Source organism: Salipiger sp. D13 (assembly GCF_003703915.1).
Lineage (GTDB): Bacteria > Pseudomonadota > Alphaproteobacteria > Rhodobacterales > Rhodobacteraceae > Salipiger > Salipiger profundus.
Genome location: NZ_ML112600.1, coordinates 1 through 56,339, shown reverse-complemented (window position 1 = coordinate 56,339; position 56,339 = coordinate 1). Strand labels below are relative to the sequence as shown.

General features: G+C 61.2%; 59 protein-coding genes and 2 pseudogenes (1 of these 61 running past the window's edge). 25 read left to right on the top strand and 36 right to left on the bottom strand.

Going from position 1 to position 56,339, the window contains the following annotated elements:
- The 3 genes in view from D6860_RS14670 to D6860_RS14660 are tightly spaced (at most 1 nt apart) and all read left to right on the top strand, a layout consistent with a single transcriptional unit that may run on beyond the window.
- Positions 1-677: the 3' end of a multicopper oxidase family protein gene (locus tag D6860_RS14670; protein ID WP_007803406.1), read on the top strand. It extends 718 nt beyond the left edge of the window; 677 of the gene's 1,395 nt are visible here — the last part of the coding sequence; its start codon lies off the left edge, out of view; it ends in the stop codon at positions 675-677.
- On the top strand, positions 674-1,156 hold the full coding sequence (locus D6860_RS14665; RefSeq protein WP_007803408.1) for a c-type cytochrome: 483 nt from the start codon (positions 674-676) through the stop codon (positions 1,154-1,156). The genes D6860_RS14670 and D6860_RS14665 overlap by 4 nt, the downstream gene beginning before the upstream one ends.
- Before the next feature lies 1 nt (position 1,157).
- Complete coding sequence (locus D6860_RS14660) at positions 1,158-1,889, top strand: DsbA family protein (RefSeq protein ID WP_009807488.1); 732 nt, start codon at positions 1,158-1,160, stop codon at positions 1,887-1,889.
- Positions 1,890-1,931: 42 nt separating this feature from the next.
- Here D6860_RS14660 and D6860_RS14655 read toward each other — a convergent pair whose 3' ends face one another.
- On the bottom strand, positions 1,932-2,132 hold the full coding sequence (locus D6860_RS14655) for a heavy-metal-associated domain-containing protein (RefSeq protein WP_007803412.1): 201 nt from the start codon (positions 2,130-2,132) through the stop codon (positions 1,932-1,934).
- A 152-nt stretch (positions 2,133-2,284) separates the two neighbouring features.
- Here D6860_RS14655 and D6860_RS14650 point away from each other — a divergent pair, with 152 nt between their 5' ends.
- Positions 2,285-4,732, top strand: a complete 2,448-nt coding sequence (locus D6860_RS14650; protein ID WP_128549243.1) for a heavy metal translocating P-type ATPase — start codon at positions 2,285-2,287, stop codon at positions 4,730-4,732.
- A gap of 48 nt (positions 4,733-4,780) precedes the next feature.
- On the top strand, positions 4,781-6,118 hold the full coding sequence (locus D6860_RS14645; RefSeq protein ID WP_007803442.1) for an APC family permease: 1,338 nt from the start codon (positions 4,781-4,783) through the stop codon (positions 6,116-6,118).
- A gap of 7 nt (positions 6,119-6,125) precedes the next feature.
- On the opposite strand, the gene D6860_RS14640 is transcribed toward D6860_RS14645, so the two are convergent.
- Positions 6,126-6,770, bottom strand: a complete 645-nt coding sequence (locus tag D6860_RS14640) for a hypothetical protein (protein ID WP_007803445.1) — start codon at positions 6,768-6,770, stop codon at positions 6,126-6,128.
- Positions 6,771-6,879: 109 nt separating this feature from the next.
- Between D6860_RS14640 and D6860_RS14635 the strand changes: the two are divergent.
- The 3 genes and pseudogenes from D6860_RS14635 to D6860_RS14625 form a co-directional block, all read left to right on the top strand.
- A pseudogene (locus tag D6860_RS14635) lies at positions 6,880-6,999 on the top strand (IS5/IS1182 family transposase); the annotation flags it as partial.
- Positions 6,987-7,709 (top strand): cytochrome c biogenesis CcdA family protein, encoded by a 723-nt coding sequence (locus D6860_RS14630; RefSeq protein WP_007803446.1) that lies wholly within the window; start codon positions 6,987-6,989, stop codon positions 7,707-7,709. The pseudogene D6860_RS14635 and the gene D6860_RS14630, both read left to right, overlap by 13 nt.
- A 193-nt stretch (positions 7,710-7,902) precedes the next feature.
- Positions 7,903-8,568, top strand: coding sequence for a L,D-transpeptidase (locus D6860_RS14625; RefSeq protein ID WP_007803448.1), 666 nt, complete (start codon positions 7,903-7,905; stop codon positions 8,566-8,568).
- Positions 8,569-8,615: 47 nt separating this feature from the next.
- On the opposite strand, the gene D6860_RS14620 is transcribed toward D6860_RS14625, so the two are convergent.
- A complete protein-coding gene (locus D6860_RS14620; protein ID WP_369817429.1) occupies positions 8,616-8,903 on the bottom strand; it encodes a hypothetical protein in 288 nt (95 codons plus the stop codon).
- A gap of 345 nt (positions 8,904-9,248) precedes the next feature.
- Between D6860_RS14620 and D6860_RS14610 the strand changes: the two genes are divergently transcribed.
- Positions 9,249-11,435, top strand: a complete 2,187-nt coding sequence (locus D6860_RS14610) for a heavy metal translocating P-type ATPase (RefSeq protein ID WP_007803450.1) — start codon at positions 9,249-9,251, stop codon at positions 11,433-11,435.
- On the opposite strand, the gene D6860_RS14605 is transcribed toward D6860_RS14610, so the two are convergent.
- Entirely contained in the window at positions 11,429-11,704 is a 276-nt protein-coding gene (locus tag D6860_RS14605) for a hypothetical protein (RefSeq protein ID WP_012187175.1), read from the bottom strand. The genes D6860_RS14610 and D6860_RS14605 overlap by 7 nt on opposite strands.
- Before the next feature lie 97 nt (positions 11,705-11,801).
- On the opposite strand from D6860_RS14605, the gene mntR reads away from it, so the two are divergent.
- Complete coding sequence (gene mntR / locus D6860_RS14600) at positions 11,802-12,260, top strand: manganese-binding transcriptional regulator MntR (protein WP_008327326.1); 459 nt, start codon at positions 11,802-11,804, stop codon at positions 12,258-12,260.
- Between the two features lie 94 nt (positions 12,261-12,354).
- On the opposite strand, the gene D6860_RS14595 is transcribed toward mntR, so the two are convergent.
- From D6860_RS14595 to D6860_RS14545, 11 genes are read right to left on the bottom strand one after another with little or no spacing between them, the layout of a single operon-like run.
- Positions 12,355-12,522, bottom strand: coding sequence for a hypothetical protein (locus D6860_RS14595; RefSeq protein WP_007803456.1), 168 nt, complete (start codon positions 12,520-12,522; stop codon positions 12,355-12,357).
- Complete coding sequence (gene lnt, locus D6860_RS14590) at positions 12,522-14,093, bottom strand: apolipoprotein N-acyltransferase (RefSeq protein ID WP_076625734.1); 1,572 nt, start codon at positions 14,091-14,093, stop codon at positions 12,522-12,524. The genes D6860_RS14595 and lnt overlap by 1 nt, the downstream gene beginning before the upstream one ends.
- A complete protein-coding gene (lspA, locus tag D6860_RS14585; RefSeq protein WP_007803461.1) occupies positions 14,090-14,563 on the bottom strand; it encodes a signal peptidase II in 474 nt (157 codons plus the stop codon). Before lspA ends, lnt begins: the two co-directional genes overlap by 4 nt.
- A 4-nt stretch (positions 14,564-14,567) precedes the next feature.
- A complete protein-coding gene (locus D6860_RS14580; protein WP_007803463.1) occupies positions 14,568-15,350 on the bottom strand; it encodes a ZIP family metal transporter in 783 nt (260 codons plus the stop codon).
- Between the two features lie 22 nt (positions 15,351-15,372).
- Positions 15,373-15,831 (bottom strand): DUF411 domain-containing protein, encoded by a 459-nt coding sequence (locus tag D6860_RS14575; protein WP_007803465.1) that lies wholly within the window; start codon positions 15,829-15,831, stop codon positions 15,373-15,375.
- 3 nt (positions 15,832-15,834) lie between these two features.
- Positions 15,835-17,208, bottom strand: a complete 1,374-nt coding sequence (locus D6860_RS14570; protein WP_007803467.1) for a M23 family metallopeptidase — start codon at positions 17,206-17,208, stop codon at positions 15,835-15,837.
- A complete protein-coding gene (locus D6860_RS14565) occupies positions 17,205-17,831 on the bottom strand; it encodes an SCO family protein (protein ID WP_007803468.1) in 627 nt (208 codons plus the stop codon). Before D6860_RS14565 ends, D6860_RS14570 begins: the two co-directional genes overlap by 4 nt.
- Positions 17,831-18,301: a copper chaperone PCu(A)C gene (locus D6860_RS14560; RefSeq protein WP_008327335.1), complete on the bottom strand. Its 471-nt coding sequence runs from the start codon at positions 18,299-18,301 to the stop codon at positions 17,831-17,833. Before D6860_RS14560 ends, D6860_RS14565 begins: the two co-directional genes overlap by 1 nt.
- A gap of 22 nt (positions 18,302-18,323) precedes the next feature.
- Complete coding sequence (locus D6860_RS14555; RefSeq protein ID WP_007803472.1) at positions 18,324-18,983, bottom strand: DsbA family protein; 660 nt, start codon at positions 18,981-18,983, stop codon at positions 18,324-18,326.
- Positions 18,980-19,402 carry a disulfide bond formation protein B gene (locus tag D6860_RS14550; protein ID WP_007803474.1) on the bottom strand — a complete coding sequence of 141 codons (423 nt, stop codon included), beginning with the start codon at positions 19,400-19,402 and terminating at the stop codon, positions 18,980-18,982. The genes D6860_RS14555 and D6860_RS14550 overlap by 4 nt, the downstream gene beginning before the upstream one ends.
- Before the next feature lie 5 nt (positions 19,403-19,407).
- Positions 19,408-19,974, bottom strand: coding sequence for an SCO family protein (locus D6860_RS14545; protein ID WP_007803475.1), 567 nt, complete (start codon positions 19,972-19,974; stop codon positions 19,408-19,410).
- Positions 19,975-20,187: 213 nt separating this feature from the next.
- Between D6860_RS14545 and D6860_RS14540 the strand changes: the two genes are divergently transcribed.
- From D6860_RS14540 to D6860_RS14515, 6 genes are all read left to right on the top strand, one after another.
- Complete coding sequence (locus D6860_RS14540) at positions 20,188-20,616, top strand: MerR family transcriptional regulator (RefSeq protein WP_007803476.1); 429 nt, start codon at positions 20,188-20,190, stop codon at positions 20,614-20,616.
- 82 nt (positions 20,617-20,698) lie between these two features.
- A complete protein-coding gene (locus tag D6860_RS14535; protein WP_008327361.1) occupies positions 20,699-21,319 on the top strand; it encodes a cation efflux transmembrane domain-containing protein in 621 nt (206 codons plus the stop codon).
- Positions 21,320-21,388: 69 nt separating this feature from the next.
- A complete protein-coding gene (locus D6860_RS14530) occupies positions 21,389-21,952 on the top strand; it encodes a transglutaminase-like domain-containing protein (protein ID WP_007803479.1) in 564 nt (187 codons plus the stop codon).
- Entirely contained in the window at positions 21,942-22,907 is a 966-nt protein-coding gene (locus tag D6860_RS14525) for a cation diffusion facilitator family transporter (RefSeq protein WP_007803480.1), read from the top strand. The genes D6860_RS14530 and D6860_RS14525 overlap by 11 nt, the downstream gene beginning before the upstream one ends.
- A complete protein-coding gene (locus D6860_RS14520; RefSeq protein ID WP_007803481.1) occupies positions 22,879-23,190 on the top strand; it encodes a SpoIIAA family protein in 312 nt (103 codons plus the stop codon). Before D6860_RS14525 ends, D6860_RS14520 begins: the two co-directional genes overlap by 29 nt.
- A 353-nt stretch (positions 23,191-23,543) precedes the next feature.
- On the top strand, positions 23,544-24,239 hold the full coding sequence (locus D6860_RS14515) for a hypothetical protein (RefSeq protein ID WP_173674657.1): 696 nt from the start codon (positions 23,544-23,546) through the stop codon (positions 24,237-24,239).
- A 120-nt stretch (positions 24,240-24,359) separates the two neighbouring features.
- Here D6860_RS14515 and D6860_RS25995 read toward each other — a convergent pair whose 3' ends face one another.
- The 3 genes from D6860_RS25995 to D6860_RS14500 all read right to left on the bottom strand — a co-directional run bounded on the left by D6860_RS25995 (position 24,360) and on the right by D6860_RS14500 (position 25,390).
- Positions 24,360-24,587: a hypothetical protein gene (locus tag D6860_RS25995; RefSeq protein WP_027238601.1), complete on the bottom strand. Its 228-nt coding sequence runs from the start codon at positions 24,585-24,587 to the stop codon at positions 24,360-24,362.
- A 169-nt stretch (positions 24,588-24,756) separates the two neighbouring features.
- Entirely contained in the window at positions 24,757-25,014 is a 258-nt protein-coding gene (locus D6860_RS14505) for a helix-turn-helix domain-containing protein (protein WP_017470289.1), read from the bottom strand.
- Positions 25,015-25,138: 124 nt separating this feature from the next.
- Positions 25,139-25,390, bottom strand: a complete 252-nt coding sequence (locus tag D6860_RS14500; RefSeq protein ID WP_008327366.1) for a hypothetical protein — start codon at positions 25,388-25,390, stop codon at positions 25,139-25,141.
- A gap of 210 nt (positions 25,391-25,600) precedes the next feature.
- Between D6860_RS14500 and D6860_RS14495 the strand changes: the two genes are divergently transcribed.
- The 6 genes and pseudogenes from D6860_RS14495 to D6860_RS14470 form a co-directional block, all read left to right on the top strand.
- Positions 25,601-25,969 (top strand): hypothetical protein, encoded by a 369-nt coding sequence (locus D6860_RS14495; protein ID WP_008327368.1) that lies wholly within the window; start codon positions 25,601-25,603, stop codon positions 25,967-25,969.
- A 43-nt stretch (positions 25,970-26,012) separates the two neighbouring features.
- Complete coding sequence (locus D6860_RS14490) at positions 26,013-26,627, top strand: lytic transglycosylase domain-containing protein (RefSeq protein WP_017469729.1); 615 nt, start codon at positions 26,013-26,015, stop codon at positions 26,625-26,627.
- On the top strand, positions 26,624-26,917 hold the full coding sequence (locus tag D6860_RS14485) for a TrbC/VirB2 family protein (RefSeq protein WP_008282963.1): 294 nt from the start codon (positions 26,624-26,626) through the stop codon (positions 26,915-26,917). The genes D6860_RS14490 and D6860_RS14485 overlap by 4 nt, the downstream gene beginning before the upstream one ends.
- The gene (locus tag D6860_RS14480; RefSeq protein WP_008282962.1) at positions 26,910-27,188 is read left to right on the top strand and encodes a VirB3 family type IV secretion system protein; all 279 of its coding nucleotides are present in this window, start codon (positions 26,910-26,912) and stop codon (positions 27,186-27,188) included. Before D6860_RS14485 ends, D6860_RS14480 begins: the two co-directional genes overlap by 8 nt.
- Positions 27,178-29,412, top strand: a pseudogene (locus tag D6860_RS14475) (type IV secretion system DNA-binding domain-containing protein); the annotation flags it as partial. The gene D6860_RS14480 and the pseudogene D6860_RS14475, both read left to right, overlap by 11 nt.
- Before the next feature lies 1 nt (position 29,413).
- On the top strand, positions 29,414-29,706 hold a 293-nt coding region (locus D6860_RS14470; RefSeq protein ID WP_164845645.1), incomplete at its 5' end, for a transposase.
- Positions 29,707-29,853: 147 nt separating this feature from the next.
- Here D6860_RS14470 and D6860_RS14465 read toward each other — a convergent pair.
- Complete coding sequence (locus tag D6860_RS14465; RefSeq protein ID WP_076625733.1) at positions 29,854-32,928, bottom strand: AAA family ATPase; 3,075 nt, start codon at positions 32,926-32,928, stop codon at positions 29,854-29,856.
- On the bottom strand, positions 32,925-34,067 hold the full coding sequence (locus tag D6860_RS14460) for an exonuclease SbcCD subunit D (protein ID WP_043754083.1): 1,143 nt from the start codon (positions 34,065-34,067) through the stop codon (positions 32,925-32,927). The genes D6860_RS14465 and D6860_RS14460 overlap by 4 nt, the downstream gene beginning before the upstream one ends.
- Positions 34,068-34,144: 77 nt before the next feature.
- Between D6860_RS14460 and D6860_RS14455 the strand changes: the two genes are divergently transcribed.
- The gene (locus D6860_RS14455) at positions 34,145-34,939 is read left to right on the top strand and encodes a BrxR family transcriptional regulator (RefSeq protein ID WP_043754087.1); all 795 of its coding nucleotides are present in this window, start codon (positions 34,145-34,147) and stop codon (positions 34,937-34,939) included.
- 3 nt (positions 34,940-34,942) lie between these two features.
- On the opposite strand, the gene D6860_RS14450 is transcribed toward D6860_RS14455, so the two are convergent.
- From D6860_RS14450 to D6860_RS14425, 6 genes are all read right to left on the bottom strand, one after another.
- A complete protein-coding gene (locus D6860_RS14450) occupies positions 34,943-36,937 on the bottom strand; it encodes a type IV secretory system conjugative DNA transfer family protein (protein WP_043754090.1) in 1,995 nt (664 codons plus the stop codon).
- 8 nt (positions 36,938-36,945) lie between these two features.
- Entirely contained in the window at positions 36,946-39,279 is a 2,334-nt protein-coding gene (locus tag D6860_RS14445) for a relaxase/mobilization nuclease domain-containing protein (protein ID WP_076625732.1), read from the bottom strand.
- A complete protein-coding gene (locus D6860_RS14440; RefSeq protein ID WP_043754095.1) occupies positions 39,266-39,859 on the bottom strand; it encodes a helix-turn-helix domain-containing protein in 594 nt (197 codons plus the stop codon). Before D6860_RS14440 ends, D6860_RS14445 begins: the two co-directional genes overlap by 14 nt.
- A gap of 551 nt (positions 39,860-40,410) precedes the next feature.
- A complete protein-coding gene (locus D6860_RS14435) occupies positions 40,411-40,617 on the bottom strand; it encodes a hypothetical protein (RefSeq protein ID WP_007120662.1) in 207 nt (68 codons plus the stop codon).
- Between the two features lie 358 nt (positions 40,618-40,975).
- Positions 40,976-41,701, bottom strand: a complete 726-nt coding sequence (locus tag D6860_RS25990) for an SH3 domain-containing protein (RefSeq protein WP_371683198.1) — start codon at positions 41,699-41,701, stop codon at positions 40,976-40,978.
- Positions 41,702-42,284: 583 nt separating this feature from the next.
- Positions 42,285-43,214 (bottom strand): DUF2493 domain-containing protein, encoded by a 930-nt coding sequence (locus D6860_RS14425; RefSeq protein WP_076625730.1) that lies wholly within the window; start codon positions 43,212-43,214, stop codon positions 42,285-42,287.
- Positions 43,215-43,952: 738 nt separating this feature from the next.
- On the opposite strand from D6860_RS14425, the gene D6860_RS14420 reads away from it, so the two are divergent.
- Together D6860_RS14420 and D6860_RS14415 are read left to right on the top strand one after the other, a co-directional pair.
- The gene (locus D6860_RS14420) at positions 43,953-45,902 is read left to right on the top strand and encodes a TIR domain-containing protein (protein WP_043754103.1); all 1,950 of its coding nucleotides are present in this window, start codon (positions 43,953-43,955) and stop codon (positions 45,900-45,902) included.
- Entirely contained in the window at positions 45,899-47,455 is a 1,557-nt protein-coding gene (locus tag D6860_RS14415) for an argonaute/piwi family protein (protein WP_043754109.1), read from the top strand. The genes D6860_RS14420 and D6860_RS14415 overlap by 4 nt, the downstream gene beginning before the upstream one ends.
- 205 nt (positions 47,456-47,660) lie before the next feature.
- On the opposite strand, the gene D6860_RS14410 is transcribed toward D6860_RS14415, so the two are convergent.
- The 10 genes from D6860_RS14410 to D6860_RS14370 form a co-directional block, all read right to left on the bottom strand.
- Entirely contained in the window at positions 47,661-48,389 is a 729-nt protein-coding gene (locus tag D6860_RS14410) for a DUF736 family protein (RefSeq protein ID WP_076625729.1), read from the bottom strand.
- Between the two features lie 124 nt (positions 48,390-48,513).
- Positions 48,514-48,816: a hypothetical protein gene (locus D6860_RS14405; RefSeq protein WP_028288606.1), complete on the bottom strand. Its 303-nt coding sequence runs from the start codon at positions 48,814-48,816 to the stop codon at positions 48,514-48,516.
- Positions 48,817-48,916: 100 nt separating this feature from the next.
- Complete coding sequence (locus D6860_RS14400) at positions 48,917-49,378, bottom strand: DUF6915 family protein (protein ID WP_028288607.1); 462 nt, start codon at positions 49,376-49,378, stop codon at positions 48,917-48,919.
- 1 nt (position 49,379) lies between these two features.
- A complete protein-coding gene (locus D6860_RS14395; RefSeq protein ID WP_076625728.1) occupies positions 49,380-49,766 on the bottom strand; it encodes a DUF6878 family protein in 387 nt (128 codons plus the stop codon).
- A 121-nt stretch (positions 49,767-49,887) separates the two neighbouring features.
- Positions 49,888-54,150 carry a strawberry notch family protein gene (locus D6860_RS14390; RefSeq protein WP_076625727.1) on the bottom strand — a complete coding sequence of 1,421 codons (4,263 nt, stop codon included), beginning with the start codon at positions 54,148-54,150 and terminating at the stop codon, positions 49,888-49,890.
- A gap of 102 nt (positions 54,151-54,252) precedes the next feature.
- Positions 54,253-54,405: an antitoxin PaaA2 family protein gene (locus tag D6860_RS14385; RefSeq protein WP_043754116.1), complete on the bottom strand. Its 153-nt coding sequence runs from the start codon at positions 54,403-54,405 to the stop codon at positions 54,253-54,255.
- Complete coding sequence (locus D6860_RS25275; RefSeq protein ID WP_009819683.1) at positions 54,395-54,559, bottom strand: hypothetical protein; 165 nt, start codon at positions 54,557-54,559, stop codon at positions 54,395-54,397. Before D6860_RS25275 ends, D6860_RS14385 begins: the two co-directional genes overlap by 11 nt.
- Before the next feature lie 94 nt (positions 54,560-54,653).
- Positions 54,654-55,172, bottom strand: a complete 519-nt coding sequence (locus D6860_RS14380) for a type II toxin-antitoxin system YhaV family toxin (RefSeq protein ID WP_076625726.1) — start codon at positions 55,170-55,172, stop codon at positions 54,654-54,656.
- Positions 55,169-55,495, bottom strand: coding sequence for a type II toxin-antitoxin system PrlF family antitoxin (locus tag D6860_RS14375; protein ID WP_005668772.1), 327 nt, complete (start codon positions 55,493-55,495; stop codon positions 55,169-55,171). The genes D6860_RS14380 and D6860_RS14375 overlap by 4 nt, the downstream gene beginning before the upstream one ends.
- A 124-nt stretch (positions 55,496-55,619) precedes the next feature.
- Positions 55,620-56,273 (bottom strand): DUF6927 domain-containing protein, encoded by a 654-nt coding sequence (locus D6860_RS14370; protein ID WP_028288610.1) that lies wholly within the window; start codon positions 56,271-56,273, stop codon positions 55,620-55,622.
- Positions 56,274-56,339 lie beyond the last annotated feature (66 nt).

Below are 56,339 nucleotides of genomic sequence, written 5' to 3'. Positions count from 1 at the left end.
TGGCCGTGGATGGAATGCCAACCGGCCAACCCCAGTCGGTTGACGGCGAGTTGATCCTCGGCCCGGCACAGCGCGTCGACTTAATTGTGGATGTGACCGAAGACGAAGGCGGCACCGCCCAATTGCTTCGCATCGGCGATGATGATCAACTGACCCCGTTGGTGAGTTTTCTGGTCAACGGCACAGCCAGTTCAGTACCAAGAGGCAAGCCACTGCCGTTGCCGCCGAACCCCGCGGCACACGCCCCGGACCTTGCCGATGCGCGTGATTTGCGACTGGTCATGTCCGGCGGGGCAATGGGGCGAATGCAGTCCGCATTGCTTGGCGGGGAACGTCTTGGATTCCGTCAGCTTGCCCAAGCGGGCAAATTCTGGGCCCTGAATGATGTCGCCGAAATGACCTACACGCCACTGGCCGATCTATCCCTGAACGAGCCGGTGCGCCTGAAGATCGAGAACCAGACCGTTTTCCCACATGCGATGCACCTGCACGGGATGCATTTCCGCGAGCTGCGCCCCGACGGCGCGTTCGGGCCGATGCGGGACACGATCCTGTTGGCCGGCAACGAGTCCCGGGAGATCGCCTTTACGGCAGACAATCCCGGCAAGTGGCTGTTCCATTGCCACATGCTCAGCCACGCCGCATCTGGCATGACAACCTGGATACGGGTCACATGAGATATCTCGTTTGGTCCCTTCCGATCACTGTCGCAGCAGCCGCCTTCACGTATTGGCTCTCGACCAGTGCATCCTCGGATGTCGGCAGCGCGTCCAGGGCGGAGAGCTACGACATCGAAGAAGGCGCGTTGCTCTACGCAGAAAACTGTGCGTCTTGTCATGGCGCGGGTCTGGAAGGCCAGCCGGAATGGCGAACGCCCGGCGCGGATGGGCGCCTGCCAGCACCACCACATGATGAGACGGGTCACACCTGGCATCATCCTGACAGCCTGCTCTTCGATTACACAAAACTGGGGGGTGCGGCGCTTCTGGCGCGTCAGGGCGTCGAATTCGACAGTGGCATGCCCGGTTTCGCAGACGTGCTGACCGACCAGCAAATTCACAACATCCTGGCCTTCATCCGGTCCACCTGGCCAGACCGCATCCGCGAAGTCCAGGCCGCGCGGACAGAAGCCGACGAACAACGGGGAGAGAACTAAAATGCGTTTCAGACAAGCCTTCACGACGGTCGCGATAGCTGCCTTGCTTCCGATACCGGCACTCGCGGACGAACTGTCAGAGTCCCGGGTCAAGGAACTTGTGCTCGAGGCAATCCGCGAGAACCCGGAGATTGTCATGGAGGCCGTGGCGATCCTCGAACAAAGGCAGGCGCAAGCGCAGGAGCTCAGTCAGGCCCAAGTTCTGAATGACCAGCGCGATCTGATCGAGAACGATCCGAATGCGCCGGTTCTCGGCAACCTGGAAGGGGACGTCACTGTTGTGGAATTTTTCGACTACAACTGTCCCTATTGTCGGCGGGTCAAACCCGAGGTGCGGGCTTTGATCGAAGACGATCCCAACATTCGCCTCGTCTATCGTGAATGGCCCATTCTCGGAGACGGATCGGTGTTTGCCGCGAAAGCGGCCTTGGCAGCGCGCAAGCAGGACAAATACGAAGAGTTTCACTGGGCAATGATGGGGCTGGAAGGCCGCGCGGAAGAGGCCTCCGTGCTGCGCGTGGCCGAGGAGATCGGCCTGGATATCGCGCAGTTGCGCAAGGACATGGAGGCCCCCGAGGTCGAAGAGCACATTGCGACCTCCATGCAACTGACCCAAGCTCTGGGCTTTAACGGCACGCCGTCTTTCGTGATCGGGGATGCGCTGGTCCCGGGCTTCGTCGAAAAGGCGCAGCTTGCCGACTTGGTCGAGGAAGCCCGCAAAGTCGAAGACTGAAATTCTGTGCCCGGACCACCCTTGGGTGGTCCAGGCACTGCATCAAGCGGCCGCAGGTTCCACGTTGTAGCCCGCATCCCGAATGATCGCTTGGACCTGATCGGCTGGTAACACGCTGTCGACATGCACCTGTCGGGCAGAAAGGTCACATTCTACGCCTGCATTCGGATCTGCGCTCTTCACCGCGCTTTCGATTGCTGCGGTGCAATGCCCACAGCTCATGTCCGGAACGCTGAACTTCATCGGAACCACTCCTTGATCTGATTTCTATCGGTGACATGGGGCTTCCCCCCGCTGGAAGGTCAAGTGAAGAAATTTATTTGGCGCCCTCCCATTGACCCTCCAGTAACTGGAAGCCTCATATTCCACTTCGAATGGAAAAACAGGTGACACATATGCCCGAACCCAAACAGATCAGCCTGCCGATCGAAGGCATGTCATGCGCGTCCTGCGTTGGCAGGGTCGATCGCGCATTGAATGCAATCGACGGCGTAGAGGATGTGTCGGTGAACCTTGCCTCGGAAACTGCTCGCATGAGCGTGGACGCGCTCAAGCGCATTCCCGACATCATCGAATCCCTTCGCGAGCTGGGCTACCCCGCGCGGAAGGCCAGGGCCGAACTCACGATTGCAGCGATGTCCTGTGCCTCTTGCGTCGGGCGGGTCGATAAGGCGCTTGCCGCGGTGCCCGGGGTGGTCGAGGTGAACGTCAACCTCGCCTCAGAGACGGCGACGGTCATTTACGTCGAAGGTCTTGTCACGACATCCGATCTGATCGAATCAAGCGGCGCGGCAGGGTATCCAGCAACCGTGGCAACGGCCCAGGCCGGTGACGACAGAGTTGCGCGCAAGGAGGAAGAGGCTCAGGCGCTTGCCAAACGGGTCACCTTTGCGGCCATCCTCGCCTTGCCGGTCTTCCTGATCGAAATGGGTGGCCACGTCATTCCGGCCGTTCATATGCTGATCGAGACCACGATTGGCCAGCAGACGAGTTGGCTTCTTCAGTTCGTGCTGACGACAATCGTTCTCTTCGGCCCGGGCCGGACGTTTTACACCAAGGGTTTCCCGGCCTTGTTCCGGGGTGCCCCCGACATGAACAGCCTCGTCGCGGTCGGCACCGGGGCGGCTTACCTTTATTCCGTGGTTGCGACATTCGTACCGTCGGTCCTGCCTGACACGCTGCGCACCGTCTATTTCGAGGCGGCAGCGGTCATCGTCGTTCTGATCCTTCTGGGGCGGTTTCTTGAAGCGCGCGCCAAGGGGAGAACGGGCGCGGCCATCCAGAAGCTATTAGGGCTTCAGGCGCGGACTGCACGCGTGATGCGGGACGGAGAAAGCGTCGAGATCGAGATCGATGCGCTGGTTCAGGGTGACATCGTCATCGTGCGCCCTGGTGAACGCATCGCGGTCGATGGCGAGGTCATCGAGGGGACCAGCCGCGTCGACGAAAGCATGCTGACAGGCGAGCCGATCCCCGCTGAAAAAGGTGCCGGAGATACGGTGACCGGCGGGACGGTCAACGGCGCCGGAAGCCTACAGTTCCTCGCCACGCGGGTCGGCGCCGACACGACCCTGGCGCAGATTATTCGCATGGTCGAAGAGGCCCAGGGCGCCAAACTGCCGATCCAGGGATTGGTCGACCGGATCACCTTGTGGTTCGTGCCTGCCGTGATGGCGATCGCGGCGGCGACCGTGCTGGTCTGGCTGTTTTTCGGGCCTGATCCGGCCCTGACGATGGCGCTGGTCGCCGGTGTGTCGGTGCTCATCATCGCGTGCCCCTGCGCGATGGGGCTTGCGACGCCGACCTCGATCATGGTCGGGACGGGACGTGCTGCGGAAATGGGTGTCCTGTTCCGTAAAGGTGACGCCTTGCAGCAACTTGATTCCGTTGATGTGGTCGCCCTCGACAAAACAGGCACGGTGACCGAGGGGCGACCCGCACTGACTGACCTTGTGCTGGCGGAAGGGTTCGATCGCCCAACAACGCTCTCGAAGATCGCTGCCGTGGAGTCGCTCTCCGAGCATCCTGTCGCGGACGCCATCGTGCGGGCCGCGCGGGCCGAGGGCGCACCTCTTGTGGCGGCCGAAGGCTTTCAATCGGTCACAGGTTACGGCGTGCGCGCCGTGGTCGAAGACGTGGAGGTGTTGGTTGGGGCCGACCGCTACATGGCGCGCGAAGGCATTGACGTCTCGGCATTGGCTCCAGAGGAAACGAAGATCGCAAGCAAGGGTCGCACGGCGCTTTACGCTGCCATAGATGGGCGTGTCGCCGCCGTGATCGGCGTGGCCGATCCGGTCAAACCGGCAAGCCGCGCAGCCATCGCAGCGCTGCACGAAAAGGGTCTTGCGGTTGCGATGATCACCGGCGACAAACGCGAAACCGCCGAAGCCATCGCCCGCGAAACCGGTATCGACCACGTCATCGCCGGCGTCCTGCCGGACGGCAAGGTTGCGGCGCTCGACAGTTTGCGCCAAGGGAACAAGCGCATCGCCTTTGTCGGCGACGGGATCAACGACGCCCCCGCGCTCGCGCAGGCCGATGTCGGCATCGCCATGGGCACCGGCGCCGATGTGGCCATCGAAAGCGCGGGCGTCACGCTGGTCAAGGGCAACCTTGATGGTATCGTGCGTGCGCGGCGGCTCGCCCGGGCCACGATGCGCAACATCCGCCAGAACCTGTTCTTCGCGCTGATCTACAACGCCTCCGGCGTGCCGGTCGCGGCGGGAGTTCTGTTTCCCTTCTTTGGCATCCTCATCAGTCCGATGTTTGCTGCCTTCGCCATGAGCGCGTCGTCAATCTCGGTGGTGCTCAATTCGCTGCGCCTTCGCGGCGTTCGTATCTAGAAGCGCGCAACAGCGTTCGGATGAACCAAAATTAAAAGGGGGCCATTTATGCAGAGCGAAAAAGAAACGTACCGCGAAAATTCCATCAGTCTGGGCGGAGCCGTTGCGATGGGGACAGGCGTGATGATCGGCGCTGGAATCTTTGCGTTGACGGGGCAAATCGCGCAGCTCGCCGGCCCGCTTTTCCCGCTTGCATTCATCGCCGGCGCGGTCGTCACAAGCTTCAGCGCCTACAGCTACATCAGGATGTCGAACAAATGGCCGTCCTCGGGTGGCATCGCCATGATCCTGCAGAAATGCTATGGCCCCGGAGCCATCGCGGGCGGGGCCGCACTGCTGATGGCGCTCAGCATGGTGATCGCGGAAAGCCTCGTCGCGCGAACCTTCGCCACCTATGTCCTGCGCCCTTTCGATATCGAAGGTGGCCCATTGGTCCCCGCTCTGGCTGTGGCCGTGATCGTTTTCGCCTTTTTGGTGAACATGGCCGGAAACCGCTCGGTCGGGCTGTTCTCGTTGATCATGGCCGCGATCAAGATCGGAGGCATAGCTCTGTTTGGCATCGCGGCCCTGTGGTCCAGTGGTTTTGCGTTCGCCGCGGCGTCCGAGACCTCACAATCCTACGGGCTCACGGGGTTCATCGCCTCTACGGCGCTGGCCATCCTTGCGTTCAAGGGATTCACCACGATCACCAACAGCGGAGCCGAGATCACTGAACCAAATCGCAATGTTGGCCGAGCGATCATGTTCTCTATCGGAATCTGCGTCGTCGTCTACCTGTTGGTCGCCTACGGGGTCGGTTCGAGTCTCACGATCGAGGAGATCATCTCAGCGCGTGACTATTCGCTGGCACAAGCGGCGCAGCCCGCCCTTGGACAAACCGGCTTCATACTCACGGTGATCCTGGCCGCTGTCGCAACGGCGTCCGGCGTTCTGGCCAGCGTCTTCGCGGTGTCGCGTATGCTGGCGATGCTGACCGACATGGAAATGATCCCGCACAGCCACTTCGGTATGCCAGGTCCCATCCAACGCCACACCCTGGTCTATACTGTCGTCATCGCCGCGACGTTGGCCGTGCTCTTTGATTTAGGCCGGATCGCATCCCTCGGTGCTTTCTTTTACCTCGTCATGGACATGATCATACATTGGGGCGTGTTCCGCTATCGTCGAGCAGACGTCGGCGCCTTCGGTATCGTGCTTTTGACTGCCCTGGCGCTCGATGCGATAGTACTGGCAGCTTTCACCGTGATGAAGCTTCAAAGCGACCCGATGATCGTTCTCTACGCCGCTGTCGGGATGATCGCTGTGTTCGCCTTCGAGCGCGTTTACTTGTCGCAATGGGTGGCACCGCAAGTCGCCCCCGCCCCCGCCCACGCCCACGGTGATTAGCCTGCCATCACCTGGCCTGAAGAGATGCGATGCCTTGTGCGCCGATCGTGATCAGCCCGACCGACAAGGCAAACGCAGCCAGGGCAAGCAGCATCACGCCCGTGTTCATGGGCAAGCGACGTACAACCGGTCCAAGAAATTCCGACCGCCCGAAAGCCGAGACGTAGAGCGGCAACGCGCTTATCATAGTCGCATAGAGGTAAACGCCGGAGATGTTCTCGAAAAACGCCGAACGCGCAAGAGTCGGGGATACAACCGCCAAAGCGGTTGAACGATTGCCGCCGAATGACCCGAACCAGTCGGCAGATAGAACGTATATCAGCACGTGGAGACCTGGAAAGAGAAGGGCTCTGAGCAAGACATCGACCAGCACGAAAAACGCCGTGTCTCTTGAGCCCGCCTTTGGTTGCTTTGTCATAGCGAAAAGGAAAAAACTGACATAGTTGACGGCAAAAACCACGGGCAAACCGTTGGTCGCAACCTGCCTTAGTAAGCGCATGAGTGCCGGTCCGCCGGCAGCAAGAGCCGGAGCAAAGCCCGGAGCCAGTAAGACGTAGAACAACAGGACCGGCAGTAATGCAGCGAAGCTGAACAGCAGGACATTTCTAACAAACTGAGCCGCGGGCATACTGATAGAGAAAAATCTATCCATTGAAATAGCCTGCCATGTGGGCACCACTAGGTCGATGATACGGGGCGTTGTTGCACAAGTCTGACGCCTCAGGATTCCCTTCGCGAACCCATGCTGTTAGCCGCATTCCATGAGCAACCCATCTCCCGCCCGCTATCGTACGACCAACTGGTCCAGCTACAACGCATCGCTGCGCAAGCGGGGGTCCCTGCTGATCTGGGTCGACGAAGACATCACTTGGCGCGCGCCCTCACCGCCGCCCTCCTAGCCGGCACGATATCATTTCTGTCCCCCTGCGTGCTACCTCTTGTGCCAGGTTATGTCTCCTACGTAACCGGGCGCACAGCCGCTGAGGGCGGGGTGGTCGGCGCTTCGCCGTCGCGCGCGGTCTGGCTGAGCCTGTGTTTTGTCCTCGGCTTCTCCACCATCTTCATGGGACTTGGCGCATCCGCGACTGCAATGGGTCAGGCCCTGCTTCGGTGGCGGTATGAACTCAACCTCGTTGGGGGCGGCATCATCATTTTCTTCGGGCTCTTCATGATAGGAGCCGCGCGTGTTTCGGTCATGGAACGCGACTTCCGATTCAATCTCAACATCCCCGGGGGCCAACCCGCTGCGTCCTATGTCCTCGGTCTTGCCTTCGGTTTCGGCTGGACTCCGTGCATCGGCCCGATCCTCGGCGCGATCCTGACAGCCAGTGCGGCGAGTGCCACGATGGGCGAAGGTATCATGCTGCTTGCCGTCTATTCCGCCGGCCTTGGAATACCGTTTCTGATCGTGGCCGGATTCACCGACCAGATCGCGGGACGGTTGCGGGCCATCGGCCGGGTTGGCCGCCGCCTCCACCAGCTTGCGGGCATAGTGATGATCTTGATGGGGCTGGCGATGATGACAGGGCAGTTGAGCGCGCTGTCATACTGGATGCTCGACGTATTTCCGGTTCTGGGACGGATCGGATAGCTCCATTAGTAGCAGCGTCTATTGATAACAGAAAATTTTCTTGAACCTCTAGTAGCTTTAGGAGTTAAGCCACCGACAAAGAACGGCACCATGGAGCAAGTTGCCAATAACGCCTCACTCCTTCCCGGGCGAACAACACTGCGTTCGGGGTAAGGTTCGGTTTGCCGTCCAATGCGTGAACGGAGCAATCTATATGCTGACAAGACGACATTTCATCCAGACGACCACCGCGCTGTTTTCGGCATCGATATCCAGCCCGCTCCTTGCAGACACGTGGCCTACCGATGCGCAGAAGGCAGCTTGGGACGCACAGGTTACACCTCCCGGCTACGACCCGGCCACGTCCAACCCTTGGGGCCTTCACCCTCGCTTCCTGCCACAGCGGGTCCTCGCGAAGGACGGACTTGTACCCGGTGATATCCATGTCGATGCTGTTGCGCGCTATCTCTACCACATCGAAGAAGGCGGCACGGCGATGCGCTATGGCGTGGCGATCGCGCGCGGTAAACTTTACGAACCGGGCACCTATACGATCAAGCGCAAGGTCAGGTGGCCGCATTGGCAGCCGACACAAAACATGATCGACCGCGACCCAGAGCTTTACGCCGATATCGCTGACGGTATGGAACCCGGACCTGAAAACGCGCTCGGATCGCGAGCCCTCTATCTCTTCGTCGGCGACCGAGACACCTATCTAAGGATTCACGGGACACCGTATCCAAGAAGCATTGGCGGCCGTGCGAGTTCCGGCTGCGTCCGAATGGTCATGGCACACATCAATGATCTCTATCCCAACGTCGAGATTGGCTCGACGGCATTCCTGTACTCGGCGGAAGACAGCGTCACCCCGAGAAGTTGACTGGCGCATCATGTGTTACGCGTGGGCTTGACGCATCTATGGGCTGATCAGGACTGGCGCGAAGTGCAGATGGGGTTGCCACCTGCCGAGCGTAGCGGAACCAAGGTGTTTTCCACCGGACCGCTGTGTTCATACCAATAACAGCCATCCTCGGGACGAAGCCGCGCCGTGGTGAGATCCTGACCAGGCGCAGCAAGGGCAATGACGGCCTCGGGAACACTTCCCACTTCGTTGCGAGCGCCGCCGTCGTCCAGCGTTGGCACCGCGCAGCCAGCAAGCACCAATGTCGCTGCGATAATCGGCGCGTTTCGTTTCTGCATGTCTACCTCACTCATTCTGATCGCTTCGTACCGGCAAGCGTTGCTCCAACCGCGTCGTTTCAAGGGGGCGGCTAGCTTCAAGCCTCCGCAGGGCGCCTTTCTTGCTGGACGAATATCCACTTGTTGCCCTTGAAGCTCTAGTTACTGTAGGGGCTATGTCAATGTGGAATCAATGAATCCTGAGGTCAATCCATGTCTTCCGACGGCAACCGCAACGATCACGGCCATCCGGGTGATCAAGAGCATTCTGACCCAAGAGGCAACTCCTGTTGCGACGCCAGCAAGGACGTCGCGTCCACGGCGCCAGCGCCGTCTGGCGGAAGGAGCTTTCAGGTCTCCGGGCTCGATTGCGCCGAAGAGGTGGCGATCCTGAACCGGGTTGTCGGGCCGAAAGTGGGCGGAACCGAACACCTGGCATTCGACGTGATCAACGGGCGAATGACCATCCTCGATAGCGCCGAGAGGATACCAGACGACGAAGTCACGCAGTTGGTCGCAACGACCGGCATGAGCGCCAAGCCATGGGATGCCGACAACGCAGCAGAGGACCAGGCGGCGCATCTGGCACGTCAGAAGCGCTTTACCTCGTTGAGCGGCGGCTTCTGGGCGGCGGGATTCCTTTTTCACATTGTCGAGACCGGCATGGGCGGCGCGCTCGGGCTCTTTGCGGGCCATGGCGAGGTGCCTATGCCTATGGTGGAAGCAGGGATCTTCGCCGTCGCGATTCTTTTTGGCGTCTGGCTTGTCGCGCCCAAGGCCTGGTCTTCGGCGCGGAGGCTTAGCCCCGACATGAACCTGCTCATGGTGGTGGCCGTCGCGGGCGCCATCGGCCTCGGCGAGTTTTTTGAGGCCGCGACGGTCGCCTTCTTCTTCTCGCTTTCGCTTTATCTTGAGAGCTGGAGCGTGGGGCGGGCGCGTAATGCGGTTTCCGCGCTCCTCGATCTGGCGCCGCCAACGGCGCGGGTTCTTTACGACGACGGATCTGAATCCGACGTTCCGGCCGCGGCCGTGGCAGTCAATGCAAGGTTTATCGTGCGCGGCGGCGACCGGATCCCCCTCGACGGTGAGGTCGTGGACGGGGCAGGGGCCGTCGATCAGGCCCCAATTACTGGGGAAAGCGCGCTAGTGCCCAAGGAACCAGGCGACGAGGTCTATGCCGGCACGATCAACGGCGAGGGCACACTGACGGTGCGGGCGACGAAGGCCGCCTCGGACACGGTGCTCGCGAAAATCATTCGCATGGTGGGCGATGCCCATGCCCGCCGCGCGCCGGTCGAACAGTGGGTGGCCAAGTTCGCGCGCATCTACACACCCATCGTGATGGCTTTGGCGATCGCCATCGCGCTGGTGCCGCCACTGCTGCTCGGCGGCGCCTGGGACTACTGGTTCTACAATGCTCTGGTCCTTCTGGTCATCGCATGTCCTTGCGCGCTGGTCATTTCTACGCCGGTCTCCATCGTGGCAGCGCTGACCGCGTCGGCACGGGCGGGGGTGCTCATCAAGGGCGGCGCCTATGTCGAGGCGCCGGGGCGGACCACGGCACTGGCGATGGACAAGACCGGGACGATCACCATGGGCGAGCCTGAGGTGGCGGCGGTTCACCCACTGGTCGGCGTTTCCGCACGCGATCTCATGGCGCTGGCAGCAAGCCTGGAGGCGCGGTCTTCACACCCGCTGGCACGCGCCATCCTCTCGCGCGCCGAAGCCGATGGTGTTTCCGTGTCTGCCGCAGAGGACACCCGTACCGTGCCCGGGCGCGGTCTGGAAGGACGCGCCGACGGGCGCGCTATCTGGCTCGGCTCGGATCGCTTCGCCGAAGAGAAGGGGTTCGGCAATGCCATTCCGGCGGATCTGCGGGATCGGATCGAAGGGGCAGGGAGCACCCTCGTTGCCGTGGGTGACGAGACCGGCGTGACCGGCGTACTGGAGCTTCGCGACCGCATCCGCCCAGATGCAAAGGGGATCGTTGCGCGTCTGCATGCGCAGGGTGTGAAGACCATCGTGATGTTGACGGGCGACAACGAACGCACCGCGCGCGCGGTGGCAGCCGAAGTCGGCATCGACGAGGTGCGCGCCGAACTTTTGCCAGAAGACAAGGTGACGGCCATTGAGGAACTCGTCGAAAGCCACGACATGGTGGCGATGATCGGCGACGGTGTGAATGACGCACCGGCCATGGCGCGGGCGCATTATGCCATCGCCATGGGCGCTGTCGGATCGGATGCCGCGATCGAGACGGCCGACATCGCGCTGATGACCGACGACATCGGCAAGGTACCCTGGCTTATCGGCCATTCGCGCCGTGCCATGACGATCATCCACCAGAATATCGGCATATCGCTGGCGACCAAGGCGCTGTTCGTCGGGCTGACCGCGTTCGGTATGGCCTCAATGTGGGGCGCCATTGCTGCGGATGTAGGCGTGTCTCTGCTGGTGGTCGCCAACGCACTTCGGCTCCTGAACGGCCATCAGGTTGAGGCCGGGCCTTCAGGCGGAGAACCGGTGGGCGAGCAGATGGCGAAAGGAGCACTGGCGCACGGTCATTGATCCGGCGGTTTCGGTAGCTCGATATCGCTTTTGCGGTCCAGCCACGCCAGCGCCCCGACAGAGAATTCCGAACCCCGGTAGGGTTCCGTCCAGGCGGTCTCGATGTCGTCCCAGGGCAGAGGCTCGAGATTTCCAAGAAAGAGCGTCAGACGGTAGGCCGCTGCCTCGGGAAGCCAAGGCGCCTCCTTGGCCGGCGTCGCGGCGACAGGTCCGGACAGGAGGAGCGCACTTGCGAGTGTGGCGAGCAGCACTCTCATAATATTTCGCATCACCACGGCCTCCAAAGTAAAAAGTTAGACATGGCTAACTTATCTACCCGAAGCAAACAAGTTGTCAATCCCGCTGTTTCGCTGCAAAGTCCCGAGTATGACAAAGCTACAATCACAAGGGCGTGAGCCATTCGAAGCGGTCGACCGGGCTCCCGAGGCGCAGGCCGATGGCTTTGCGACCGTGCGTCAGGCACATGAAAGCGAGATGGCGGAGGATTACGTCGAACTGATCGCGGAACTGATCGAGACGCGCGGGGAGGCCAGACCGGTCGAGATCGCCGAGCGGCTTGGCGTGAAGCCGCCGACCGTGACCAAGAACATCTCGCGGCTCAAGGCTGCTGGTCTGGTCCGGCGGGAGCCATACCGCGCGATATTCCTCACCGATGCCGGGCAGGACCTCGCGGAGATCTGTCGACGCCGCCACAGGGTCGTCGTCGCCTTTCTTCTGAGCCTGGGAATCGACGAAGAGACCGCGGAACGCGATGCGGAAGGGATCGAGCATCACGTCAGCGGGACGACATTGGAGGCGTTCGAGCGACGGCTCAATCAGAAATGAGCTCGCCTAGATGCACATTCGCGCGATTCTCTATCGGGACCTCGAGCTATCAGGTCTTCAAGCCGCTGACACGTTTGCGCAATTTCGAAGCTCGCTAGCCGAGAACCCGCGACAGCACGATGGTTGCAAACAGGGCGACAAGTCCGAAGGCGATCGCAGACGCTACCGCATATTGGAGGATATCCAGGTGATTCCCCCTCCTCCGTCGTGCCAGATAGCCACCCCAGATCGCGCCTCCGATAGCGCTCACGATCACAAGCATCAGGATACCTCCGTTCCAAAATGCCGCGCATCGGGATCTCGTCCGAGCAAACTGGCCAGCCAGCCGAAGACCCAGCACCCAAAAACAAGAACCAACAAGGTCCAGTCGCCGAACCGCGCATAGGGCGTTGGAGTACGCGCGCCCGGCAGGCCGGCATCAATGGTGCCTGTTTCCCCGGTATCAAGACGCGCGACGACATTTCCATTGGCGTCGATGATCGCGGATATCCCAGTGTTGGCCGCCCGGACCACGGGAAGTCCCTCCTCGACCGCGCGCATCCGCGCGGAGGCGAGGTGCTGCTCGGGTCCGATGCTGGTTCCGAACCAGGCATCATTTGTGGCGTTGAATATCCAGTCGGGGCGGAAAAGGTCATCGACCACGTGGCCCGGAAAGATGATCTCGTAACAGATCGCCACCGCGACCAGAGGCGCGCCAGGGATCGCCAGCGTGCGCGGCCCTGGTCCCGGCGTGAAATCGCCCAACCCTTCGGTCAGCCGCTCGATGGGCAGCCAGCCTTTCAGGGGCACATATTCCCCGAACGGAACAAGATGATGTTTTGCATACCCCGTCAGAACCTCGCCGCTGCCGTCATAGGCCTGAACCGTGTTGAAATATCTGGTTCCCCCATCGCCCTCCACTCGGTCAGGCGCACCTGTCAGTAGGATCCTGCCGTCTGGCAAAGCTGCAGATATCCGCGCGCGTGCCGCAGCATCTTCGTCCAGAAAGCCGGGGAAGGCCGTTTCCGGCCAAAGCAGCAAATCGAAACGTCCGGGTTGCGCGGACAAGCCCAGGTATTTTTCCAAGGTTCGCTGGCGGCTGCCCGGTACCCACTTCTCGACTTGTGGCACATTGCCTTGGACGATGCGCAAAGCAACGTCTGTCGGCGGCATGTCCTGCCCTGACCGAAGCGCACCGCCAACCCAGAAACCCGCCACAGCAACGGCGAAGAGCACGAGAACAGGCGCGCGTCTCTTTGGCGCCGCCACAGTCAACACACCTGGCAATATGCCGATGAAGACCGTGAGAAAGCCCAAACCGTAGCTTCCGACCCAGGCGGCGGGTTGGCGCAGGGCGGCATAGTCGACAAGGGCATAAGCGGCAAGGTTCCAGGGATACCCTGTCAGGACATGACCCCGCAGCCATTCCGTGGCCACCCAGCAGGTTGCAAACAGCAGGCCCGCCGCAATGCCGCCGACAGCTCGGCGCTGCATGATGGCGGCAAAAAGCATCGCCGCCATGCCCGGGAAGATGGCAAGTCCGGCGGACAGACCCGCGACCGCCGGAATCGCCAGTGCGCCGAAACGTTCGGCATCGACGTAAAAGCTCTCGGCGATCCAGGAAATTCCAATCCCGAATTGGCCCAGTCCGAAAGCCCAACCGACAAGGAAAGCGCGCGAGGTTGAGATGTTCCGGAGAACGATAAAGAGCACGGAGAAGGCGACAGGGACCGCGATGAGCCAAGAAAACGGCGGAAGAGTCAAAACCGTCAATCCGCCGGCAGCAAGGGCAAGACCCATGCGCTGGAACAGGTTCAGGTCCTCACTAACGAACTGCGGCAATCCCGGCTTCATGAATCGGTCTGAAGTCGAGCGCCAACCCACGGCGCAATGAGCAGCAGCATCACGCCGCCAACCACAAAAACATCGGCCATGTTGAAGGCAGGCCAGTGCGCCGTCCCGATGTAGAAATCGAGGAAATCCGTCACCGCACGATAGCGCAGGCGGTCCAGAATATTGCCGAGTGCACCGCCGATGATCGCACCATAGGCAATGGCCTCGACCCGGCTGCTGGTACGGACCAGCATGAACGCCAGCCAGACGCAGATGCCAAGCGCCAGTAAGACAAGGCTCCACCACGGCGCGCCGCCGAGAAGCCCGAAGGTCACTCCGTCATTGCGCAGGTAGATGAGATTGAAGCCGGGAAAGACCGATACGCCGGAACTAAGAACAGTCGCATTGGACACAACGATTGCCTTCGTTGCCTGATCGACAAGAAAGGCGATCAGCGCAGCAAGCAGACCGACGAAGAGGCAAGTTCTCATCAGCTTATCCCAGCCAGACGTCGAGGAACAACATGATCACAAGACCAACGGCGAGGCCGAGCGTCGCCCTGTTCTGATGGCCGGATCGGTGGGTTTCCGGAATGATCTCGTGGCTGATGACGTAGAGCATCGCACCTGCTGCGAAGGCGAGACCCCAGGGCAGCAGCGGTTGCGAAAGACTGATAATCCCTGCGCCGAGAAGTCCACCGACGGGCTCGACGAGACCGGTCAGAGCGGCGATGCCCCAGGCGCGAAGCCTGGAATAGCCCTCGCCGAGCAACGAAACCGCCACCGCCAGACCTTCGGGGGCATTCTGTAATCCAATACCGATCGCAAGTGGCAACCCGCCCGACAAACCGTCAGCCCCGAACCCGACGCCGACGGCAAGCCCTTCGGGAAAATTGTGGATAGTGATCGCGATGATGAAAAGCCAGACGCGCCGCAGCGATGCGGCGTCGGGACCTTCCCGCCCCGTCTTGAAATGTTCATGCGGTAGCCGTTCGTTCATCAGAGCGATCGCGCCCATGCCAAGCAGGATCGCAACACATACGATGGCCGCCGGGAGAGCACCGTTGTCGAACTGTCCTTCAGCTGCGTCGAGAGCCGGGATGATCAGCGAGAAGAACGAAGCCGCGAGCATGACACCCGCCGCGAAGCCAAGCAGCAGATCGCGCGTGGCCCGGGACGGGATGCGCCCAAAAAGAACGGGGACCGCCCCGACCGCGGTCAGCGATCCGGCGGCCAGGCTTCCAAGAAAGCCAAGCGCTATGGGGGAGAGGGGTTCCAATTGTTAAGGTTCTGCCGCGAGTTCAGTCAGGAGCCGAGTAGCTGGTGTAGACCTCGGTCGATCCGTCTTCGTGGATCAGGAAGACATCGTAAGCCTCCCGGTCGTCCTCCGGTCCCATGCCGGGCGACCCGTAGGGCATTCCCGGCACCGCCAGGCCTACCGCGTCTGGCCGGTCCTCCAGCAGGCGTTGGATGTCAGCCGCCGGCACGTGGCCCTCGATCACATAGCCGTCGACCAAAGCCGTATGGCAGGAGACCATGCGCTGCGGCACGCCATTGTCGAGTTTGAAGCGCACAAGAGATCCTCCGAACATGTCCTCGCCCATCGGCGCGAAGCCATTCTCCTCGAGGTGCTTCATCCAGGACAGGCAACAGCCGCAGCCGTTTGTCTTCCGGACGTCGATCTGAATCGCCTCTGCGACGGCCTGCGCCGCAGGAAGCAAGGCAAATGCGATGGCAAGGGCGGGAGTAAATCGTTTCATGGATCAAAGCCTTTCGGTTGTCGTCTGTGCAAATTCGCTGGCGAGCCTCTCAGCAAGAAGTGAACGCGCCTCACGCAGTCGCTCAAGCGCGGCCGTGTCGTCCGCTTCACGCTCGGCCGCCTCTGCCAATCGGTCGTCAGAGAGAGGGTCGGTTGGGCGACCGTCCACCAGCACTTCGTAATGTAGGTTGGGGCCTGTCGCGGTACCCGTCGCACCGACCCGCCCGATCATATCTCCGGCCATCACGCGTTGCCCTTGTGTGAGCCCGTCCGGTACGGCGCTCAGATGCGCATAGCGCGTCAGGGTGTCGGAGCCATGAGCGATCTCGACGACCCGGCCATACCCACCGCGTCGGCCGATGAAGCTAACGCGGCCCGGCGCCGTCGCCTGTACCGGCGTGCCGCGCGCCGCCGCGAAGTCGACTCCTGTGTGCATCCGTACATTGCCGTAGACCGGATGGGTGCGGCGCCCGAACACAGAACTCAGCCGTGCACCTTCGACCGGTTGCGCAAACACGCGCAGGACTTCTCCGTCGACATAGATCGTCGCTTGGCCGCTGCCGTCGTTCGGCCAGACGATTTCATAGACCGAGCCATCGATATCCAGTGCGGCAAAGGCAAGCTCGGGCTGACCAATCCTCTTGTTCCCGTCTCGGGCCTCGCGCCAAAGGAGGCGCATCGTCTCGCCACCCGCAAGATCACGACGGAAATCCACGGTGCCGCCCAGCATCTGCGCCAGGTCCACCGCAAAACGGGCGGGGATGTCTGCCGTGTTCAGGGCGGCGAAAATCGAGCTCTCGATCACCGCCTCGCCGGCGAAAGTCACCAATTCGGGATCCGGGTCCAACACGCGGGCGGCAAGCTGTTCGCCGAAGACCGCCTCTATCCGGACACCGTCTTCGACGGCGAGCTCTACACGACGCGGGTTGTCGTCCGTTGTGGAAACCACCGTAATGATGTGACCCGGACGCAGACGGCGCAGATCGTATTCCGTGCCAATCGCCAAGGCGATTTCGGCGCGATCCGAAGCATCCAGCCCCGCATCGGAAAGGACCGCATCAAGCGTCTCGCCGGACGCAATCTCCCGCGACCAGGTGACCAGCGGGGGCTCGATAGATGGCAAGGAGGTATCAGCGGGGGAAACGGTCAGGAGCGGCCGGGGTCTGAACTCGAATGCGATATCCGCCTGGGCGAGTGTAGGGCGGACCGAATTGGTTTCGGTAATCCGAGGCGGCGCAAGCGGATTGGGAGTCCAGAGGGTCGCTTCAGCAATCGCAGGGGGCACCGGTTCTTTGGACAGAACGCCAGAGATGGCGATGGCGGTCACCGAAAATGCGCCTGCGACCGCAACGGCCGCCAAGACAGTTCTTATCTTCATGTTGCCCCCTCTACGTCTTCTGTCAGTGCGCGCTGGATCTTCGGCACCGCGAATTCTCTTTGCTCGTGATAGTCGATCATGGTGACGAGCTCACCCTCGGCATCGAACAGGAATACGCTTGCCGTATGGTTCATCGTATAGCCGCCGCCCTCAGTCGGGACGCGCTCAAATGAGGCACGAAACCCTTCTGCAGCGCGGGCAATTTGGTCTTCCGGCCCCGTCCAGCCACGAATGACCGGATGAAAATAGCCGACATATTCGGCCATGGCCTCGACCGTGTCCCGCTCCGGGTCGACCGTGATGAAGACCACGTTCATCTCTGATGCTTCGTCGCCCAGTTCCTCAAGCCAGCCGGAAATATCCGATAGGGTCGTCGGGCAGACGTCCGGGCAGTAGGTGAACCCGAAAAACACCATTGTGGGACGACCGATCAGGTTGCCAGGCCCTACCTCATTTTCCTCGTGGTCGGTCAGCCGGAACTCCATCGCCGATAGGGGCAGGGGCCGCTGCCCTTTTGGTTCAGGCGCACCGGGCCCGTCCACCCGCCACCAGCCCACGAAGAGCGTCAGGCCAAGAACGCCGGCACCGGCTGCGCCGTATAGAAGGAGCTGCCGACGTTGCATCAGCCCTCCGGTCCACGCGCGGCGATTCCGAGGATTGGGACCTCGACCGTCACCTTGCCGCCATCCGAGAAGGTCAGTGTCAGCGGGAAATTCTCGCCTTCGGTCATCGGCTCTTGCAGCTTCATGAGCATGGCGTGCAACCCGCCCGGCTCCAATGCCACGCTTTGGCCGGGCTCAATCGTGATCTCGCCTGCAGGCGCCATGGAACTGACGCCATCGGAGTTGGTTTTCGACTCATGGATCTCGGGCATCATTGCCAGCGGTGTCGCAAGTCCGGTCAGCGTAACGGCGTCTTCACCCGTGTTGCGCACGGTCATATAGGCGGCACCTGGCCTGTTGACGCCGATCGAGGCGCGGGACCACGCATTCTCGACCACGACATCCTCCGAACCGGCCAGTGCGGGGGCCGACAGCCCTGCAACCGTCAAAAGCACGGCCAATGCATTGGTATATCTCAACTTCTTCACCACTCGTTTCTCCTGCCTCCGCAAATCAGCTTTGGCTTGCCGCAACTTCCACTGCCACCAGCCTCTGCAATTCGGCCTCACCGAACGGATCGAGAGGCTTGCCGTTCACGAAGAACGTGGGCGTTTGGCGGACCCCGACTGTCTCGACATCGGCGCGGTCCTGGTTGAGCACCGCCACAACACCGGGGGCCAGCATCTGTGTCCGGGCAGCTTCGACATCCAGACCTCCGCTTGCTGCAATCTCAAGGATCAATCCGGGTGCCGGGGTCCCGTGAGACGCCCATCTGGGCTGCTCTCGCAAGACTGCCTCGAGCACAGGTTCAAACACGTCCTGCATGCGCGCCGCCTCGAGCACACGGATCGCTTCTACCGACGCCTCGCCGTGAAAAGGCGTATAGCGGATTACAACGCGCACCGCGTCTCCGTGCTCCGCCATGATATCCTCGACGACCGGATAGAAAGCGCGGCATGCCTCGCAGGCCGGGTCGAAGAATTCAACGATGGTTACGGGCGCATCCTCGGGCCCGAGGATCGGGGAATAGGGTCGGATCAGCGCGTCGGCCATTTCAGGGTCGATGGGATCGGACGCGGCAATCGGGTCGGGGCGGGTGGCATACCAGGCGGCACCGCCGAAACCGGCGACCCCGAGCGCGAGAACGGACAGGATGAGGCCGCGTCGTTTCATTTTTGTGTTTCCTTCAGTGAGAGAGCCGACAGCAGACCGATCATCGCGAAGGCGACGAGCGCCATCAAAGGAATCGGAATGCCGAAGACCAGTTGATTGTCGTCGGTACAGGATGGGCCGGTCGCCGTGCAGGGCTGGATACGCTCGGGGATAACGCCGACATAGAGGCCCAAGTGCCAAAGCGCGACGGCGGCACCGCCCAAAGCCAGCGCGATCCCGTAGCGACCCACGCGCCGATCCTGCCACCACAGCCCAAGCCCGAGGATGATGGCCAAGGGGAACATGAAGGCACGCTGGAACCAGCAGAGCACGCAAGGTGTCTGCCCCAGAACCTCGCCGATGAAGAGCACGGCAAGCGACGCGGTGAGCGCGATGATCCAGGCCAGGCCAAGGGCCGTCTCTCCGGAAAGTCGGGTCATGACGATCAGATCCTCTGTCTCAGATCGGCGAGGATCTCTTCGGCGGGCGTGCCGTAGGGCCAGGAGTCCGCGAAGCCTGCTTGCGTGTCGAAAAGGAAAAGATGCGACGTGTGACCCATCGTGTATCCGCCCGGCGCAGTCGCCTGCTCGATCCGCTCAAAGAATATCGGAAAGGTTTCGGATGTCGCGGCGATCTGCTCCGGTGTACCGGTCAGCCCGATGATCCCTGCGTCGAACAGGGGCACATACTCGGCAAGTGCAGTCGGCGTATCCCGCTCCGGATCAATCGTTATGAAAATCGGCTGAACCATTGCTGCCTCATCGCCCAGGCCCTCCATCACGGCCGCGACTTCGGACAGTGTTGTCGGACAGACGTCGGGGCAATTGGTGAAGCCAAAGAAGACCAGCATCCAGCGCCCTGCGAAATCTTCGTCCGTTTGGACCATGCCGCGATGATCGGTCAGTTCGAAATCAGCAAGAAACGGTGGTTCACTCTCGGTGCGGGCAAGATCGGCACGGTAGTCGGACCATAGCAACAGCCAGATGAAAACGAACGCCGCCGCGCCCGCCAACACCCACAATACCTTCTGAAGACCTGAAAGCCTCACGCCGCTCCGCCCGAACCTGATTCTATATTTTGTGTGCGTTTACATCCTCTAGCTACTGTAGGTTCAAGCGTGATTGTCATCGATCGGCCAACAATCACCGATCTGTGAAACTCGGGTGAAGCTTGTGATGCGCACCGCATAAAGCTACACCCACTGTAGGTAATGTGGGGAGCGGAAATGCTGACGATTGGGACGCTGGCGAAGAAGACCGGAACAAAGGTGCAGACCATCCGGTATTACGAGCAGATCGGACTTATGCCTGAGCCCGGCAGGACCGAGGGGGGCCAACGACGCTATGGCGACGCCGAACTCGACCGCTTGTCATTCGTCCGGCACGCACGGCAACTGGGGTTCTCGTTGGACGCGATCCGTGAGCTCCTCGATCTCAGCGATCATCCGGGAAAGTCCTGCGCTGAGGCGGATGCAATAGCCCGTCGGCAACTCAAACAGGTCGAGCAACGATTGGCGCGGCTCGAGGCGCTGCGGACGGAATTGAAGCGGATGGTGCATGAGTGCAGCGGCGGACAGACTTCTGATTGCCGTGTGCTCGAGGTACTGCGCGACCATTCCGAATGCCTGACCGACCATGAAGAGATCGGCGCCTGAGCAATTTCGACGACCTTTGATCGGAACGCAAAAAGCCCGGTGTTAGTTACTCATTGGCAATTCACTAATTTGGATACCCGGCATGGCGGAGCAGAGAAACGCAACGGAAAGACGCACACTCTGGATCGTGCTGGGTCTCAACATCGGGCTGGCAGTCGCTTTCTTCGCCTCGGGCGCATTCGGCGAGTCAAGCGCGCTTATCGCCAATGGCCTCGACAATCTGTCGGACAGTTTCGTCTACGCGATCAGCCTCTTCGCGCTGTCCCGCTCCGCCAAGTGGAAGCGCGGAGCGGCGAACGTTTCGGGCGGCCTGCTGATCCTCTTCGCCCTTGGAATCCTGTATGACGCGTGGCGCCGCTACGTCGGCGGATCGGATCCTCTTGGCACGATCATGATTGTCATGGCGCTGGTAGCGGCGGCCATCAACGCACTTTGCGTCTGGCTGCTGGCACGGCTTCGCGATCCAGACGTAAACATCCGAGCGGCGAATACGTTCAGCTGGAACGACTTCGCGGCCAATCTCGGAATCGTCGTCGCAGGCGGGCTCGTAGCCTGGCTCGGAACGAATTGGCCGGACCTTGTCGTGGGCGTGATTGTCGCCGGCATCGCGGCCTGGGGTGGCGTCGGAATCCTGAGAGACGCGCATGGTGAACACCACAAGGCGGTGCACAATGACGATCAGGTAACCAAGGACTCGGCCTGAAATCGGGGCTTGAAGCTACAGTGACTGTAGCAACTACATATTCTCGTGAACGATTCGAGGAGGTATCCCGTGAACCCCGCCGACCCTCATTTGGCCAAAACCCGGCTGCTGGATTTTGACGCGACCTCAATTGCAAAACTGATCGAGGAGCGCGGCTGGGCAGACCTTCCCAGCGACGACCGAATTGGGGCCATCTACGATTTCGTCAGGAACGAGATTACCTTCGGCTACAACCGCGCCGACGACATTCCGGCGTCCGAGGTCCTCGCAGATGGCCACGGGCAGTGCAACACCAAGGGCACGCTCCTCATGGCCCTGCTGCGTGGCGTGGGAGTTCGCTGCCGACTGCACGGGTTCACAATCCACAAGGCGCTTCAGAGAGGCGTCGTTCCGGAACTCGTCTATCCCCTCGCGCCGTCCGAAATCCTCCACTCCTGGGTAGAGGTGGACTTGGGCGACGGATGGGTCAATCACCGCCAGAACTTCGGATTTGTGCGCGACTTGCTCTATCGCCACGTCATCCGTCACTGGATGAATGCCAGGGTTCGCCGCATCCGCCGCGGAATCTTGCCGCCGGTCCCCGGATTCGATCGGCCGAACCACCGCCATGAGGAGACGAACCGTGCCGCATGATCACGGCCACGCCCACATCGATCCTCAATCCGGTGATCGTCGCGTCTCCATCGCCATCTGGGCCAACGGCCTCCTGACGGTCGCGCAGATCGTCGGCGGGATCCTTTCCGGCAGCCTCGCGCTGATCGCGGATGCCCTCCACAATTTCTCGGACATGGCGTCGCTGGTGATCGCCTTCTTCGCGCGTAAGATCGCTCGCCGCCCGGCGGACAAGCGCATGACCTTCGGCTATGGGCGGGTAGAAATCGTCGCAGCGCTCATCAACTACACGACACTTATCCTGATCGGCTTCTACCTGATCTACGAGGGTGGCATGCGCATGATCGACCCACCAGAGGTACAGGGCTGGACGGTGGTGATCCTGGGCGGTGTGGCACTGGTCGTCGACACGTTGACGGCGCTGCTCACCTATTCGATGCAGAAAGGCAGCGTGAACATCCGTGCGCTCTTCCTGCACAACCTATCGGACGCTTTGGCCTCCGTGGCGGTCATCATCGGCGGCTCGCTCATCCTCCTCTACAACATGCGGTGGGTCGACCCGGCGATCACCATCGGCATCGCTCTCTACATCCTCTACCTCGCATTTACCGAGATCGGCGGTCCGATTCGGACGCTGATGCTCGGCAGTCCACCGGACATCGATAATGAAACCGTCGTTCAGGCGATGCGGGGTGTGGATGGTGTCGCGGACGTTCATCACGTGCATCTGTGGCAGATGCAGGAGCACGAGGCGGCTCTGGACTGCCACGTCGTGCTGACAGCGGACGGCTGGGGTCAAATCGAAAAGATCAAGGCCGCGATCAAGGACCGGCTGAAGGACGATTTCAGCATCGGTCATTCGAGTCTGGAATTTGAGCACGAAGACCGCGCACACGAAAACGCTGACCTTTACGGTCACGGCAAACCGGAAAAAGAGGAGGAAAACCATGTTCACCGAGACACTGACAGCTCATGACGACACGATTGGCCTCGCCTGCGAGGGCAAGCTCAGCGAAAGCGACCTGAAACGGATGCACGCCCTGCTTCATGAGCGCCTGCAAGAGACAAGTAAGCCCGGCCTGGTTCTCGATCTCACGAGGTTCGAAGGCTACGATGGGCCGTCCGCTCTGCTCGAAGATCTGAAAATCGACACAGCCCATAGGAATGACTTCCGCCGCGTCGCTGTGGTGGGCGAAGGGGCTTTGTTGGAGTGGGGAACCAGGTTCGCCGACGTGCTGACCACGGCAGAACTCCGTTAGTTCGACCCGGCGGAAATGAAGGCGGCAATCGCCTGGGCAAGTGAAAGGTAGAGTAGCTTTCAATCAGATGCCTTCGCAGAAGACAGCATCTGTTCGAAACCATAAACAAAAGAACTACAGCAGTTGCGAGACCCAAGAGCAATCCGAAAGTTCTGAACATGGTCGCTCCTTTCGCAAAGGAGTAACTTTGGTACGGTGGCACTGCCCTTGCCGGGGCATTATCAAATCGTAATGTTTTAGCGGCTCAGGGCGCCAGTTGGTTAACATAAACTTCATTATGCGACTTTATACTTAGCGTTGCGATAGTATATTATTGTATGTATGCTGAACTCCTATCACGGAGGCTCCACAGCATGCGCCATTTACTCAAGAAGCTCCTCCCCTCGGTCGCAGTCGCTTTGACCGTGACAGGTTCTTCGCTGCCAATACCCGCCCGCGCGCAGACATACCCGATCGATTGCGCGATCCTCTTGTGCCTGTCTGGCGGCTGGCCTGCTTCCGTCCCTTGCGCCCGAGCCCGCGCCGAATTTATCCGGCGGATTACACCTTGGCCGGTCGAACCACCGCTGCAAATCTGGCGCTGTCCCATGGGCGCCTCCTACGAGAACGATCGGTTACAAAACAACGCTGGCGGCATCTTTGAAGCCTTGTACCGAACCGACAGCCGTCGACCGCTTCAATCCTTGCCAGTAGATAATCTCGTTCCCACCGACCTCGCCCTGCGGCTCGTTCAGGACCGCGCGGACATCGATATCAGCGGGCCAGAGTTCAATTTCGTGCGGTCCATCCGCGTCTTCGATGTACGGTATGCACGACAGCACGAGTCCGGGCGCGATGGGGATTGTAACCGAAGCGCGACCGTGGTCCTCGGCACCTACGGGACCCAAGGCGATTTCTCATGGCAGCGATCTTCGATAACTGCCCTGCCCGAGGCCCATGTGGGACTTGAACGTTGGGGCGAGCATTGCCCTGGCATTTATCACCGATCCGTCTTCGTCGATTGGCGTGACTATGACGGCAACTACGGGTTCGAGCAGGTGAACTACTGACCTGCCGCTACGTAGATTTGTCATGGAAGACGGCTTCTTTGGCTTGCACGACCGCACCGCATACGCTTCGCGGTCCACATGCTGTTTGGCGTTTAGGCAAACACCGCGGGTTCGCTCTGTTCACCCGTCGTCGCTTCTTCCGATCCTCGTCAGCGCATCGAAGTCGATTTCTTGCTTCTGTTCGTCACTTATATCCGGCCGGGTTTCCGATACCGGCTGGGGCCCTTGGACGTCCCACATCACCGCATGTGAGCCTGTCCTCCAGCGATAAACCCAACCAACAACACTGCACCCATCGGTCCCGATCAGATTGGCGATCGCGACGCCCTCACCCTTATCTTCGTTCACTGTTTACTGGCTTCCTGCACTGCGGCGCTGCGAATTGCGGCGTGGGGTTGCAGAGCGTTCACTACGACCGCGCGCCGGGCTTCTTTGATGTTGGCTAACTGGTCCTCGATGAGGAAATGATCATCAGACCGGGAAAGTGGGTTCCCGTGTTCTCAACAATTCATTGGCTTCAAATCCTGTGGTCGGGCTCCGTGGCGGCTTCAACGATCGCCAGAACCTCGAACGGGTCAAAGCCGATGGCGCGCGCCAAGACGACCAGCTCGACAACGTCGACCCGGCGCTGGCCGCTCTCAAGGCGGGCAATAAGGGACTGGTGGCATCTGAGCCTGTCTGCCAGGTCTTTCTGACCAAGGCCCGCTTTGACACGGGCGTCGACCAACGCCTGACAGAGTGCCACTTGTCCCTTGCTTCTGATTGTCTTTGCCACGCGTCACATACCTTTTGTGACGTCGCTAGCGGATGAAATCTGTTATCTAAAAAGTAGATATATGAGGGTGTTATCGGCGTCTGGTTTCCATGGGCTGCAAGTCTGATGCTCCCGAGGTTGCCCATCAATCCCCTACCAATTGCAGGAACCGGCCATATTCCTCGCTGACTTCGCGCGCTTCCTCGAAGGCGCGGGCCCGTTCACCGTCGAGGCAACGGAAGTAGCTCTGGATATCCTGAATGTAATCTTCGAAGTCGCCGCGGATGATATCCGCATAGTCCCGCGCGGCCTGCGAATCGCTTGGCAGGAAAGGACGGGATGGCGCAAAGCAGGATTCCGCCAAAACCGGCCCAGGAACGCAGATCAGAAGGGCCATAGCTTGCAATGGGAGCAGGCATGTCAACCTTGGGTTTCTCAAACCTGTTATCTCCTTGATCGCGGACACTGGCCGTGACTAGTGTTTGCGTAACCAAACTACAGCCAAAGCACGATATTACATCTTGCGGTTGATAATATACTATCGTAACTCTGGGCTTCAAGTAGGAATGCCTGGGGTCGCGCCATTGGAGAAAGCGTGAGCCGGGCCATGAACTGGGACATCGAAGCACCAAATGTGGTTACGGAAGCCAGGTTCCGCGAACTCGTGGAAAGCGGCTATAGCGCAGAAATCCTGTGCCAAGAGTCGGCACACAAGAAAGGCCCCAGCTATTACGGGGTCTGGATCATGCGTGTTGTCTCTGATGACGGGGTGGAAAAGCTCCTCGTCACCGCCCGCACGCGGACGACCTACAACGATATCAAGATCCGCGAGTTCAAGACGATCTCCGGCGTGGTGTCTTTCTTCATTGGCCTTGGTTTTGCGCATGTCGACCTGCCGCTTGAGGCGGGGACAAGCCGTACGCACAAATTTGCGCCGCCAGACAAAGCCCCATCAGACAAGGGCGCTGGCAGCTAACCTCGTCTGTCTCTGGCTGGTCGCAGCACCTGCCTCAGCGCAAATGGTCCTGGTCATGGAGAGCGACGGCTCCCTGACCCCGTCCCGCTCTCAGAGCAGCTTTGCTCGAAACTACAATGAAGGGATTGGTCAGAGTTCGGCCTCCGATGGGATCGCGATCTTCGGCGAGGTAGAGGCCGAGCAAGAGGGCGTCCAAGTCGCGGCCCTTGCCCGCCCGACTCCCCTGCCCCGCGCCGATGTCCTCTCCGGGATTCAGACCACGGCCTTGCGCTATGCCGGCCATCCCGGCCTGCGTCGCGCGGGGCTTTCCGTGACGGATTGGCTAGCTCTCTATCGAGCCAATATCGAGGTTGAGAGCGCCTACCGGCAGGATGCGATTTCAAGTGCAGGTGCCATTGGCCTTGGTCAATTGATGCCAGCGACGGCGCGTGATCTGGGCGTCGACCCGCGTGACCCTCAACAGAACCTCGACGGCTCTGCCCGCTACCTCGCGATGATGCTGGAGCGCTTCGGCGATCCGCATCTGGCGCTGGCGGCCTACAACGCCGGTCCCGACGCCGTGCGCCAACACGGTGGCATTCCCCCTTACCGAGAAACCCAGAACCACGTGGCCCGTGTCATGGCCGTCGTGGCCCGATTGGAAGGATCAAATTCGTGAAACAGATTTCAAACCTCTTTGTCGCCTCGCTGGCGCTATTCCTGTTCATTGCCGAGCCCGCCCTTGCACAGAGCATCGATCTCTCCCCGATCCAGAGCTTGTTGCAGGGCATTGTCGATGCGCTGACCGGCCCTCTTGGTGTGGTCATCGCCACACTCGCGGTCCTCGGCGTTTTCTTGAGCTGGTTCTTCAACATCATCGACCTGCGCCAAGCGCTTTGGGTCCTCGTGGGCATCGCTGGTGTTGCCGCCGCTCCCACCATTGTTGCCGCGGTCTTCGCCGGTGGCTGAACGCTCGCCCCTCTTTCTGGGCCTCGTGCGCCCGCCGAAGCTTCTGGGCCTGCCCATCATGTACGCGATGGTCTGGCTCTTCGGCTCTGTGCTCTTGTTCGTCTGGGTCCAGCACATCGCGGTGCTGGGTTTCGCCGCCCTGCTCTATCCGGTGCTGTGGAAGGCCGCAGATTGGGACCCGCGTTTCATCGACGTGATGATGACGGCCCTGCAGGAGACACCGCCCACGCGCAACAGGTCCATCCATGGCGGGGACAGCTATGCCCCGTGATGACGCCCGTGGAGCTGCGCTCGATGCCCGCACAATGACGCCAGACTGGTATGCGCGCGAGACCCGCCTCGCGCATATGCTGCCCTATGTAAGCCTCGTCGACGACCAGACCGTGCGGACCCGGGTGAACGAACTCTTCCGCTGCATTCGGCTCGAGGGGATCAACAGCTACACGACCGACGATGCCTATCTCGACAAGGTGACGGCGCTTTTTGCCCGCATCGTCGCGCAGCTCGGGCCGGAATTCAGCTATTACGTCCACAAGGTCTCCAAGGCCATCAAACCTGATCTCGACCCGATCCGTGAGGACAGCTTCGCAGGCGAGGTGGACCGGCGCTGGCGCGCAAAACTCGAGACCAGCGGGCTGCGCGACAAGACGCTGACGCTCACCGTCATTCACCGTCCGCCCCCGAAAAGCCTCCTGCCGTTCCTGAGCCGCAGCGCGCCGGACCGACTGAAGGAGGAGACCCGCAAACGCCTGCAGCGCCTCGGTGAGGCCGTGAACGTCTTCCTCTCGGGGCTTACCGAGCTCAAGCCGCGCCTGCTGTCGGCTGCATCGGGGGAGTTGGTGGGGTTTCTGGGGGCGCTCAACACCGGAACAGAGCTGCCGCTCTACCCGGCCAACACCTACGGCTTTTTGTCCTTCAACGTCGCCAATACCCGCGTGACGTTCCACGGCGAGCATTTCGAGCTCTCGGAAGGCGTGGTGGGCCATCGCTACGGCAAGAGTTTCACCATCGGGGAATATGCTGAGGCCACATCCTGCACCATGTTCGACATGCTGAACCTGCCGGTCGACATGATCGTCACGCACTCCTTCACGCCGATCAATTCGAACCTCATGGCGGGCCGCATCAAGCGGCAAAAGCGCCAGATGCAGGCGAGCCAGGACGCCGCCCTATCGCTTATGGAAGCGCTCGACATCGCCGCCGATGATCTGGAGGCCAAACGCCAGAGCTTCGGTGAGCACCACATGGTCGTGACGATCTTCTGCGAAACGCTCGAAGAGCTGCAGACGCTCAGCGCCGAGATCGTGAATGCCGCCGCGACCGAGGGCGTGAAAATGATCGGCGAGCGGGTCGCCGCAAAGGCCCATTACCTCAGCCAGCACCCCGGCAACCAGCCCAAGCGTGTCCGCGCGAGCGCCGTCACCAATCGCAACTTCGCGGATTTTGCGGCCTTCCACCGGACGCAGCTCGGCAAACCCGCAGCACTTACCCCTTGGGGCCGGGTCGTCACTTATTTGCCCACGCCGGAGCAGAGCGCCTACCGGTTTTCCTACCACGAGCAGGGCAGCCCGGACAAAGAACCGACCAGCGGGCATACCCTGATCATGGGTCGGCCCGGGTCGGGCAAATCGGTGCTGTCCGCCTTTCTGATGACGCAAGCCCGTCGCGCAGGCGCGCGGATCTTCGTCTTCGATTACCGTCTTGGTATGGAGATGGCGGTCCGCGCCAATGGCGGGCGCTACGCGTCCCTGAACGCCGGTCAGCCCACGGGCCTCAACCCGCTCTGGACCGAGACCGATGCGCGCGGCACCGCCTGGCTCTCGGACTGGCTTGTCACCCTGCTCTACCGCGCCGACAAGCCGCTCACTCCTGCCCAGACCAATCGCATCCAGGAAGTCGTGCGCCAGAACGCGCAGGCCACAAACCCGGCCCTGCGGAACTGGCGGGATTTCGCATCGCTTTTTGTGTCCACCGACGATGGCGGCGATCTGCACCAGCGCCTGCTCGAATGGACCGAGGACGGCCGCTATGGCTGGATCTTCGGGCAGAGCCTCGAGGACACGTTCTCGCTCAAGGGCGATGTGGTGGGCTTCGATCTGACCGGCATTCTCGACAGCGAGGCCGACAAGGAACGGATGGCGGTCCTGTCCTATCTCTTCCGCCGGGTCGAGCGCGAAATCGAGGACCGCCGCCCCACCATCATCGTGATCGACGAGGCCTGGAAGGCCCTCGATAACGCGTATTTCGCCGAGCGGCTGTCGAACTGGCTGGTGACAGCGCGCAAACAGAACACGGTCGCGGTGATGATGACGCAATACGCAAGCCAGCTCGAGCGCACCCGGACCGGCAAGACCATCATCGAGGCGGTGCCGACGCAGATCCTGCTCCCCAATATCCGCGCGCAGCCAGCGGACTACGCCATGCTGAACCTCACGGAGAAGGAGCTCGATGTCCTTCTCAACACGGGCAGCAACAGCCGCTTGGCGCTGATCCGCNCTGTCATCCCGCCCCGCAAGAACGCGAAGCCCTGGAAGGCGATCACCGCCGGAGCCGTGGCGCGAAACGAAGCACTGCGAGCATCGAAATACCTCGGTCGTGCCCTCTGGCGACGATGGAGCGGATACCACCGCCGAAGCCGCGTCGAGACAAAGATGCATTGTGTGAAACTGCTGGGGCAGCGCCTCATGGCACGAGACTTTGACCGACAGGTCGCGGAGCTTCAGGTCCGTATCGCCGTTCTGAACGGGTACACCGCGCTCGGCATCCCTGTCACTGAGCCCGTGGGATAAGTCTGTCCGGGGAAAGGGGAACTTCGGCCATCAGCCGATTTGTGCCATCAACAGAGCCCAGTAAGACCCAGCTTTCTCGAACGTCGGTAGTGCCACCATTTGGCAAGCGCCGCGAATGAGCTCGCCGTCGAAACCAACGAGGAACCATCAGACCACTCCCCTTTCCTCAATACTACTCCCAGACATCCCTTTTCTGACATAGAAGCCGTTTGGGATCGCCTCCTGGACGAGCGGTACATGCGAAATCAGACCCACCGCACGGTTCTGTCGGACGATAGAGTTGAGGACCTGTAGGACTTGGTCGAGCGTGCCGGACCCGTTTTCGGTGTCGAGGCTTCCAAACCCTTCGTCGATAAAAATCGTGTCGAGCCGGACCTTGCCGCTCGCCGCTTCGACCACGTCGGCAAGACCCAGTGCGAGAGCGAGTGCTGCAATGAACGTCTCGCCGCCTGAGAGTGTGCTTGTAGCGCGTGATTTCCCGGTGTGCGCGTCAAACACCTGTGTTCCAAGGCCTCGCTTACCTCGCCCTCCATTCTCCATCTCGCGCTCAAGACTATACTGATAGTTTGTCATTGGGCCGAAGCGTAAGTTTGCCGCTTCCAGAATCTGGTCGAACATCGCGCCTATCGCGAATGTCTCCAGGGTCAGTCTTTGCGAGTTCTGCCCGTTCACCAGCGCAGCTAGTCCGCGCAGCGGGCCTGATGCCGCTTCGGCTTCGTCAAGCTTGCGCAGCGTCTCTTCAATCCCCTTTCTAAGCCGATCCAAATGATCGACACGGGTCTGGGCGGCGATGCGTTCTTCGGTCACCCTGCCGAGTGCCTCAGCATGGGTCTGGTGCGTTTCCCGCAGCGCTTCGATGTCAGGCCGGGGCATGCCTTCAATCGCAGAGGTAGCATCTGTGACTGCATCAGACGCACTCTTGTGCTCACGCCGGTAGGTCTCGACCGTTTCTCTATCTTCATTGAGAGTTTCGATGGCTGACTTGAGAGACTGAAAGGCCTCTGCTGTGAGGCCAGCTCCAGCCAGTCTCGTCCGGAAGACCTCAACCGCCTTTTGATGGCGCGCCTTACAGTCCACGAGCGCCTTATTTGCGCTTTCAATATCCTTATCCGCGCCGAGTGCCATTTCGCGCGCGGATTTCAGCGCTTTGTCTGCCGCGATCCGCGCCGCCTGAAGTGACTCCAGCGACTCGGTCACCTTCTTCAGTGTGGCCGCGAGCGCCGTGACATCGCGCAGGTCCTCAGGCACCTCGGCAAGCTTGCCGTCGCGAGTCGCCTTGGCCTCAGTAGCCTTGTTCCGCCGCTCATCGAAGCTGTCCCGCAACTCATCGCGTTTCCGCTCCAGTTCCTCGACCTGCCGTCCCAGTTCCTCAATCCCGGCCTCCGCGGCAAGGATGTCGACCCGGGGACCAAGCGCTGCGAGTGCTGCGTCCTCACGACCGATCTGCGCCGCGATGACGTCCGCACGCGCCTCTGGCGGCTCAAGGGTGGACAAGCGTTTCCGTCGCTCGTCAAGCGTCGCTTGCACGCCGACCAGTGCTTCGCCGGCTTGCCGGGCTTCGCGATCGGCGGCCAGCCATGCTTCTCGTGACTCTCGGAATGCCTTGTCCAGGCCGGCACTACCGATCTCGCCAGTCGCCGGCGCAGGATGTTCGGTTGCGCCGCAGACCGGACATGGCGACCCTGCTTCCAATCTCGTCGCGAGGTGAAGCGCCTGTGCTGCCGCTAGATCCCGTTCGGCCGTCTCATAATCATCTCGCGCCTTCTCGGCCTTTCCGGTCGCAGCTTCCGACGTCCGCAGTTGTTCTGCGACAGCGTCCTGAGCCGTTGCGACATCCTGCAAAGCGCCCTCGTAGGACTTGGCTGCCAGATGCCGTTTTTCGAGTTCTGCGCGCCGATCCGCGATCTCGGCGCGCTTCGCCTCCGTTTCGCGCGCAGCTTTTAGCTCTGCGCTTTTCGAGGTGCGCTTCTCCTGCAGTTCGGTCAGTTGTGCCTTTGCTGCCTGAAAAGCGTTGTCGGCGTCTCGCTGCTCTTTCAGCGCGGTTTCGACTGCCTTATTGCTATCGGCCGCTGCCTCGAGGATTCGACCATACCTCTCCAGTTCATCACTTCTCCGGCGCAGGGTTTCGACCTCATCGGCACGATCGTCCTCGCGCCGGAGCGCCTCTGCCGCCTTTTCTGCTTCTCTGGAAGCAAGCTCGCTGGCCTCGTCAGCCTTCTTGCGCGCACCCTCGGCTTCACCAACCTGACGTTCGGCATCCCCTACTCGTTCCTCGACATCGATCAGACCGCGTGCGCGCTCGGCTTGTCGGACCTGCTCAGAAAGCGTCTCGACATCGCCCTTCTGCGCCTCAAGTGCGCGAAGCCGTTCGTTCATCTTTTCGGCCGTCGCGAATTTTTCTTCGATCGCCTCCGCCTGACGCACTGCTTTCTCGGCAGCTTCCGCCGTCGCCTTCCCGGTTTCTTCGTTCGCGCGTAGCTCTGCGCATTTCCCAGTTGCGGCTTCGATGCCCGAAATCAGTGCATCAGTGCTTTCGAATCCTTCTGCGGCGAGCTGTCTGGCGCATAGCGCACGTTCATCCCGCACCTGCCGTTCAGCCTCATCGGCTGCCGACTTGAGATCGGCCATGAGCTTCTCGTACAGCGAGACATCGAAGAGTTCTCGCAGGATTTCGAGGCGCTCTTTCGTCTTGGCCGAAAGGAATTTCTCGAAGCGCCCTTGCGGCAGGAGGACGATCTGGCGAAATTGCTCGGAGCCATATCCAAGCATCTCAACAACAGCCGCGTCGACGTCGCGCACCTTCTTCTCGGCCAAGATCTTGCCCCGTGCCGCATCTGTGATTGCGTCCAGCGCCATTCCGGTCGCATCGAACAGGTAAGCTTCGTGTGCGCTCCGCGTCTCGCCTTCACCGCGTGCCTTGGGCCGCATCTGGTCGGGTCGGCGAAGCACAACATATCGCCGCTCACCAATGTCGAACACGAACTCCGCCTCGGTTATTATATCCGGATCTGCGTGATCCGAGCGCAACGAAGGAGCGTCTTGCTCTGCCTTCGCCGCTTCGCCAAAGAGCGCAAAGGTCATCGCGCTGAAGATGGTCGATTTACCTGATCCTGTTTGTCCGTAGATGCCGAAAAGACCCGCCTCGACGGCATCCCGAAAGTCGATAACCACCCGACCTGGATAGGGACCGAACGCCTGAAGTGTTAGCCGAACCGGTCTCATTGGACATCCTCCGCCTCACACAGGCGACCGAGTGCCGACGCTACGACCTCCAGTTCCTTCTCTGAGAACCCTTCGTCCCGCACGTGTTCAACGAAGTCGCCAATGACTTCGACAGGGTTCGCGACCGCCAGGGCACGTCCCGTTAAAGACTTTACTTCTTGCGCCTGTTCATCCCGCTCGTAGATAAGTTCACAGGCGTTCGGGAACACGTCGCGGATGCGCTTCATTCCATCGATCACAGGCGCATCATCGGTAAGCACGGCTTTGATAAAATCGTCAGATCGATCTGCGAGGAGAAGTTCTGCGTGACGTCCCTTCAAGACGCGCACTTGGCGAATGGGTGTGAAAGGAATGATCTCAATCGTGGTTTGCCCGACTGCATCGATCTCGACGAGGCTCATCGACTTCTGGCAGTCAGATTCATCAAACCCGAAAGCTAATGGCGATCCCGAGTACCGGATATGAGGGGCACCAACCGATTGCGGCCGGTGCAGATGGCCAAGAGCCACATAGTGGGCACCCTCGAACACGGCCGAACTGACGGTCTCGATGCCGCCGACCCTAGTGAGAGGTCGTTCACTTTCGCTGCTCGAAGCCCCGGCTACGAAAGCATGCGAAACGACGACCCAACGCGTACCATCGGGAATGTTACGCCGACCGCAAGCCACCTGAGCGGCGAGAACGTCCTCGGGCGCGTGGAGAGCTTCGTCGGAAAAACATTCACGGGCGGCATACTCGTAGGCGAACGGCAACCCCGTGAACGCCACAGGTCCGTGGGCGTCCGTAAGTAACAGCGGCTTCTCGTCCGCACTGATAGCCCCACGTATCAAAGCGCGTCGTGTGTCTGTCATGATCGCCATGGATGCGATTCGATCACCAGAGTCGTGATTGCCGGCGATCATCACCACGGCCGCGTCGGTCTCTGAGGCAACGCGCGCCAAGAACCCATTGAACTGTCGCACGGCAGACGTCGGCGGGGCAGCCCGGTCAAAAATATCTCCTGCAATTACAAGAACATCAACGTCGCGAGAGGTGATCGCCGAAACGATCTGGTCGAGAATTGCTGCGTGATCGGCATCAAGAGGAATCCCGTTGAACTGACGCCCGAGATGGAGGTCGGCGGTGTGGAGAATCCTCATGGCAATAACTCGTATATTTTTTATTCGTATATTTTCTAGATGGACATACAGGCCAGAGTCAAGGTAGGGATGCGCACATGAAGCTCGACGACCTCAAACATGCGCAGAGAGAGCGCCTGATCTTTCTGGACCGCTGCCTGACTTGGCGGGGTATGGCAAACCGCAAGGATCTGATCGACCACTTCGGTATTTCGACCGCGCAGGCAGCGCTGGACTTCCGTGTCTATCTTGGTCTCGCGCACAGTTCACCGCCGACCTATGATCCGGTGCGAAAGACATACATAGCTGCGAGCGAGCACGAGGCATTGGCACCATCCGGCCTGACCGAAGCATTCGATATCTTGGCGGGCGTCGATGAAGACACGCCTTCGTCCGCGTTGCCGCGACCGGAACGGAAGGCAGATCAAAGGACCATCGCGTTTCTTCATCAAGCAATCAGGTCGGGGAACGCCGTCCACGTCCGATACACATCAATGTCGTCCGGTGCCGACGAAGGGCAGTGGATCGCACCGACCCGCTTCACGTCCGATGGTGAAAGCGTGCACTTGCGTGCCCACAGTTTCAAACGCGGTGAATATCGGAACTACCTCCCGATCCGCATCGATCCTGACAGCTCGTTCGAGGAGAAACCCATAGACAAGCCTCTGCCGGAGGACGTGGACTGGAATACTCGAGCAATCATTTGGCTGCGACCAAAAACAGGACTTTCAGATGAGCAAGCAAAGGTCGTCAGACGTGAATTCGGCTTTGAAGGCGAATGGCTCCGTGTCGAAACCAGAAAAGCGCTGGAATTCTTTTTTGATCGTCGATGGGGGTTGGATACCGTAGGTGCACGGCTTGAGCGCGCGAAAACGGACTACGAACCAATATGATAACTAGATCCCTTCTCGTACGCCGTTCTTGCTCCGCTCCATAGTTGCCTCTAACATATCGAGACCATCGACGGCGGAACGCATCTGCGCCTCACCCACGACGCTCGTGGTCTCGGCATCCGCGACCGGGCCCTCAAAATCCATCTCCATCTGCCGCTGTTCCTCAGCGATGACGGCTTGAACGACGGGCGCGGTCTTCTTTGGCACGACATGCGCTGACGGCTGACCTGCAGCAGCCTGGTCTGCTGCCTCGATATCGGCCTCGGATCCGCCTGACCCTTTCGCTGGCGGCGTCATCGGCATGGCGCGCATACTCAGCGGCAGCGTACCCTGTGATCCGCCTCCCCCCGGCTCCGGAAACGGCAACTCGCCTGTCTGCGCCGCGTAGATCGCCTTGAACAGCCGGTCGTCGAAATACTGGATCCGCTTCGCCCGGACCGGCATTTGCGCATCGATCACCATGACGATCTCGTCGAGCGGCAGGCGGCGGGCCTCATCTTCGGGTAGCAGAGAGCTCTCTTCGGTCCGTGTGGACTGGCTGCGCCCTTCGAAGGGGTTCTTGCCGATAGACTGAGAGCGCGTGATGACGGTTTTGGTGGTCTTGCCGACCGCCTTGCTCAGCTCCTCGACGGTTTTTTCATCCGAGGGCGTAAGGTAGAGCTTCACGCCGGCGTTGCCTTGCAGAGCGCGGCGGGTGTTCTCGCCGTAGATTTCATCGAGGGCGGGGATGGTCTGGGTGACGACGGCCAAATGTCCGCGATAGGTCCGCAAGGTCTCGATACTCTCGACCACAATGGGCATCTTGCCGAGGCGGTTGAACTCGTCCAGCATGATCATCACGGGCCAGGGTTCGTCAGGTCCGGGGTCTTTCTCCTGCATGGCGGAGAGGAGATCGGAAAAGAACAGCCGGATCAGCGGCGCGAGCGGCTTCACCATCAGCGGCTGGACCACAAGATAGACCGAGAAGGGTTTCTTGCGGATCGTGCGGAAATCAAAGTCCGACACCGCCGTCGCCTCATCGATGGCCGGGTTCTGCCATTGATCGAGCCCCGAGGTCATCAGGAGCGAGACGTAGGACGTCAGCGTGTCGTTGTTGGTCGAGGCGAGCCGCGTGAAGATCAGCTTGGCGGCCCTGTTATCGACCTCATGCCCCCGCGCGGAATACTCCTTCTGCTTGTTCCCGCCCGAGGCAGCGATGCGGTAGATTTCGCCCAAGGTCGGGCGCTTGCGCTGGAACGCCAAGAGCCCTGCCGCGACGAAGAGATCGATCCCGCCTTTGAGGAGGCCCTGCACCCGGTCGTTGTCGCTTTGCAGGAAGAGCGTCGCAAGAAGCTGCAATTCCATCTGCTGGCGCGCGGGATCTTTCAGTTGATAGATGCGCAGGAGCGGGTTGTAGCGATGCGTGCGCTTGCCCTCCCAATCGGTGGGGGCAAAGCGATAGACCTTGTCGCCTTGGGCTGCGCGGTGCCGGGCCGTGGCCTCGAAACACTCGCCCTTCACATCGAGCGTCACGGCGGAGCCCTGCCAGGTCAGCAGGTTCGGAATGACGAAGCCCGTGGTCTTGCCGCGGCCCGTGGGCGCCACGATCAGCGCATGCGGGAAAACCTTCGAGCAAATGTAATTGGCGCGAGAGCCAGGCGTCCCCAGCTTGCCGAGGATGAACCCGGTCCCGGGCGCCCCGAAAAACCCATTGGCCTTCATCTCGCGCGCACTCTGCCAATGCGTCTGGCCAAACCGTGTGAGGGCCGATCCCGAGAGGGCGAGGCTCAGCATCAGGCCGGCGGCGGCAAAGCTGCCGATGATCAGGTGAATGAGTTGGGCATCCTCCGGGCGGCGGTCCAGGATCGCCATGTAGTTCTGCGCGATATAGGCAAAGTCGATCTCGGCCCCGAAGCCGAGATCCTGGTAGGTCAGCACCGCCGAGGCGATGGTATAGCCCATGGCCCCACTCACAAGCGTCACCAGAAGGACGCCCGTGGCGATCCGCGCTTTTCCCATGGCGGCGCTCAATGGACCTGTCCCCGCTCGGTCTCGCCATCCACGTCTGTCGCGCGGTGTTTTTCGTATTCGGCATCGGCGAGTTCATCGACCACCTGGCGCAAGGCCTCCGTGTTGGCCGTGGCGGCATCGGATTGCAGATAGACCTTGGCGACATAGAGCCGGTCGAGACGATCCTCGAGAACCTTGTCCAGCGCATCGGCATCGCCGGATGTGAGCCGGTCGAGTTGGCGCACGTCCAGCACCCGCGCGATCTCCTCGCGGAAGGCGTCCCGCTCCGCCTCGGTTTCGAAGGGCGCGGACAACTCCCCTGCCCGCTCATGGTCCAGAACACGCGCGATTTCGTCTGAGAGGCGGCCGGATCGGTCAGACAGCGGTGCAGTTTCATCGCGGGCCGCGAGGATGTCGTCGCGCGTGCCAACCCCAAGTCCGTCGCGCAACTCGCTTTCGCGGCGGACCTGATTGATGGCCTCCGTGTCCCGTATCTCGACGACAGCGGCATAGGTCGCGCCGAGCCCGCGGGCGAGGTGGGACGGCATGTCCGGATAGCGCTCCCTGAATTCATCCGTGACAGCATCTGCAACGGGCGTGCGGATATCGCGTCCCTCCATGATCCGGTCGACCTCGCGGGTGATCTCGCTGGCGCGGGCCGCATCGGTAATGGTCTCCCTGTAAGGCTCAGACCGGTCAATCACATCGCCGGGGCGTGCGAGCAGATCCGGGTGTGCCTCGAGATATGCACGCTGCTCCGTCTCAATCCGGCGCTCTGCCTTTGAGACCACCTCCCAGTCCCGGTCTTCGATCCGCTGCGCTGTCAGGCCCTCTGCGCGCATCTGCTGACGGATTGTCCCTTCCATCGCCCGGACCGCGTCCCGGTGATAATGGAACCGCTCGCTGATCGGTTCCGCTTCCATGACGCCATCCCGGCGCAGCACGTTCTCGCGCTCCAACAGCGTGCCAAGTTCCACATGCACGTCATTCAGGATGTCACGCGCCTGTTCCAGATCGGCGCGGCGCTCGAGGTTCAGATCGCGCGCCTCAGCCACCTTGGAGAGATCATCTGCGATCCATCGATGCTCCAGCGCGGCATTCGCGGCCCCGGTCTCGATCCGCGCCACCACTTCCGATGTGCTGATCCCGGCGCCCCGTAGCGCTGCGTCGATCCGAGAGCGCAGGCGCGGCTCTGTGAGGCGCTCCAACTGGCTCTCTTGGATGTTTGCCTCGGAATAGACCCCGCCCTCCGAGGGCGCCTCTGACAACGTGCTCGAACGCAATCCGAGCGGCTGCATGTGCTGGACCTGCGTCTGGATCTCGATAAGGCGCTTTTCCAGCACCGGACGTTCCGCATCGGACTTCTCTGCGATCATGCCCTGCACCCGCGCGAGCTTCTCCGCATAGAGGCTTCTCAGATCCTCGAAGCTTTGATCCTCGGCCATATACACATCTCCTGTTCGGTCCACCTGCCCGCCGCGCGCCAGCACCTCGCCCGCGCGAAATAGCGCCGCCGCGATATCCTCGCGGGCTTCTCGCGAAGCTTCCGTGGCGAGCGAGTGGTAGACAGTTCTGGTATTGGCGATCTCCGCCAGCGTCCGCGTCAGGTCGGCCCCCACGCGCGCGCGCTCGCGGGGCGCGCGACCCTCGTCTTTCGCCGCATAGACCTCGCTGGTCCGGGCGGGGTAATGCACGACACCACGATCCACCCGGCGCGTGGCCTCCAGGCGCACGCCATACTTTTCTGCCTCCTCGACCATGGCGAGGCGGAAGTCGTCATAGTTGAACCGATGGTTCCGCCCCAGAAAAAAGAACTCGCCTTCCTGCGAGCGGCGGTTCAGAACCAGATGCGCATGCGGGTGATCGCGGTCCTCATGCACCGCAATGATGTAATCGAAATGCCCCTCATCGGTCTGGAAAAACCTCTTCGCCACGCTTTCGGAAATATCGCGGACATCCTCACCGCGCGTGCCAACTGGGTAGGACATGAGCATGTGGGTGGTCTGGCCGAGCTTGGGCTTGAAGCCCGCGTCCCACCGCTTGGCAAAGCGTTCGGTGAGGTCTTTGATGTCCTTCGCTTCGAGCTTCGCCTTGCCATCCAGAAATCCGCTTGAGTCCACGATATGGGTGGACTTGGTGGTCAGATACTCGAGCTGGTTCATCAGCTGCGATTTGGTGTGCGTTCCCCCGCCCCGGATCGCCTTGAAGACCGCTGGCCGGTGCCCCGCCGCCGCACGCACAAGCTGGCTCTGCTTGGCTACGTGCAGCCCCTGCATCGAGCCCCGGATCCGGCTCCAGCCATCCCGGAAGACCTCGCCCGTGACGGCATCGACAGCATCATTCAGCCGCATGCGCAAACTCCCTCAAGGCGGCCGTGGCCTCGAGCTGCATCGCGTCTCGACGGCGGCGCAGAAGCAGGTCAATCTCGTCAGCGGAATCCAGAATGAACCGCGCCAGCCCGCGCAGCTGCGCGAGGCGCAATTCGGAGAACTCGGCACTCGTGCCCCCCACGGCCCCCTGCCCCATCCGGTTGGCCTGCGTCATCTGTTTGGCGATCTGCGCGACCCCATTGCCGACCTCGTGCAAAGAGGCCCTGTATCGCGCCATCTCGGCCGCCATCTGCGCATCCGGAACGAACACCCCGCCTGCCGCCTGAATGAGCCGCCGCAGTCCCTCAGCCCGGCTCTCGATCCCGGCCTTCGCCAGCACCGCGTCGAGCGCCTCAAGCTCCGAAGCCGTGACCTTCACACTGACCGCGGAGACCGGGATGGCTGCATCCGTCTGGCGCTCGGCATCGGCCTTGAGCGTGTACTGGATCGCCCGCGGCGACACGCCAAACCGCTCGGCCAACACGGATGTCGACACACCTTCCGCAGCCTCGCGAACGATCTCCATGCGGTTCGCATCTGTGAGACGTTTTGAACGAGACATGCGAAGAAAGACCCCCTATTTCCTGCCAACTTCCACCAAGGCTGCCCCCACCTTACGATAATATACCAAACAGTCAATTGTATACTTACGTCGCATTCAGGCTCAGGCAGCCTTGGTGTCCGCTTCACGCCGCGGCCCGCAGGGACGCGGCTCTGCCGCCCTCACCACCAGCACAGCCTCCAGCTTCAAAGGCCCCTTCTCCAGCACCGCCCGAGGCTCTGGCCGAACACGCATGTGTTCGGACGGAACCGCGGGCGGGCGCAAACCCCACCGACAGGGCGGACAGGCAGGGTCAAGGAGGGCCAGATTTGGGCCCCCAAATCTCTGCCGCAAAAACCGGGAGGCCCTGGCCGATAGGTTTTTGTGGATGGCCCCCTTGAGGCTGGCTGGCCGGTCTGTCGCGGCCTGATCATTCTGGGAGGCGTGCGTCCGTTGAACGCGCAGCGACCGGCACTTAGGGGAGATCACTGTCGGCGATCACCCGCGCCAGTGACGGCATCCCTGGAACAGGGACAGGGCCGCCTGATGGCGGCCCATCCTCGTCAGAGGATTTAGTCCTGCGGATCCTTCGCGCTCGGCGGGAACATCACCAGCTCCGAGACCGCGACCGGGAAGTCGAGCTTGAGGCTAAAGAACTCCGAGCCGTCCCCGTTGCGGGTGTTGCGGAACATCGCGCCCACGCGCTGAAAACGGGTGCGCTCCTGGCCATCGGTGTCGGTGAACTTGACGGGGACGGTGGCGACGTAGTGGTTAGTCATTTGGGTCTCTCCTTGTTGCGATGGGGATCACCCGGCACGGGGGCAAGAGGCCCGGTCGCAAGCGCAAATGCGGAGGGTCCGTGGCTACGCCGTGGAAGCCGTATTTGTGCTTGCCGGAGCGAAGCGGAGGGCACGATTGGGCCGACCCCGTGCGATCCGCATCAATGAGCAAAAAGGAGTGACCCGAATTTGTGCCACCACTTTGAAGCCGCCATCGAACCCGTCGATCGTGACCGAAGATGGCCTGGTTCGTTCTGATCCAATGCATCTGGATAACGATCCGTCACGCTCGCGATGCGGCGGGTCAGCGTTCTGCCGCGCGCGAAGGTCCGTCGTCTGGGTCGGTTGGGCGCGTATGCTATCGGCACCAGGGTTGAGGGCGTGGGGGACAGCTGGTGCGTCCACATCGGTACGGCACGGCCAGACCTTCAGCAATGAGCGTGCTGCCGACGTCCCGACCGTCAACGAACAACGAGCCGCAGAACCGCCCAAAATTGCACTGATCCGTACCCTCTGTCCCGGGCCGGCAGGAACAGGCCACGCGCTCAAATTCAATTGATGTCGCGCCCCGCACTAATTGACCTAGACGCGCAGTCGCGCGCTCCCCAACCTCACGCTCTGCAGTGCAGGCGGGTTTCCATGTCTCAGGCGCGTTAAATCCGACGAGACGCACGTTCGCTGTTAGGCCTCGAACATCGACCGTATCACCGTCAATGATCCGCACATCGCTGGCGCGAAGCGACCGGTCCTGTGAGGCGGGTCGCTCTGTTGACGGCGCGACCAGTGACAGGAAACGGGTAGCCATCCAGCCCGTACCAAAGTTGGATCGAATTTGTGTCCACTGCCCTTCTTCTCGAAGCTTTTCAACGCGGCCCCCCTCGCTCAAGACACCCATCACGGCATTCGAAGTAGACGGTCCAGCACGTTGATTGACACGCGTCCCTGTCACATAGACGTAAGCGGCGTCGGCAGTTTGCGATGAGGGAACCGCTGACGGACTGTAGGGTGTGGATCGCGAGTTCGATGATTCAAACAATGATCCAACCAATGCGAAGAATCCGACAGCGATCACCAACGGCACCATGATTTGGCGTTGAGCCTTGCGCACGGCACGCCGAGGTGCATTGATCGCGCGGGTCACGGAGACCGGACGGGGTCTCGCCTGAACGCTTCTGGTACTATGCTTCGGTGCTGGTTGAGAAGTCCTGTCGTCGGCCGCTGCCCTTTTCTGTGCCGGATTCTCCCGTTCCAGTTTCAGGACTTTGTACAGGCTGGCATACTGAGCTTTGCTCAGGCGCGTCTTCGTTCCATACCGCTGAAACCGTTCAGCCATATTTGTAAGGAAGGACACTTCCCAATCGTTTGCCTGACCGGACCGCAAACGCGCATCAATACGCGATTGAATCTCTTTGGTGCGTTCCGGAGAAAAAGGCATCTAGGAAAAACCTGGGCGAGTGTTGATCTGTGGAACAAATGTCTTCTGCCACACGGCCACACTAAGCTGTAATTGCATAGAGATACCATCCAGCCATTCCCGAAACCAGATTGGCCGGACTACAAACACCAAGCCTGTCGATGCCCATTGTTGGAGTTAACTGCGACACCGCCGATGTTCGCACACATCTGGGAAAACGACGAAAGGGCCGCCCGAAGGCGACCCTCTAAACTCACGTCTCCGCGGTCTTCTTCGCCGGGTCCGCAACCCGCATGACCGTCAGGCCTTTCGCTTCCGCCTTCTGCCCGAGGTTCAGCGCCACCCCGTTGCCGCCGAAGAGAACAACCCCCGTCGCCGCGAACTTATCGTCCAGCATTTCGTCGTTGCACTTGAACGGTGCCGCCCGCCCATGCGCGGACCAGCGCGGATCGAAGCGCGCCTGTGCTATCCCGCGTGCTCGGGCCCACCGAGCCGCGATCATCTCCGCCCCGTGCTTGCCACCCTTGTGGCAGAGGAAGATCTCCTGATTGCGGTTCTGCCTGATCCGTTCGCGAACCTTGTCGAGCGTGTTGAAGATCACATCGACATCGGTCCAGTCGGTGGCGCCCGAGACAATCAGGGGAACCCCCTCGACTTTCGACTTCTCGGCAGTCTCGCGGTCGTGCTGCTCGAGGAGCTGCCGCGCCTCGAAGACCGCCCCGGTCTCTTGCGCCCGGACGCTTGCGCGCGACCCAACTGCCGGGATGAAGGCGTGACCCGTCTCGATCTCGTAGCATTCCGCCGCCGCCTCGCTCATCACCTCGATGGCGCTGACGATCTCGCGCAGTTGCAGGAAGCGGGCCTGCGCCTCTTCGAGCGCGGTCTCGGCGATCTCCGATCCATCGTGGGATTTTGCCAGTGCGCCGATGTTGTCGGCGGTGCGGTCGACCTCCTTGCCGAGCGCCACCTTGCGCCGCTGCAGGATCGTGGCGAGCCCATGGGCCAGCGGTTCGATTTCTGCCTCAAGGCCGGTCCCGCGCAGCGGACCGAGCAATGCCTCGAAGCTCTCGCGGATGATGCGGTCGGTCAGGATGTGATCTTCCGGGATCGGCAGCTGTGCGTCCTTCTCGGTCAGTCCGAAAAGCTCGATGGTTTCGTAGGTGTTCGCTTGATCGTATGCCATGTCTGTTCTCCAGATTTCGGTTGTTCGACCACCACGTGAGTGTGGTGGCATGGCCGAATGCCTGGTTTCCGAATCTGCCCGGGTCAGGGACGGCGCAGCCGCCGGCTTGCCGGGCGCAAAAGTTTTCCGTGCGCAACACACGACACATGCGCGCCCTCACCCACGGGACCGCCCCGCGTCACAGGCCCGGCCTTCGCCGAAAAGTTTTGCGATCCTTGACGCGGGCTGATTTGGGGGCCATCCGGAGGATATGCTTCCGCACTCATGTGTGTGTGTTTTGACGGTAGGTTTGCCCGACCCGAGCAGGCAAACGGCCCGACCGGACGCGGGAGACGGATGAAGCGGCGGGATCGTTTTGCCCCGCAAAACAGACCAGAGCGCAATCCGGCGGAGCGGCCGGGGAGGGACGTGCTCGCGAGGCGGGCAAACCGGGATGCCAGGCGCAACGCCGCGGTGAGGCCGCATGGCCGAATGCGCGACGGACCGAAGGGCCGTTCTCCCCTGCGACACGCGAAGCCAAGATGGGGAGGCTAGAAGCGTTAAACCAAGGTTGATGTACAGGAAACTCCCCTGCCAACTATACTAAGTTCCTATCAGAGCATGCGACATGGACAGAAAGCCGACCTTCGCGGCGACACATCGTACCTGTGCTCTAGATTCTCTGTAAAATACCAAATCGGCATGTCTGTGAGGTAAGTCTTGGGTGTAATCCGGACTGGACGGCGATATATAGATATTATGCCTGCCGATTTCTCTGCCTTATCGCCCTCCGAGTTCGAGGCGCTTTCAGCCGACCTTATCGGGCGCGCTCTTGGTATCCGCTTCGAGCAATTCGGCGAAGGAGCTGATGGTGGAATAGATGGACGCCACGCGCCGGAGGCGCAAAGCCTGACGATCCTACAAGCTAAGAGATACGAGAGATCTGCTATCTCAGCTTTGAAGCGTGAAATGTCGAAGGAGCGCGCGAAGATCGATCAGTTGGCGCCCGATCGCTACATCCTGTCAACGTCCGTAGCGATGACCCCACAAAGGAAGCAGGACCTCGTGGAGATTTGCGGCCCCGCCATTCGATCTCCGGGAAACATCTTCGGGCGCGAGGATCTTGAGGCATTGCTGCGCGCGCATCCTGACATCGAGGAAGCTCATCCCAAGTTATGGATCCCCGCGAGCGGGCGTACGCTGAAGCGAATGCTTCATGAGACGCTGGATGAGCGCGAGGGCCACCTGAAGCCTCCTTCGGTCCTTCGAGCGTTGCTTCCAAAGCCAGGGATCGGCGGAAAGGTGGAGTCAGAGGCGGAAACGCAACGGGATACCCTGTTCCTTGTCGGAGCGCGCCCCGACCACGATCACTTCATCCTTTGGCTCGGTCCAAAGCTCGAAGCGCACGGATATCGCGTTTTTTCCGAGATCCTGACTCTCGAGCCTGGAGACAGATGGCACAAGGAGATTGGAGTGGCGTTGGAGCACCGCGCTGCGAAGGTTCTGGCAGTGGCGGGCGCGGCCACCCGCGCCAACGACGACGCGATGGACCTGATCGACAGGGCGAAAACGCTTGCTGCAAGTTTTGGCGACACTCGCCTGATTATCCCGTTACGGATCGAGGAGGGGGCCAAGATTGATGGCCTCCGCGATGCGACGCCTGCCGATTTCGCGCGGGGTTGGGCAGAAGGGCTTTCGAAGCTTCTGGAGACGCTGCGTCGCCAAGGCGTAACGCGCCGACGCGAGCACATCGCGGTCGCAGCTCAATGGGACAGCTTCCGCAAGCGTGGTGCTGTTCCGCTAGTGCGCGAGCCAGAGTCCTTGGTCTCGAATTGGATTCAGATCTTGGAAATGCCCGATGAACTCCACTTCTACGAGGCGGCAGGAGCGGTCCAGACCGACGTCCTCAAGAGGCGGGTGCGAGGGCTGTCGTTTCCCGCCGTCGCGCATGAGCGAGGCGTGATCACCTTCGCTGCGCCCCCTGATGTTGGGGAAAGCCTCGAAGGCGTAGCGAAGTTGCGCCTACGGACTTCTGTGCCGGTTGTCGATGCGGTAGAAAAGGGTATGCCTGAGATAGGCGTCGCGGGACGTGATCTGTCGAACATGCTCACGGGCCTGTTGCGCGATGGATGGGAACGGCACTGCAGGAATATTGGCATGGTCGCCTATGCGTATTCCAACGGCGATGGTTTCCATGTGTCCCCTAACCAGGTCGCGATTGGTGAGCGGGTGCCCTGGGGGCGACAAGGTGAGCGCCGGTCGTCGATGCTGCGCAACATCGCCCGAAAGCATGTTTGGTCCTATGGGGTGACGGCGATTCCCCGAAACTGGCCTTTCTGGCACTTCCGTCTGAAAGCGCGCGTCCTTTTCGCGATGGATAACAATACGGAGCAGGGCGAACGCATAGATGATCCGAAGAAGATGCATCGCCTTCGCAGATCGGGCTGCAAGGGTTGGCGCAACAAGCAATGGCACGGACGGCTTCTGGCATTCCTTCAGATCATGTCGGGTGACTCAGCCTACATTCGGGTTCCGCTGGCTCCAGGCCAGGACATGCTTCTTTCCTCTGAGCCCCTTCTCTTCACGTCGCCGGTCAGTACAGCTCTTCCTGACGTGGGCGACCCGGATGCCGAGGAGCAGGACGAAAGCACGCTCGGGCGGCCAGAGGCTGACGACGACGATGCTGAGCCCGAAGGAGACGGTAAATGAGGTTTCCCGAAGCAAGCTTGATCGTAGATCACTTCGATGAGCCAGAACTCGACTTCCGCCATGACCAGAGGAGCCACCACCCAAAGGACGGCCTGTTTCTCTATGGACCTCATGACGGCCCTCGGAAGCTTCGAGAAGTCCGAATTGGGGTTGTGGGAACGTCGGACGGGATCGGACACTTCCGATCTTGGAGCCGCCGGCTGCTTTCCGGGATACCGGTGCCGCCTCCGGGGCCGACGGAGAAGAAGGACCGTCTTCATCTCGCGGATTTCGCCGGGCTCGAAGAGACATTCGGCATTACTTTCGATCCAGATCGGCTCAGGTCCCTGACGGTCGAGTTTGACGCCATCGAGCGGGCGACCAGGGTGCAGAACATGCACGAGGCCGTCGATGCGGTCGCCCGTATCTACACTGAGCGCGTCCACAAGTTCAGGCGCAACGAGGAGGGTTCGATTGATGTATGGATGTTCGTCGTGCCCGAGATAGTCTACGAGCGCTGCCGTCCGGAATCGAGGCGGACCGGTTTGACCCTGGTCGCTGGAAAAACGCCCAAGAAGCAGCGCGCAAGGTCACCCCAGTCGTTCCTTTTCATGGACGAACGGTTCGATCCGCGCATTGAGGACGTGTTTGACGACATTCCCGACTTCCGTAGGCACATCAAGGCGACTTTGCTCTCGATCGCGCCCTCTCAGATCCTGCGCGAGTCGACCCTTGAGCCGACAGCGTTCCTCAACAGTGCGGGCTATCCGAAGCGAACCACCCAAGACCCTGCGACAGTGGCGTGGAACATCGCGACGGGGCTTTACTATAAGACACAGGACCGTCCACCCTGGCGGCTGTCGAACGTGCGCGAAGGAGTATGCTACATCGGGATGGTCTACAAGAACCTCCCAAACAACCGCGATAATCACGTCTGCTGCGCGGCGCAGATGTTTTTGAGTGAAGGCGATGGCGTGGTGTTCCGCGGCGCGAATGGCCCTTGGAAGACCGGCAAGTACGAATACCATCTAAACGCTGACGCCGCGAAAGAACTTCTAGAGACTGTGATAGAAGCGTACCGGGATCTGCACTCCGAGCCGCCCAAGGAACTCTTCATCCATGGGCAGGCGTCATTCAACGACGAGGAGTGGCAGGCCTTCTGTCAGGCGGCTCCGAAGGGGACGAACGTCGTCGGTGTACGGATCAGACCTACGGGTGGTGACGCAAAGCTCTTCCGTGCAGGCGACTACCCCGTGATCAGAGGAACGGCTCTAAGTTTAGACGAGAAGAACGCCTATCTTTGGACGAGCGGCTACGTCCCGCAGCTGGATACGTATATCGGGCCTGAAACACCCAACCCGCTTATGGTGACGATCCTGCGCTCAAAGCATCATAAGCCAGAGATGCGGACGGTACTTGCTGACATCATGGGACTGACAAAGATCAACTACAACTCGTGCAACTTCAACGATGGGTTGCCGGTAACAGTCCGCTTCGCAAAGATGGTCGGAGACATCCTTGTGATGGGTTCGGCGCGGGAGGGCGGACCGCAGCCATTCAAGTACTATATTTGACCGGGCTGTTTTCGGGTGTGTGTTCGGACGCGGGGCAGGCCGTTCTAAGGGCTGCCGCCATCTTATGTTTTGGGGCCGTTCGCAACCTGAACGCGCCTGGCAAATCACTAACTGACCTTACTTTCATGCAAATGGACATTGTAAGAGGGGAACCGTGATCCCACGGCTCCCCTTTCGGTGCGGATCGTCTAATCTCGCGCGTTGGTCACGCGACCAGCGACAGCCCTGCGCCTGCGTCCTGTGGCTGCTCACCGCTGTCGATGAACGGGATGATCGAGAAGGTCTGCCCGCCGCGCTGCTCTTCGTTCTGCACGGCGTTGACGCGCAGGTCACCGTAAGGCGTGTTGATCAGCAGCGTCAGGTAGTCATTGCCCGTGCGGCTGCTTTTGGCCATCCACGCCGAGCCGACGCGGATCGGTGTGCCCCGGGGCGAGCTGACCTCGATCCGGTAATCGGGGTGGGTCTCCTCGGTTTTGTAGCTGTTCTCGATCAGGATGAACTCCAGATCGAACATCATGTTGGCGATGTAGCCGGTGAAGGCGTTGTCGGCGTCCATAGCGGTCAGCTCGCCCGAGATCGAGCCGGATTTCATCAGACCGTTCGAGACCAACGGGATGATCTCGAATTCGCCGCTCTGGGCCGCGCGCGCCTCTTTCGTCTGCACCGCGTTGACCCGGAACGGGCCGAGGCCCACATCGATCTGCATCGAGATATAGGGGTTTCCGCTGGTATTGCCCGTCTCGTTCCAGGCCGTGCCGATGCGGACCTTGCGGCCCGATTTGTTGACGGCCGTCACGTCGTAATCCGGACTGCGCGCGGACATCTTGGCCCGTGCCTCAAGCTGGATGGCGATGTCAAATCGCGTCGAGTGGATCATGCCGGTGTATTCGGCGGCGGCGGTCTCGACATTGCGGGTGAGGGTTCCTGCGAACATGGGATGGTTCCTTTTGGATTGGCCGGTGCCTGACGTTCTTGCCAGCGCATCCGGGATTGCTTTCTCGACCCCTCCTGGGATCACAAACCAGAAAGCTTGCTTTCCTTTCAGCCCCGCCCACGGGTCAGAGCTGCCGTCCGAGTGGGCATGCCCCCGCGCGTTCGGGTGCTGCGCCCCTCCCCTGCCCGTCTGGTCTTGATTGGCTACCCGGATTTTCCGCGCTGTCCTTCGATTGCGCGATGAAGAACTCCGCCTCTTTTCCGTTCAACCGGTGCCCGCTCCGGTCGGTCAGGCCGATGCAGCTACCGTTCGGCACAAAGGTGATGAGGTACTGACCGAGCCGGTCCTTGTGGACAACGTAGCCGGTATTGGCCCAGTGCACGGTCTGACCGGCATCGACGGCCGCCTTGATGTCTTCGAATGTCATGTGATCCTCCTCAAAAAGATTGCTGGGGAAACGACGCAAGAAGCCTGATCTTCCGACCGGGCTTCTATGCAGCATTCGTTTGGCAAACGACCGAGAGCTGTCAGGCGCTTTGCGTGGCTTGCGTCGCGCGCGCCGCCATCCAATCTTTCAGGCCGAGAACCGTTCTTCCGGCGGCCACCTCGAATGCCCAAGCAACCCTTGGATCGCCGCAGGGCTCCCCGCTGAGGTGCTGCTCGATATGGCCATTGGCCATCCATGGCTCAGGCTGTATCCGTCGCAGCCAGTCCGCCATGCTCGGAATGCGGCCCTGGCAGTCTTCGCGGACATGCTGCTCGCCGATCCAGCGCACGGGGATGTCCCGACCCGCGCTATTGGTCAGGGTCAGACCGAAGACACGTTCGGCCTCGAACAGGCCTTGAGCATGATGACGCAAGGCGCGGTGCGTGAAGAGGGCGAGGTGTTCTTTCGAGGCGTCGAACCAGTCGTGGATGTCCTGATAGTCAGATGGCACCCCACCGAATTTCCGGGCAGAGCTTTCAGCATGATGAAGCGGATGGGCCATCTCAAAGCCCGTCGTCATAGCTGTGCGAGCATTCAACGTAGCGGTCCGCATGATCGAGCGTGATGCTGTCGTTGCGCAAGTCCCAGGTCAGCGTGCCGTAGCCGCCCTCGTTGTTCTCGAACCCCGGATGATGGTGATAGGCGAGTGACCAGGCGAAATCGCCCACGGCGGTGACAAGCGCTTCCGGCAGTTGGACCTCCGCAGGCTGCACATTCACGTCCTCGACATTGCCGGAGTCGCCATAGCCTTCGTATTCGGCGGTGACCTCGTTGATGCCAAGCGCGCGCAATTGCACGATCAGTTCCGCTCGGGTTGCTTTCAGGGTGGTTTCGTGCTCGGCGCGCCACTGAGCCGCCATTGCGGCATAGTCGATCTGGGGATTGGTCATGGGTCTGTCCTCTTATCAGAAGTTGGGGGGCCAGGCGTCGCATTGGTCAGCGCGCGCCCGGAAAGCGCAGACCGGCCAAATCCCGATCCGCGACGCCCGACCCAAAGCCCGCTTTGGCTTTTCAGGCGGCTTGGTCTGCCGCGTTGCTGGTTCCCTGCCCCACAATCCGGGCCAGAATGCTGACCGTGTCGATCCCGTCCCCATGCGGCAGGAACACCCGCAGCTGGAAGGCAATGATCTCGGTGAAACACCCCATGGCCTTGAGGCCTTCGATCATGCCCTTGTCCGCACCGCCCAGCTCAAGGCGCATCTCGCCTGCGACCCGGCGACGGGTCAGCGTCAGACCCCGGCCCAGATCGACCGGCGTGGTGGTGCCAAGAGCCGCAGTCAGCATCTCCTGTGGCGTTTGCGGGTTAGAAACGAGGAAGCTGGCGCGCAGCGCGGCCGCCCCTTCCTCGCTCAGCGTGCGCCCGATCATGGCGGTCGCCCCGTCCGGCGTGACGCGGTAGATGCGTTCATTCGTGGTCGGGATGTCCTTCCAGATCGGCAACAGCAGCCCGGTCAGCAGGTAGAGCTTGGTTGTGGTGGTTTTTGGCAGGGACGCTGCCTCGGCATCCCAAAGCTTTGCAAACTCGGGCCTGTCGATGTCTTCCCAGGCCGAAGACGTGAACCGAGCCTCTTCGAGATAGCTAGACCCGTTTGGCCGCACCGCCTTGCGCATCAGTGTGACAATATCCTCGTCATACATCTGCATGGGGCGCGCCGAGATGAGCGCCGCGCGACCGGAGGCGCGATTGACCATCGGTAACTTGTCGGGATTGCGCGACATGGCCTCTTCGGCGTCCAGCACATACACTGGGTCGGTGACCTCCAGCCCGATAATCCGCGTCACGGCGCCGGATTTCGGGCAGGTCCAGAGATCCTCGGTGGAGACCTGTTCTATCTTGTCGCCGCGTAGGGTTTCCACGCCGAGATCGAGCGTGCCCGCCGCGCGCGCCCGTTCCGTCTGATCGGCAATCCGGCGCATGAACTCGGCAAAGAGTGCGTTCTGCATGTGGATGGGAAGGGCAAGCACCCGGTTGAGAAACCGCTGGATCGGGGGAAGCTCCTCAAGGAGCACCCCGTCCTTGTCGATCAGCCGCAGGGCGGTCCAGTCGGTGAAGCTCTCGTAGCTCATCGCCTCAGCGCGCCCGGCGGCAAGATCGGCGAAATACCCACGCAGCGCCGCTCGCGCGATCGGGCTTTCGAGATTGTCCTCCTCGCGGAACATGCCTTGCGAGCCGGTCTCGCGCTGACCCTTGGTCAAGGCCCCCAGCTGGTCGAGGCGCTTGGCTATAGTCGAGGTGAAACGCTTTTCGCCATGCACATCCGAGGTGCAGACCCGGAAGAAGGGCGCGCTGACTTGGGCAGAGCGATGCGTGCGGCCGAGCCCCTGGATGGCCGCATCGGCGCGCCAGCCGGGCTCCAGCAGGTAGTGCCGCCGCCGTTTCTGGTTCTTCGCCGTTTGCGCCGCATGATACGACCGGCCCGTACCGCCCGCATCGGAGAAGATAAGGATATCCTTATCACCGTCCATGAAGGCTTGGGTTTCGGATGAATTGCTGCTGGCGGCGCGCTTTTCGATGAAGAGATGACCATCCTCGGCCTTGAGGGGTCGGATGGACCGCCCCGTGACTTCTGCCACGGCCTCGTCGCCAAAGGCCCAGAGGATCTGATCCAGCGCCGAGGGGATCGGCGCCAGCGTCATCAACTCCATCATGGCCGCGTCACGCAGAGCGAGCGCCTCGCGCGAGACGACCAGCGCGCCAGTTTCATCCCGAAGCGGCTCAGCCACCATGTTGCCGTCGATCTCCACGAGCTTTTGGGCATGGATCGGAAAAGCCTGTTCGAGGTAGGCGAGAACATAGTCGCGTGGCGTCAAGGCACCCTCGACGAGTTCATCCTCCGGGTCCATCGTCTCAAGCCGACGCTTCAACAGGCTCTCACCCGTCGAGACCACCTGGATGACGCAAGCCTTGCCTGCCGCCAGATCGTCCGCGATGGCGTGGATGATGGTCGGGGCCTTCATGCCCATCAGCAGATGATTGAAGAAACGCTGCTTTGTGCTCTCGAAGCGGGACTTGGCCGAGGCGCGTGCTGCCGAGGCATTGGTCTCTCCCGAGGCATCGTTGACGCCGGTGGCTGTCAAAGCGGCTTCGAGATTGTGGTGGATTGTGCGAAAGGCTCCCGCATAGGCGTCGTAGATCTCGATCTGGGCCGGGGTGAGCGCGTGTTCGAGCACGTCATACTCCACGCCATCGAAGCTGAGGGCGCGGGCCGTGTAGAGGCCGAGCGTCTTGAGATCGCGCGCGACCACCTCCATGGCGGCGACACCGCCAGCTTCCATCGCAGAAACGAAGCTCTCGCGGCTTGGGAAGGGGTATTCCGGCCCCTGCCCCCAGAGACCAAGACGCGCGGCATAGGCCAGGTTGTGCACGCTCGTGGCACCCGTGGCCGAAATGTAGAAGACGCGAGCGCGGGGTGCTGCCAGTTGCAGCCGCAGGCCTGCAAGGCCCTGCTGGGAGGGTTTGACCCCCCTGCCCTGCTCGGACCCGGCCGCGTTCTGCATGGCATGGGCCTCATCAAAGGCCAGTACGCCGTCGAAGTCTTCGCCCATCCAGTCGAGGGTCTGGCTCAGTCGCGTGGTGCCACATTTGCCCGCGGACCGCAGCGTGGCGTAGGTGACGAAGAGGATACCGTCGCCCATCGGGACGGGCTGATCCGGTTTCCATTTTGAGAGCGGCTGGATGTCGGCTGGCGAGCCGCCGAGATCGGTCCAGTCGCGGATGGCGTCCTCGATGAGCGTGGCGGATTTGGAAACCCAGATCGCCTTTCTGCGCCCGGCCAGCCAGTTCACGAGAATGAGCCCCGCGCATTCGCGCCCCTTGCCGCAACCGGTGCCGTCGCCGAGGAAATAGCCAAGGCGATAGGCACGTGCGTCTGGATCATCATCGGCGCGCGTCAGCTTGGTCTGGTCGTCATCGATCGCGAACCGACCCGGCAGGTCGCGCCCATGGGCGTCATGCGCCATGATGATGGTTTCCAGCTGCGCCTCGGAGAGATGTCCCTCCTCGATCAACCGTGCGGGCAGGCGCAAGTCATCACTGCCCGTGTTTGAGGGCATGGGCGGGGCAACCGAGGCCATGGCGATGCTCTCGACGAGCGGCGTGGGATGTTCTTGCGCACCCGCGATCTCGATCCGCTGCGGACGGTAGCGCGCATAGATGTCCGAGATGGGCGTGTTGTCGCGCGGGATATCGAGGCTCTTGAAAGTGAGCGGGACAACGGCATTGGCCCGAGATTTGGAGGCGGCGACAGGCGCAGCAGCGGTCTTGCGCGGGGCAGATGATGGAACGATCGGTCGCGCATGAGGGATCGCTTCAGCCCGTTGGACGGGGCGCATCTCGGGCCGGGTCGCGGCAACTGCGTCGACAAAAGGAAGGGCTTCATCCAAGTCCCGGACACTGGCGCGGAACATTTCGCCGTCCTCCTGCACCTTGTCGAAGACCATCAGCTGGGTTTCGACAGAGGTGCCGAGCTTGCGATAGACCTGTCCCGGCATCGTCAGCGCCAATCGCGGCGTCAGGAGACCGCAGGCGCGGGACCAATGCGCGGCATCGCGTTCGGGCGTGAATCCCGGCGGCATGATCGCCACCAGCCGCCCGCCGGGTGCCAGGCGCTTTGCAGCCGCGATGAGATGCTTGGCGGCGATGTGCTTGTCTCGGGAGCGATCGACCGAGGAGGCGAAGGGCGGGTTCATCACCACGACCTCGGGTAGAACCGGCGTCTGCAGCAGATCATCGATATGCTCGCCGTCATGGCCTGTGACCTCGCCGCCGAAAACCGCGCGCAGGAGGCGCTGGCGAAAGGGGTCGATCTCGTTGAGCAGAAGCGTGGCACCGGCCCGGGCGGCGAAAGCAGCCAGGGCACCGGTGCCAGCCGAGGGCTCCAGAACGGTCTCGCCCTTGCGGATCGCCGCGGCCCGCAAAACCAGCGCCGCGAATGGCAGCGGCGTGGAAAACTGCTGTAGCCGGATCTGCTGCTCTGACCGGCGGGTTTCCGTCAGGAGCCGTGAGGCAAGTAGCCTTGCAGCGGCGGTGTCACCTGCCGCGCCGTTCCCACGCAGCAGCACCTGGACAGCCGCTGCCTGCATCATGTCATAGGCCATGCGCCAGTCCCAGGCGCCACCGGCATCGCTGCCATGAAACGTCTCGCGCATGATACGCGCGAGCGCTGAACTGCGCAGGGGCTGGTCATCGACCTCCGTGCCGATTTGCGCGAGGGCAGAGGCGAGATCGGCTTCGGAGATTGCGAGAGCCGGGTTGGCCGTTCTGGGTTTGGACATGGGGATTTTCCTTTGGATCAGGGTCTGAGTTCCAAAGGACAAAAAGCCCGCTTTCGCTTTTCAGGGTGACGTAGTCAGACCGCGCCGACCTCAAAGGCTTGGTCAGGACTTGGGTTCGACCTGCCGCTTCGCATCAATCAATGCCTGTGCGGCCTGCATCACCTGAACCTGAGATGTTCCCGAGCGTGCATCCTCCAGCGCGGCCTGCACCTGCGCGCAAAACCACGTGTCATAAGAATTCGCTTCAGCGGCCACGGAAATGCTCCTCGAGCCCGATATCCAGCAGCTTGCCGAGGTCATCGGGCATGTCTGCAACGCGCACAGCAATTGGGAAACGGTGCCCCGTCAGGTCAGGCGCGCATTGCTCCTCTAGACCGAGGTGCTGCCTATCCTTTTCCGTCTCATTCATTGTGCTTTCTCCGACCGCATTATCAGCCGATGCTACATCTTCGAGCGTGGCGTCGTAAATGATAATGCCAAAGGGTCATAGCAAGCTGGCCCACTTACCGATCGGGCACCGCTTCAAGGGATTTCTCGAACCGCTTGCCTCCCGCTGCAGCTTCTTTCAAGAGCGCGTCGAAATTGTCAGGTGGGTTGCCATCTTCCAGCATCCCTTTGAACGTCGCATAGGCATCCGTCTTGCTGCCATAGGCGCGCAGGGTCTTGTCGTCGTTCACCCATGCCACCACGATGACCTTCGCATCGCTGTTGAACCGGTAGAACAGCCGATACTGCTGGAAGAATTTCGCCCGGAACCAGTGCTTGCGGTGATCGCCGAGTGTGCCGCCTTGCCGGAAGGCGGCGGCACCCGGATCTGCAGGTATGGCCTCGGTGACCAGCTTGAAGATGGCGGCCAGCCGTTTCGTCGGGTTTTTCTTGTGCCAGGTCTTGGGATCGCGAGCCTTACGCGCCTCTACCTCCTCGACCAGCCCTTCGAGCTGGTCCAGAAAGAGTGGGTGCGCATAAATCGACCATCCATTCACGACAAGGGGCGCTTGGGCGGGCACGCTATCGCCGCTCATTCATCCTCGAGCGATAGCGGCGCATCGAGATCGACATCAACGTCTCCGACCAGTGCTGCAAGACGGTCATGCAAAGCCCCATCGAAAGCCCGAATGCGGTCCGGATGCGCCTTGATATCGGCCTCGACAAAATCGAGAAAGGCTCCGAGCACGGGATCTTCCTCGTCGCTGCGCACGGGCTCGATATAGACCCTGCCACTCGGCTCGGTGCAGTAACGAATCTGGTCGCCCTTGCCCAGCTTGAGCTGTTTGCGCACACCCGCCGGCACGGTCGTCTGATACCGATCCGTGAGTTTCGAGACATCTTGTGCGAGGGCTGTCATGGCAGTCTCCTGAAGAAAAGGGGCTTTGCTGCCCGCGATAGGTAATGCATTTGCATTGCCTTGTCAAGACAAGCCGCAGCATCTGCTGTCGCCGGGCAGGTCGATGAACCGTCCGGCGCAGGACCTAATTTCGCCCCGCCAGGAACTCCGCCAGCACCGGGCTAGCCGCACCTTTCGTGGAGCTGAGCAGCTCCGAGCCCGCAAGCGAGGCCTTCGACAGGCGTACGAGCCCACCAGTTTCCTCGATGCGGTAGCAGCGGCGCTTTTGCCGCCCACGCCTGTAGTGGGTCGCGGTGACAATCTGGCAGGTACTGCCATCGGTGAGCGTCACAGGGGTGGCGAGCTTGATCTTGTCGCCTTCCTCGTAGTCCGGGATCGCAGCCCAGTCCTGGCAGCGCTGGCGCCAGGCATGAGCATAGCTGTCTGGGTCTTTCAGCTCGGACAGCAGGGCCAATAGGCTCAGTGGCGCGCGGGATTCGACCGGTCCCGCGCTTTCCTCCATGTCCTTGTAGCCCCAGCAGCCGTCATCATATCGGGTAAGGAATACGGCGGCGAAAGTGATCGAGCCGTCAGGATCGGTGACATAGGTCGCGTCCTCGACAGGGGTGCCGTCGCGATTGGTAACCCTAGCCGCTGCATACCAGGTGGAGCCAACCTTGCAGGCCTTGACCAGTTCAGTTTTGCGCGTGTCGCCCTCAAAGGTGCAGAGCCGGGCAATTTCCGCTTTCTCATCCGCGTAGGATTTGACGCGGCCGTCGGTGTAGAACAGCCATCCCATCTCAGAGTCCTTTCTCTCATTGGGGAATTGTTGTCGCCAATGTCCCGTGTATGGACGCCCCCGGGG

Coding starts and splice junctions, on each gene's coding strand:
- D6860_RS14665 (WP_007803408.1), top strand. CDS start 674: ATGAGATATCTCGTTTGGTCCCTTCCGATCACTGTCGCAGCAGCCGCC.
- D6860_RS14660 (WP_009807488.1), top strand. CDS start 1,158: ATGCGTTTCAGACAAGCCTTCACGACGGTCGCGATAGCTGCCTTGCTT.
- D6860_RS14655 (WP_007803412.1), bottom strand. CDS start 2,132: ATGAAGTTCAGCGTTCCGGACATGAGCTGTGGGCATTGCACCGCAGCA.
- D6860_RS14650 (WP_128549243.1), top strand. CDS start 2,285: ATGCCCGAACCCAAACAGATCAGCCTGCCGATCGAAGGCATGTCATGC.
- D6860_RS14645 (WP_007803442.1), top strand. CDS start 4,781: ATGCAGAGCGAAAAAGAAACGTACCGCGAAAATTCCATCAGTCTGGGC.
- D6860_RS14640 (WP_007803445.1), bottom strand. CDS start 6,770: ATGGATAGATTTTTCTCTATCAGTATGCCCGCGGCTCAGTTTGTTAGA.
- D6860_RS14625 (WP_007803448.1), top strand. CDS start 7,903: ATGCTGACAAGACGACATTTCATCCAGACGACCACCGCGCTGTTTTCG.
- D6860_RS14620 (WP_369817429.1), bottom strand. CDS start 8,903: ATGAGTGAGGTAGACATGCAGAAACGAAACGCGCCGATTATCGCAGCG.
- D6860_RS14605 (WP_012187175.1), bottom strand. CDS start 11,704: ATGCGAAATATTATGAGAGTGCTGCTCGCCACACTCGCAAGTGCGCTC.
- mntR (WP_008327326.1), top strand. CDS start 11,802: ATGACAAAGCTACAATCACAAGGGCGTGAGCCATTCGAAGCGGTCGAC.
- D6860_RS14595 (WP_007803456.1), bottom strand. CDS start 12,522: ATGCTTGTGATCGTGAGCGCTATCGGAGGCGCGATCTGGGGTGGCTAT.
- lnt (WP_076625734.1), bottom strand. CDS start 14,093: ATGAAGCCGGGATTGCCGCAGTTCGTTAGTGAGGACCTGAACCTGTTC.
- lspA (WP_007803461.1), bottom strand. CDS start 14,563: ATGAGAACTTGCCTCTTCGTCGGTCTGCTTGCTGCGCTGATCGCCTTT.
- D6860_RS14575 (WP_007803465.1), bottom strand. CDS start 15,831: ATGAAACGATTTACTCCCGCCCTTGCCATCGCATTTGCCTTGCTTCCT.
- D6860_RS14570 (WP_007803467.1), bottom strand. CDS start 17,208: ATGAAGATAAGAACTGTCTTGGCGGCCGTTGCGGTCGCAGGCGCATTT.
- D6860_RS14565 (WP_007803468.1), bottom strand. CDS start 17,831: ATGCAACGTCGGCAGCTCCTTCTATACGGCGCAGCCGGTGCCGGCGTT.
- D6860_RS14555 (WP_007803472.1), bottom strand. CDS start 18,983: ATGAAACGACGCGGCCTCATCCTGTCCGTTCTCGCGCTCGGGGTCGCC.
- D6860_RS14550 (WP_007803474.1), bottom strand. CDS start 19,402: ATGACCCGACTTTCCGGAGAGACGGCCCTTGGCCTGGCCTGGATCATC.
- D6860_RS14540 (WP_007803476.1), top strand. CDS start 20,188: ATGCTGACGATTGGGACGCTGGCGAAGAAGACCGGAACAAAGGTGCAG.
- D6860_RS14535 (WP_008327361.1), top strand. CDS start 20,699: ATGGCGGAGCAGAGAAACGCAACGGAAAGACGCACACTCTGGATCGTG.
- D6860_RS14520 (WP_007803481.1), top strand. CDS start 22,879: ATGTTCACCGAGACACTGACAGCTCATGACGACACGATTGGCCTCGCC.
- D6860_RS14515 (WP_173674657.1), top strand. CDS start 23,544: ATGCGCCATTTACTCAAGAAGCTCCTCCCCTCGGTCGCAGTCGCTTTG.
- D6860_RS14500 (WP_008327366.1), bottom strand. CDS start 25,390: ATGGCCCTTCTGATCTGCGTTCCTGGGCCGGTTTTGGCGGAATCCTGC.
- D6860_RS14495 (WP_008327368.1), top strand. CDS start 25,601: ATGAACTGGGACATCGAAGCACCAAATGTGGTTACGGAAGCCAGGTTC.
- D6860_RS14490 (WP_017469729.1), top strand. CDS start 26,013: ATGGTCCTGGTCATGGAGAGCGACGGCTCCCTGACCCCGTCCCGCTCT.
- D6860_RS14465 (WP_076625733.1), bottom strand. CDS start 32,928: ATGAGACCGGTTCGGCTAACACTTCAGGCGTTCGGTCCCTATCCAGGT.
- D6860_RS14460 (WP_043754083.1), bottom strand. CDS start 34,067: ATGAGGATTCTCCACACCGCCGACCTCCATCTCGGGCGTCAGTTCAAC.
- D6860_RS14455 (WP_043754087.1), top strand. CDS start 34,145: ATGAAGCTCGACGACCTCAAACATGCGCAGAGAGAGCGCCTGATCTTT.
- D6860_RS14450 (WP_043754090.1), bottom strand. CDS start 36,937: ATGGGAAAAGCGCGGATCGCCACGGGCGTCCTTCTGGTGACGCTTGTG.
- D6860_RS14445 (WP_076625732.1), bottom strand. CDS start 39,279: ATGCGGCTGAATGATGCTGTCGATGCCGTCACGGGCGAGGTCTTCCGG.
- D6860_RS14440 (WP_043754095.1), bottom strand. CDS start 39,859: ATGTCTCGTTCAAAACGTCTCACAGATGCGAACCGCATGGAGATCGTT.
- D6860_RS14435 (WP_007120662.1), bottom strand. CDS start 40,617: ATGACTAACCACTACGTCGCCACCGTCCCCGTCAAGTTCACCGACACC.
- D6860_RS25990 (WP_371683198.1), bottom strand. CDS start 41,701: ATGGTGCCGTTGGTGATCGCTGTCGGATTCTTCGCATTGGTTGGATCA.
- D6860_RS14425 (WP_076625730.1), bottom strand. CDS start 43,214: ATGGCATACGATCAAGCGAACACCTACGAAACCATCGAGCTTTTCGGA.
- D6860_RS14420 (WP_043754103.1), top strand. CDS start 43,953: ATGCCTGCCGATTTCTCTGCCTTATCGCCCTCCGAGTTCGAGGCGCTT.
- D6860_RS14415 (WP_043754109.1), top strand. CDS start 45,899: ATGAGGTTTCCCGAAGCAAGCTTGATCGTAGATCACTTCGATGAGCCA.
- D6860_RS14410 (WP_076625729.1), bottom strand. CDS start 48,389: ATGTTCGCAGGAACCCTCACCCGCAATGTCGAGACCGCCGCCGCCGAA.
- D6860_RS14405 (WP_028288606.1), bottom strand. CDS start 48,816: ATGACATTCGAAGACATCAAGGCGGCCGTCGATGCCGGTCAGACCGTG.
- D6860_RS14400 (WP_028288607.1), bottom strand. CDS start 49,378: ATGGCCCATCCGCTTCATCATGCTGAAAGCTCTGCCCGGAAATTCGGT.
- D6860_RS14395 (WP_076625728.1), bottom strand. CDS start 49,766: ATGACCAATCCCCAGATCGACTATGCCGCAATGGCGGCTCAGTGGCGC.
- D6860_RS14390 (WP_076625727.1), bottom strand. CDS start 54,150: ATGTCCAAACCCAGAACGGCCAACCCGGCTCTCGCAATCTCCGAAGCC.
- D6860_RS25275 (WP_009819683.1), bottom strand. CDS start 54,559: ATGAATGAGACGGAAAAGGATAGGCAGCACCTCGGTCTAGAGGAGCAA.
- D6860_RS14380 (WP_076625726.1), bottom strand. CDS start 55,172: ATGAGCGGCGATAGCGTGCCCGCCCAAGCGCCCCTTGTCGTGAATGGA.
- D6860_RS14375 (WP_005668772.1), bottom strand. CDS start 55,495: ATGACAGCCCTCGCACAAGATGTCTCGAAACTCACGGATCGGTATCAG.
- D6860_RS14370 (WP_028288610.1), bottom strand. CDS start 56,273: ATGGGATGGCTGTTCTACACCGACGGCCGCGTCAAATCCTACGCGGAT.